At 70.1% G+C, this 56,246-nt stretch carries 59 protein-coding genes (1 of these 59 running past the window's edge); 27 read left to right on the plus strand and 32 right to left on the minus strand.

Going from position 1 to position 56,246, the window contains the following annotated elements; translation table 11 throughout:
• The coding region (locus BLT23_RS03920) for a TetR-like C-terminal domain-containing protein (protein WP_143035812.1) at positions 1-411 on the plus strand (411 nt) is incomplete at its 5' end.
• Here BLT23_RS03920 and BLT23_RS03925 read toward each other — a convergent pair.
• Positions 408-773: a VOC family protein gene (locus tag BLT23_RS03925; protein ID WP_090045778.1), complete on the minus strand. Its 366-nt coding sequence runs from the start codon at positions 771-773 to the stop codon at positions 408-410. The genes BLT23_RS03920 and BLT23_RS03925 overlap by 4 nt on opposite strands.
• 83 nt (positions 774-856) lie before the next feature.
• Between BLT23_RS03925 and BLT23_RS03930 the strand changes: the two genes are divergently transcribed.
• Positions 857-1,813 carry a helix-turn-helix transcriptional regulator gene (locus tag BLT23_RS03930; protein ID WP_176946594.1) on the plus strand — a complete coding sequence of 319 codons (957 nt, stop codon included), beginning with the start codon at positions 857-859 and terminating at the stop codon, positions 1,811-1,813.
• Here the strand turns inward: BLT23_RS03930 and BLT23_RS03935 are convergent.
• The 4 genes from BLT23_RS03935 to BLT23_RS41265 form a co-directional block, all read right to left on the minus strand.
• Complete coding sequence (locus BLT23_RS03935) at positions 1,798-2,760, minus strand: LacI family DNA-binding transcriptional regulator (RefSeq protein WP_090045780.1); 963 nt, start codon at positions 2,758-2,760, stop codon at positions 1,798-1,800. The two genes, BLT23_RS03930 and BLT23_RS03935, sit on opposite strands and share 16 nt — an antisense overlap.
• Positions 2,738-4,096 (minus strand): amidohydrolase family protein, encoded by a 1,359-nt coding sequence (locus BLT23_RS03940; protein ID WP_090045782.1) that lies wholly within the window; start codon positions 4,094-4,096, stop codon positions 2,738-2,740. Before BLT23_RS03940 ends, BLT23_RS03935 begins: the two co-directional genes overlap by 23 nt.
• The gene (locus tag BLT23_RS03945) at positions 4,093-5,133 is read right to left on the minus strand and encodes an NAD(P)/FAD-dependent oxidoreductase (protein WP_090045784.1); all 1,041 of its coding nucleotides are present in this window, start codon (positions 5,131-5,133) and stop codon (positions 4,093-4,095) included. Before BLT23_RS03945 ends, BLT23_RS03940 begins: the two co-directional genes overlap by 4 nt.
• A 76-nt stretch (positions 5,134-5,209) precedes the next feature.
• Positions 5,210-5,365: a nitroreductase/quinone reductase family protein gene (locus BLT23_RS41265; protein WP_245743586.1), complete on the minus strand. Its 156-nt coding sequence runs from the start codon at positions 5,363-5,365 to the stop codon at positions 5,210-5,212.
• 9 nt (positions 5,366-5,374) lie between these two features.
• On the opposite strand from BLT23_RS41265, the gene BLT23_RS42000 reads away from it, so the two are divergent.
• The gene (locus BLT23_RS42000; protein ID WP_281248817.1) at positions 5,375-5,506 is read left to right on the plus strand and encodes a hypothetical protein; all 132 of its coding nucleotides are present in this window, start codon (positions 5,375-5,377) and stop codon (positions 5,504-5,506) included.
• On the opposite strand, the gene dnaB is transcribed toward BLT23_RS42000, so the two are convergent.
• The 6 genes from dnaB to BLT23_RS03980 all read right to left on the minus strand — a co-directional run bounded on the left by dnaB (position 5,497) and on the right by BLT23_RS03980 (position 10,676).
• Complete coding sequence (gene dnaB, locus BLT23_RS03955) at positions 5,497-7,524, minus strand: replicative DNA helicase (protein ID WP_218133660.1); 2,028 nt, start codon at positions 7,522-7,524, stop codon at positions 5,497-5,499. The genes BLT23_RS42000 and dnaB overlap by 10 nt on opposite strands.
• Positions 7,525-8,035: 511 nt before the next feature.
• A complete protein-coding gene (rplI, locus tag BLT23_RS03960; protein ID WP_090045791.1) occupies positions 8,036-8,491 on the minus strand; it encodes a 50S ribosomal protein L9 in 456 nt (151 codons plus the stop codon).
• An 18-nt stretch (positions 8,492-8,509) separates the two neighbouring features.
• Complete coding sequence (gene rpsR, locus BLT23_RS03965) at positions 8,510-8,749, minus strand: 30S ribosomal protein S18 (RefSeq protein ID WP_030480165.1); 240 nt, start codon at positions 8,747-8,749, stop codon at positions 8,510-8,512.
• A gap of 57 nt (positions 8,750-8,806) precedes the next feature.
• A complete protein-coding gene (locus tag BLT23_RS03970; protein WP_090045793.1) occupies positions 8,807-9,310 on the minus strand; it encodes a single-stranded DNA-binding protein in 504 nt (167 codons plus the stop codon).
• A gap of 29 nt (positions 9,311-9,339) precedes the next feature.
• Positions 9,340-9,651, minus strand: coding sequence for a 30S ribosomal protein S6 (rpsF, locus tag BLT23_RS03975; protein ID WP_090046787.1), 312 nt, complete (start codon positions 9,649-9,651; stop codon positions 9,340-9,342).
• 101 nt (positions 9,652-9,752) lie between these two features.
• Positions 9,753-10,676, minus strand: a complete 924-nt coding sequence (locus BLT23_RS03980) for a hypothetical protein (RefSeq protein WP_245743589.1) — start codon at positions 10,674-10,676, stop codon at positions 9,753-9,755.
• A 155-nt stretch (positions 10,677-10,831) separates the two neighbouring features.
• Between BLT23_RS03980 and BLT23_RS03985 the strand changes: the two genes are divergently transcribed.
• Genes BLT23_RS03985 through BLT23_RS03995 form a run of 3 tightly spaced genes read left to right on the plus strand, consistent with a single transcriptional unit; the run spans position 10,832 to position 14,028 of the window.
• A complete protein-coding gene (locus BLT23_RS03985) occupies positions 10,832-11,602 on the plus strand; it encodes a deoxyribonuclease IV (protein WP_090045796.1) in 771 nt (256 codons plus the stop codon).
• Between the two features lie 23 nt (positions 11,603-11,625).
• Positions 11,626-13,002: a glycosyltransferase family 87 protein gene (locus tag BLT23_RS03990; protein ID WP_245743591.1), complete on the plus strand. Its 1,377-nt coding sequence runs from the start codon at positions 11,626-11,628 to the stop codon at positions 13,000-13,002.
• Between the two features lie 18 nt (positions 13,003-13,020).
• Positions 13,021-14,028 (plus strand): GDSL-type esterase/lipase family protein, encoded by a 1,008-nt coding sequence (locus BLT23_RS03995; protein ID WP_090045798.1) that lies wholly within the window; start codon positions 13,021-13,023, stop codon positions 14,026-14,028.
• Here BLT23_RS03995 and BLT23_RS04000 read toward each other — a convergent pair.
• The 3 genes from BLT23_RS04000 to BLT23_RS04010 form a co-directional block, all read right to left on the minus strand.
• Positions 13,940-15,547 carry a glycosyltransferase family 87 protein gene (locus BLT23_RS04000; RefSeq protein ID WP_245743593.1) on the minus strand — a complete coding sequence of 536 codons (1,608 nt, stop codon included), beginning with the start codon at positions 15,545-15,547 and terminating at the stop codon, positions 13,940-13,942. The genes BLT23_RS03995 and BLT23_RS04000 overlap by 89 nt on opposite strands.
• 104 nt (positions 15,548-15,651) lie before the next feature.
• The gene (locus BLT23_RS04005) at positions 15,652-18,138 is read right to left on the minus strand and encodes a transglycosylase domain-containing protein (RefSeq protein WP_090045804.1); all 2,487 of its coding nucleotides are present in this window, start codon (positions 18,136-18,138) and stop codon (positions 15,652-15,654) included.
• A gap of 420 nt (positions 18,139-18,558) precedes the next feature.
• Positions 18,559-18,957, minus strand: a complete 399-nt coding sequence (locus BLT23_RS04010; RefSeq protein ID WP_176946595.1) for a DUF5318 domain-containing protein — start codon at positions 18,955-18,957, stop codon at positions 18,559-18,561.
• Between the two features lie 164 nt (positions 18,958-19,121).
• On the opposite strand from BLT23_RS04010, the gene BLT23_RS04015 reads away from it, so the two are divergent.
• Both BLT23_RS04015 and BLT23_RS04020 read left to right on the plus strand, forming a co-directional pair.
• Positions 19,122-19,658 carry a PadR family transcriptional regulator gene (locus tag BLT23_RS04015; RefSeq protein ID WP_090045809.1) on the plus strand — a complete coding sequence of 179 codons (537 nt, stop codon included), beginning with the start codon at positions 19,122-19,124 and terminating at the stop codon, positions 19,656-19,658.
• Between the two features lie 32 nt (positions 19,659-19,690).
• Positions 19,691-20,776, plus strand: coding sequence for an inositol-3-phosphate synthase (locus BLT23_RS04020; protein WP_090045812.1), 1,086 nt, complete (start codon positions 19,691-19,693; stop codon positions 20,774-20,776).
• Positions 20,777-20,813: 37 nt separating this feature from the next.
• On the opposite strand, the gene BLT23_RS04025 is transcribed toward BLT23_RS04020, so the two are convergent.
• From BLT23_RS04025 to BLT23_RS04035, 3 genes are all read right to left on the minus strand, one after another.
• The gene (locus tag BLT23_RS04025; RefSeq protein WP_090045815.1) at positions 20,814-21,548 is read right to left on the minus strand and encodes an SDR family NAD(P)-dependent oxidoreductase; all 735 of its coding nucleotides are present in this window, start codon (positions 21,546-21,548) and stop codon (positions 20,814-20,816) included.
• Positions 21,549-21,632: 84 nt separating this feature from the next.
• The gene (locus tag BLT23_RS04030) at positions 21,633-22,442 is read right to left on the minus strand and encodes a DNA-processing protein DprA (RefSeq protein WP_090045817.1); all 810 of its coding nucleotides are present in this window, start codon (positions 22,440-22,442) and stop codon (positions 21,633-21,635) included.
• Between the two features lie 2 nt (positions 22,443-22,444).
• Positions 22,445-23,074 (minus strand): HAD family hydrolase, encoded by a 630-nt coding sequence (locus BLT23_RS04035; protein WP_090045820.1) that lies wholly within the window; start codon positions 23,072-23,074, stop codon positions 22,445-22,447.
• 63 nt (positions 23,075-23,137) lie between these two features.
• Here BLT23_RS04035 and BLT23_RS04040 point away from each other — a divergent pair, with 63 nt between their 5' ends.
• From BLT23_RS04040 to BLT23_RS04055, 4 genes are all read left to right on the plus strand, one after another.
• Positions 23,138-24,304 (plus strand): MFS transporter, encoded by a 1,167-nt coding sequence (locus tag BLT23_RS04040; RefSeq protein WP_090045824.1) that lies wholly within the window; start codon positions 23,138-23,140, stop codon positions 24,302-24,304.
• A 59-nt stretch (positions 24,305-24,363) separates the two neighbouring features.
• Positions 24,364-26,382 (plus strand): PhoX family protein, encoded by a 2,019-nt coding sequence (locus BLT23_RS04045; protein ID WP_090045826.1) that lies wholly within the window; start codon positions 24,364-24,366, stop codon positions 26,380-26,382.
• Positions 26,383-26,495: 113 nt separating this feature from the next.
• Positions 26,496-28,577, plus strand: a complete 2,082-nt coding sequence (locus BLT23_RS04050; RefSeq protein WP_090045828.1) for a PhoX family protein — start codon at positions 26,496-26,498, stop codon at positions 28,575-28,577.
• Between the two features lie 194 nt (positions 28,578-28,771).
• On the plus strand, positions 28,772-29,317 hold the full coding sequence (locus BLT23_RS04055; RefSeq protein WP_245743596.1) for a DUF3455 domain-containing protein: 546 nt from the start codon (positions 28,772-28,774) through the stop codon (positions 29,315-29,317).
• Here BLT23_RS04055 and BLT23_RS04060 read toward each other — a convergent pair.
• Positions 29,290-30,465 carry an MFS transporter gene (locus BLT23_RS04060; RefSeq protein ID WP_245743598.1) on the minus strand — a complete coding sequence of 392 codons (1,176 nt, stop codon included), beginning with the start codon at positions 30,463-30,465 and terminating at the stop codon, positions 29,290-29,292. The genes BLT23_RS04055 and BLT23_RS04060 overlap by 28 nt on opposite strands.
• A 12-nt stretch (positions 30,466-30,477) precedes the next feature.
• On the opposite strand from BLT23_RS04060, the gene BLT23_RS04065 reads away from it, so the two are divergent.
• A complete protein-coding gene (locus BLT23_RS04065; protein ID WP_090046793.1) occupies positions 30,478-31,149 on the plus strand; it encodes an SDR family oxidoreductase in 672 nt (223 codons plus the stop codon).
• 15 nt (positions 31,150-31,164) lie between these two features.
• Here BLT23_RS04065 and BLT23_RS04070 read toward each other — a convergent pair whose 3' ends face one another.
• The gene (locus tag BLT23_RS04070) at positions 31,165-32,472 is read right to left on the minus strand and encodes an amidohydrolase family protein (protein WP_090045829.1); all 1,308 of its coding nucleotides are present in this window, start codon (positions 32,470-32,472) and stop codon (positions 31,165-31,167) included.
• Between the two features lie 222 nt (positions 32,473-32,694).
• On the opposite strand from BLT23_RS04070, the gene BLT23_RS39845 reads away from it, so the two are divergent.
• On the plus strand, positions 32,695-32,901 hold the full coding sequence (locus BLT23_RS39845; protein ID WP_143035813.1) for a hypothetical protein: 207 nt from the start codon (positions 32,695-32,697) through the stop codon (positions 32,899-32,901).
• A 1-nt stretch (position 32,902) separates the two neighbouring features.
• On the opposite strand, the gene BLT23_RS04075 is transcribed toward BLT23_RS39845, so the two are convergent.
• The 4 genes from BLT23_RS04075 to BLT23_RS04090 form a co-directional block, all read right to left on the minus strand.
• Positions 32,903-34,063 carry a sensor histidine kinase gene (locus BLT23_RS04075; protein ID WP_090046794.1) on the minus strand — a complete coding sequence of 387 codons (1,161 nt, stop codon included), beginning with the start codon at positions 34,061-34,063 and terminating at the stop codon, positions 32,903-32,905.
• A gap of 310 nt (positions 34,064-34,373) precedes the next feature.
• A complete protein-coding gene (locus BLT23_RS04080; RefSeq protein WP_281248818.1) occupies positions 34,374-35,480 on the minus strand; it encodes a nitric oxide synthase oxygenase in 1,107 nt (368 codons plus the stop codon).
• A gap of 132 nt (positions 35,481-35,612) precedes the next feature.
• Complete coding sequence (trmB, locus tag BLT23_RS04085) at positions 35,613-36,257, minus strand: tRNA (guanosine(46)-N7)-methyltransferase TrmB (RefSeq protein ID WP_218133661.1); 645 nt, start codon at positions 36,255-36,257, stop codon at positions 35,613-35,615.
• Positions 36,258-36,375: 118 nt separating this feature from the next.
• Entirely contained in the window at positions 36,376-36,867 is a 492-nt protein-coding gene (locus tag BLT23_RS04090) for a hypothetical protein (protein ID WP_245743600.1), read from the minus strand.
• Positions 36,868-37,016: 149 nt separating this feature from the next.
• On the opposite strand from BLT23_RS04090, the gene mycP reads away from it, so the two are divergent.
• The gene (gene mycP / locus BLT23_RS04095; RefSeq protein ID WP_090045841.1) at positions 37,017-38,183 is read left to right on the plus strand and encodes a type VII secretion-associated serine protease mycosin; all 1,167 of its coding nucleotides are present in this window, start codon (positions 37,017-37,019) and stop codon (positions 38,181-38,183) included.
• Here the strand turns inward: mycP and BLT23_RS04100 are convergent.
• The 3 genes from BLT23_RS04100 to BLT23_RS04110 form a co-directional block, all read right to left on the minus strand.
• Positions 38,149-39,051: an ABC transporter ATP-binding protein gene (locus BLT23_RS04100; protein WP_090045844.1), complete on the minus strand. Its 903-nt coding sequence runs from the start codon at positions 39,049-39,051 to the stop codon at positions 38,149-38,151. The genes mycP and BLT23_RS04100 overlap by 35 nt on opposite strands.
• Positions 39,052-39,138: 87 nt before the next feature.
• Positions 39,139-39,888, minus strand: coding sequence for a hypothetical protein (locus BLT23_RS04105; protein ID WP_090045846.1), 750 nt, complete (start codon positions 39,886-39,888; stop codon positions 39,139-39,141).
• A 5-nt stretch (positions 39,889-39,893) separates the two neighbouring features.
• The gene (locus BLT23_RS04110) at positions 39,894-40,805 is read right to left on the minus strand and encodes an ABC transporter ATP-binding protein (RefSeq protein WP_090045849.1); all 912 of its coding nucleotides are present in this window, start codon (positions 40,803-40,805) and stop codon (positions 39,894-39,896) included.
• Between the two features lie 130 nt (positions 40,806-40,935).
• On the opposite strand from BLT23_RS04110, the gene BLT23_RS04115 reads away from it, so the two are divergent.
• Positions 40,936-41,370: a PPOX class F420-dependent oxidoreductase gene (locus BLT23_RS04115; protein ID WP_090045852.1), complete on the plus strand. Its 435-nt coding sequence runs from the start codon at positions 40,936-40,938 to the stop codon at positions 41,368-41,370.
• Positions 41,371-41,376: 6 nt separating this feature from the next.
• Here BLT23_RS04115 and BLT23_RS04120 read toward each other — a convergent pair whose 3' ends face one another.
• Positions 41,377-42,165, minus strand: coding sequence for an HAD family hydrolase (locus tag BLT23_RS04120; RefSeq protein WP_090045854.1), 789 nt, complete (start codon positions 42,163-42,165; stop codon positions 41,377-41,379).
• Between the two features lie 47 nt (positions 42,166-42,212).
• Here BLT23_RS04120 and BLT23_RS04125 point away from each other — a divergent pair, with 47 nt between their 5' ends.
• Genes BLT23_RS04125 through BLT23_RS04135 form a run of 3 tightly spaced genes read left to right on the plus strand, consistent with a single transcriptional unit; the run spans position 42,213 to position 44,138 of the window.
• Entirely contained in the window at positions 42,213-42,740 is a 528-nt protein-coding gene (locus BLT23_RS04125; RefSeq protein WP_090045857.1) for a TetR/AcrR family transcriptional regulator, read from the plus strand.
• Positions 42,740-43,219: a pyridoxamine 5'-phosphate oxidase family protein gene (locus BLT23_RS04130; protein ID WP_090045860.1), complete on the plus strand. Its 480-nt coding sequence runs from the start codon at positions 42,740-42,742 to the stop codon at positions 43,217-43,219. The genes BLT23_RS04125 and BLT23_RS04130 overlap by 1 nt, the downstream gene beginning before the upstream one ends.
• A gap of 7 nt (positions 43,220-43,226) precedes the next feature.
• Complete coding sequence (locus BLT23_RS04135; protein ID WP_245743603.1) at positions 43,227-44,138, plus strand: SDR family oxidoreductase; 912 nt, start codon at positions 43,227-43,229, stop codon at positions 44,136-44,138.
• Positions 44,139-44,347: 209 nt separating this feature from the next.
• Here the strand turns inward: BLT23_RS04135 and BLT23_RS04140 are convergent, their stop codons facing one another.
• Positions 44,348-45,004 carry a response regulator gene (locus BLT23_RS04140; RefSeq protein ID WP_090045863.1) on the minus strand — a complete coding sequence of 219 codons (657 nt, stop codon included), beginning with the start codon at positions 45,002-45,004 and terminating at the stop codon, positions 44,348-44,350.
• 9 nt (positions 45,005-45,013) lie between these two features.
• Positions 45,014-46,189 carry a sensor histidine kinase gene (locus BLT23_RS04145; protein WP_342713636.1) on the minus strand — a complete coding sequence of 392 codons (1,176 nt, stop codon included), beginning with the start codon at positions 46,187-46,189 and terminating at the stop codon, positions 45,014-45,016.
• A gap of 120 nt (positions 46,190-46,309) precedes the next feature.
• Between BLT23_RS04145 and BLT23_RS04150 the strand changes: the two genes are divergently transcribed.
• Both BLT23_RS04150 and BLT23_RS04155 read left to right on the plus strand, forming a co-directional pair.
• Complete coding sequence (locus BLT23_RS04150; RefSeq protein ID WP_143035814.1) at positions 46,310-46,978, plus strand: hypothetical protein; 669 nt, start codon at positions 46,310-46,312, stop codon at positions 46,976-46,978.
• Complete coding sequence (locus tag BLT23_RS04155; RefSeq protein ID WP_090046800.1) at positions 46,975-47,343, plus strand: GntR family transcriptional regulator; 369 nt, start codon at positions 46,975-46,977, stop codon at positions 47,341-47,343. Before BLT23_RS04150 ends, BLT23_RS04155 begins: the two co-directional genes overlap by 4 nt.
• Here the strand turns inward: BLT23_RS04155 and BLT23_RS04160 are convergent.
• The gene (locus tag BLT23_RS04160) at positions 47,328-47,765 is read right to left on the minus strand and encodes a hypothetical protein (RefSeq protein ID WP_090045866.1); all 438 of its coding nucleotides are present in this window, start codon (positions 47,763-47,765) and stop codon (positions 47,328-47,330) included. The genes BLT23_RS04155 and BLT23_RS04160 overlap by 16 nt on opposite strands.
• Positions 47,766-47,819: 54 nt before the next feature.
• Between BLT23_RS04160 and BLT23_RS04165 the strand changes: the two genes are divergently transcribed.
• The 6 genes from BLT23_RS04165 (at position 47,820) to BLT23_RS04190 (ending at position 54,723) form a co-directional block, all read left to right on the plus strand.
• Positions 47,820-49,322, plus strand: coding sequence for a dynamin family protein (locus tag BLT23_RS04165; protein WP_090045868.1), 1,503 nt, complete (start codon positions 47,820-47,822; stop codon positions 49,320-49,322).
• Complete coding sequence (grpE, locus tag BLT23_RS04170) at positions 49,319-49,684, plus strand: nucleotide exchange factor GrpE (protein ID WP_090045871.1); 366 nt, start codon at positions 49,319-49,321, stop codon at positions 49,682-49,684. The genes BLT23_RS04165 and grpE overlap by 4 nt, the downstream gene beginning before the upstream one ends.
• Positions 49,681-51,501, plus strand: a complete 1,821-nt coding sequence (locus tag BLT23_RS04175; RefSeq protein ID WP_090045872.1) for a dynamin family protein — start codon at positions 49,681-49,683, stop codon at positions 51,499-51,501. The genes grpE and BLT23_RS04175 overlap by 4 nt, the downstream gene beginning before the upstream one ends.
• Before the next feature lie 88 nt (positions 51,502-51,589).
• Entirely contained in the window at positions 51,590-52,273 is a 684-nt protein-coding gene (locus BLT23_RS04180; protein WP_090045874.1) for a DUF6802 family protein, read from the plus strand.
• Between the two features lie 310 nt (positions 52,274-52,583).
• Complete coding sequence (locus BLT23_RS04185) at positions 52,584-54,395, plus strand: phosphoenolpyruvate carboxykinase (GTP) (protein ID WP_090045876.1); 1,812 nt, start codon at positions 52,584-52,586, stop codon at positions 54,393-54,395.
• A gap of 115 nt (positions 54,396-54,510) precedes the next feature.
• Complete coding sequence (locus BLT23_RS04190) at positions 54,511-54,723, plus strand: hypothetical protein (RefSeq protein ID WP_090045878.1); 213 nt, start codon at positions 54,511-54,513, stop codon at positions 54,721-54,723.
• Between the two features lie 286 nt (positions 54,724-55,009).
• Here BLT23_RS04190 and BLT23_RS04195 read toward each other — a convergent pair whose 3' ends face one another.
• Both BLT23_RS04195 and BLT23_RS04200 read right to left on the minus strand, forming a co-directional pair.
• On the minus strand, positions 55,010-55,852 hold the full coding sequence (locus BLT23_RS04195) for a septum formation family protein (protein WP_143035815.1): 843 nt from the start codon (positions 55,850-55,852) through the stop codon (positions 55,010-55,012).
• Positions 55,849-56,246: the 3' portion of a pyroglutamyl-peptidase I gene (locus tag BLT23_RS04200; RefSeq protein ID WP_090045883.1), read on the minus strand. The gene runs 850 nt beyond the window's last position; only the last 398 of its 1,248 coding nucleotides appear in the window; its start codon lies off the right edge, out of view; its stop codon occupies positions 55,849-55,851. The genes BLT23_RS04195 and BLT23_RS04200 overlap by 4 nt, the downstream gene beginning before the upstream one ends.

Raw genomic sequence — 56,246 nt, forward strand, 5'->3', positions numbered from 1 at the left:
CTCTTCGACGCCTTCCTCTCCTTCGCCGGCGAAGGAGAGGCCGCGGCGCTGCCCGACACCGGCGACCTGGCCGCCGACCTGAAACTGGTCCTGCGCGCCACGGTCGACGAGCTCGCGGACCCGAGCACCGACCTGGCCATGCGGGCGATGAACGTCGAGATCGTCAACGACCCGGCACTGGCCGCCGAGTACGCGGCCCGCCTGGACGGCCCGATGCGGGAGCTGAAGAGGGAACGCCTGCGCGCCGCCGTCCGCGCAGGCCAGCTCGCCGAGGACACCGACCTCGACACGGCCGTCGACCTGCTGTGGTCACCCGTCCTCGCGCGGTGGCTGCACCGGACCGGTCCGCTCACCCACGAGTACGTCGACGGCCTCGTCGACACGGCCCTGCGCGGGCTCCGGCCCCGTTAGGCGGGCGGCGTGAAGAAGTTGACCAGGTTGCCGTCGGGGTCGCGGAACAGCAGCGACCGGTTGCCCCACGGCATGGTCGTCGGCTTCTGCACGACCTCGGCCTCGCCCAGGCGCTCGAACGCGGCGTCGACGTCGTCCACGCGGAACTCGATGATCACCGTCCGGTTCGACTCCGGCTCCGCCGACCCGGCGCCGAACAGCGCCACCGTCTCGGCGCTGCCGATGGCCAGCTTGACCGGGTGGGCGATGACCTCGGCGAACAGGTCGGACCGCCACTCCACGGGCAGGCCGGTGACGCGCTCGTAGAACCCGGCGAGCCGGGCGACGTCGTTCGTGATGACGCGGATGGAAGCGAACTGCACTGCGTGTCCTTTCATCGGGGTACGACGGACACGCTAGGAGCAATACTGGACAGGATCCGCCCGGTATAAGAAGGATTTGCGTTGTGACCCGCCCCATCGCCCGCGTCCTGGCCTTGCTGGAAATCCTCCAGAGCGGTGGCACGAGAACCGTGGCCGACCTGGCCGAACGCTTGGACGTCGACGAGCGCACGGTCCGCCGCTACGTGGACCGCCTGCTCGACCTGGACGTCCCGGTCCGCTCGGTGCGCGGCCGCTACGGCGGCTACCGCCTGGCGCCGGGCTACCGGATGCCGCCGCTGATGCTCAGCGACGAGGAGGCGCTCGCTGTCCTGCTGGGCCTGGTCACGGGTCGCCGGTCCGGCAGCATCACCACCTCGGTCGCCGCCGTGGAGAGCGCTGTCGCGAAGGTCCGCCGGGTCCTGCCCGCGTCACTCGGCCAGCGCCTCGACGCGTTGGTGCAGGTCACCGACTTCACCGCCCCCGCGAAACCGGCGCTCGCCGCGGACGCCGACGTGCTGCTGACCGTCGCCGAGGCGGCCCGCGACCGCAGCCCGGTCGCGCTCGCCTACCTGGCCCGGCACGGCGGCGCGAGCGACCGCGTCGTCCACCCGTACGGCGTGGTGGCGCACGCGGGCCGCTGGTACGTGACCGGCGCGGACTCGACGAGCGGCGAGGTGCGCACGTTCCGCGTGGACCGGATCAGCGCCGCCGAGGTGCGGCCGGGGACGTTCGACGTGCCGTCCGGCTTCGACGCGGGCCGGCACGTGCTGACGTCGATCGCCGAAGCACCGCACCGGCACGAGGTGTCCGTGCGGATCGAGGCGACACCCGACGAGGTCCGCGCCGTGTTCCCGCAGGCCGTGGCCTCACTGGAGGAGGAGGTCCCGTGGACGCGGGTCCGCATCCGGGCCGAGCGGCTCGACTGGATCCCGCCGCTGCTGGCCCGGCTCGACCGGCCGTTCGTCGTCGAGCGGCCCGCGGAGCTGCGCGACCTGATCCGTGCGCTGGCGGCACGGCTGGCGGCTCACGCCGACGCGTGACCGCACGACCCGCGTGCGATGAGAGTCGGCTCGAAGACGACCTCCACCGGTGAGCCCGGCTCCTCCACGATGATCTCCGCCGCCCGGCGTCCCATCTCGTACGACGGCTGGGCCACCACGGTGATCCCGAGCGCGCTCGCCCACGGGAAGTCGTCCATCGTCAGGAACCCGATGTCGTCGGGCATCCGCAGCCCGCGCGCGGTCAACGCCGCGTGCACCGCCACGGTCAGACGGCCGGTCGTGCACACGATGGCGTCGGCACGTCCCAACAGTGCCGCCACGGCCTCGTCGACCTCGGCCTCGTCACCGACCTGGACCTCTTCCGGCTGTGGCAGGCCGTGCTCCGCCAGCCGGGACCGCAGGCCCTCCGCGCGTTTGACCTGCGTGGACCTGTCGCGTCCGCTGATGACGCCGACCCGTGAACGCCCGCACCCGGCCAGGTGCCCGGCCATCAGCCGCCCGGCCGCCACGTCGTCCAGGCTCACCGAGTGCAGCCCTGCGGCCGTACGTGCGACGACCACGCACGGCGTGCCGTTCTTCGCCATCCGGCGTGCGTGGTCGTCCGTTGTCTCACCGGCCGTGATGACCAGGCCGCGCACCCGCTGCTGGTCCATCGCCCGCACCTGCGCGGCCTCCCGGTCGGCGCCGCGGTTGGTGTTGGCGAGCAGCACGGGGCTGTCGGCGGCCGTCGCGACCTCGTCGATCCCGCGGATCAGGTCCAGGTAGAACGGGCTGCTCAGGTCGCGGATGACCACGCCGATCGTGCTGGCGCGGCCCGCGAAGATGCTCCTGGTCAGCGCGTTCGGGCTGTAACCGAGGGTCTCGGCCGCCTCCCACACGCGCGCGGCCGTCGACTCCGCGACGAGACCGCCGTTGAGCACGCGGGAGACCGTCGCCGTCGACACCCCCGCGTGCGCCGCGACGTCACCGATCGTGACTCGCTTCATCCGCGACCAGCCTGCCTTCCCGGACGACGACCTCGCCGCCGATCATGACCGTCCGGACATTCTCCAGCGCCGCCGGGGAGGTGACCACCAGGTCGGCGACCGCGCCCGGCTCGATCCGGCCACGTCGCGGGGCGAGACCGGGGAACGCGTCGGCGACGGCGGACGTGGCCATCGCCACGGCAGCGGGCAGGCCGACGACGCCCGCACGGGTGGCGCGGTCGACCGCCAGCAGGACCGGGTCGTGATGGCCGGCCGCGTAGTCGGTCGAGATCGTGTCGACCAGGCCCGCCTCGAACAGCGCGAACAGCAGGTCCTTCAGGTGCGGCCGGACGCCGCCGAACGTGTCCAGCACGGACACGTCGACCACCACACCCCGCTCCTTCAGCCGTTCCGCGTGCTCGACGGCCTCGCGCGGCGTGAAGCTCGGGTGGTTGGAGTGCCCGGCGACCAGCCGCACGTCCCGTCCGGCGAGCCGCGCGACCTGGCTCATCGACGCGGCCGCGTTGTGCACGAGCACCGGCACGTCCAGCTCCCGGCCCAGGTCGGCGGCTTCCGCCAGACCGCGCAACGCGATGTCGAACCCCGGCAGCACGACCCCCGACACGATCTCGCGGGCGTCCTCGACGGACAGCTTCCCGGTCAGGCCCGCCGCCGCCAGCGCCTCCTCCACGGCGTCGCGGTCGAACGCGGCCGTGCTGATGTGCCTGCCCAGCACCGCGACCTTCAGGTCGTTCGCCCGCACCGCCGGCACCGTCACGCCGGTGCGCCGCGCGATCTCCCGCGGGATGTAGAGGTAGCTGGCCCCGCCACCGCCGAGCGTGTGCCCCGAGCCGATCTCGCCGAGTGCGACAGCCCCTTCGGCCACGGCCCGGCGTGCGGTGAAGGCGCGGTGCTCGTCGGCGAGCCCACCTCCGTCGGTGATGGTCGCGGCCTCCAGGCACGCGGGTGTGTTGCAGGACGCGGCCTTGACGTTGACCGGGTGCGCCTCGTCGGTCCTGGCCGCCGCCTCCGCGGTGATGAACCCGTCGACGCAGAGCAGCGTCGTCGTCCCCTCCAGCAGATGCCGGTCCAGGTTGGCCTTGACCTGCGCGAACGGCAGCGGCTCGTGGCCGCTCGGGAACAGCGGCCCGAACGCCGTGCCGTGCGAGTGGTGGTTGATCAGACCGGGCAGCACGAGCATCCCGGCCGCCTCGACGACCCGCGCCGACGGGTACTCGCCGTGGCCCGGCTCGACGACCTCCCGCACCGTGTCACCCTCGATGACGACGTCGACCCCGCGCCGCGGCTCGGTCCCGCGTCCGTCGACCAGGTCGCCACCCCGCACGACCGTCGTCATCGCTCGAACCTCTCGAACCGGAACGCCGCCAGCGCGTCGTCACGGTCCTTCCCGAGCACCTCGTCCGCCACGAGCTCGCCCGCGTGCAGGCACAACGTCACGCCGCTGTGCGAGACGGCGAAGAAGTAGCCGCGCAGGCCGGTGACCCGTCCGAGCACAGGCAACCCGTCACCGGGAATCGGCCGTTCACCACGGCGCACGCTCTCGACCCGCGCGGCCCGCATCCCGGGGTAGTACGACGCCGCGTCCCGCAGCAGGCCCTCGACCTGCTCGGTCCGGTCGATCTCGCCCGAGTGCAGGAGCACCCGCCCGTCACCCTCTGGCCGGAAGTGCACGTCCGGTGCGTGCACAACCCGTGCCAGCGGCACGGCGACCGGCGAGGTGTAGACGAGCACGCACGGCAGGTTCCGCATCGGCAACGCGAGCCCGGCCATCGCCGCCACCTCACCGGCCCGCGGCCCGGCGCAGTTCACGACCGCGTCCGCCGACAGGTGCGTCCCGGACGCCAGCCGCACACCCCGCACCGCGTCGCCGCCGACCTCCAGCCCCGTCACGGCGTCACCGGCCACCACCTCGACGTCGCGGGAGAGCAGGTGCCCGACCAGCCGCACCGGCTCGACCCACCCCTCGTCGGGGAAGAACCCGATCCCGTCGCCGGGGAGCCGGTCCGGGTCGAGGCCGGGTTCGAGCTCCACCGCCTCGGCCCGCGTCAGCAGCTCGGCCGCGTACCCGGACTCCCGCAGCGCCTCGACCCTCTCGGACACGCCGTCGCCCCAGGTCAGGGCGCCTCCGCCGTGGTACCAGCCGCTGAGCGGCACCTCGTCCGCCAGCCGCCGGTGCGCGGCCATCCCCGCCACGTTGAGGTCGTGGTAGACCGACGGCCGTTTGTCGCGCGAGTTGACCCACGAGAACGACGCCCCGGACGTCCCCGCCCCCGGCGCACCGGCGTCGACCACCGTCACCGTCGCGCCCTGACGAGCCAGTGCCGCTGCGACAGCGGCTCCGTAGACACCAGCACCCACCACGACGACCCGCATCCTGACCTCCGCAGTCCTGCGCACCCGTTGGTGTAACTAGTTGCATGTAACTAGTTACACCTGCTGTGGGGCGTGGTCAACCGCGCTCCGGCACCACAACCTCGACCGTGACGTGCGGGTTCGCCATCAGGTTGTGGAACCAGACCGGGTGGCGCGGGCTGCCGCCGTGCGTCCCGAAGACCGCCCAGCCGTCATCGACCACCTCCAAGCCCTCACCGGCTACGCCCGTCACCACGCGATCATGGGGAACTTCGCCCTGACCTGGGCGGACCCGGACCTGGAGGGCATCGCGCAGCTCCGCCTCGTCATCGACGGGCTGCGCACGGACCACCGCGACCCGCTGCCCGACGACCAACCCCCGGCTCAGGCTTGAGCGAGGTCCGTGAAGCGCGAGTAGTGCAGCTGGTGCGCCACCGTGATGGTCGCCGTGGGACCGGCACGGTGCTTGGCGATGATCAGGTCCGCCTCACCGGCGCGCGGGTCGTCGCGTTCCCACGCGTCCGGGCGGTTGATCAGGATGACCATGTCGGCGTCCTGCTCCAGCGAGCCGGACTCACGCAGGTCGGACAGCATCGGGCGCTTGTCGGTGCGCTGCTCGGGACCGCGGTTCAGCTGCGAGATCGCGATGACCGGGACCTCCAGCTCCTTCGCGATCAGCTTCAGGTTCCGGGAGAACTCCGAGACCTCCTGCTGACGTGACTCGGACTTCTTGCCGGAGCTCATCAGCTGGAGGTAGTCGACGACGACGAGCTTCAGGTCGTGCCGCTGCTTGAGGCGGCGGGCCTTGGCCCTGATCTCCATCATCGTGAGGTTCGGGCTGTCGTCGACGAACAGCGGCGCCTCGCTGATCTCGCTCATGCGACGGGCCAGGCGCGTCCAGTCGTCGTCGGTCATCTTGCCGCCTCGCATGTCGCCGAGGCGGATGCGGGCCTCGGCGGAGAGCATGCGCATGACGATCTCGGTGCGGCTCATCTCCAGGCTGAAGATGGCGCTGGTCATGCCGTGCTTCACCGAGCACGAGCGGGCGAAGTCGAGGCCCAGCGTCGAGTTGTGGGTCGGGATCATCGTCTTGCCCGCGAGGTACAGGTGGTCGTGGTTGTCGACCTCCACGCACCGCACCGGCACGGACGCGACGGGGCGCACCGCCGTGATCTCCACCTGGTCGTGCCGGCCGAGGCCCGCGACCAGCTCGTCGACGTCGGCGCGCAGGCGGGCGAAGCGGCCGTCGATCCGCAACGCGGCCAGCAGCTCCTCGCGCTGGCGGCGTGACGCGCGCAGGTACGCGACCGGGATGTGCGGCTCGTCGGCCAGGCCCAGGTCCTTGGCCGCGCGCAGCTCGTCGTCCGTCAGCTCCAGGTCGCCCAGGCCCGACAGGAACAGGCCGAGCGCGCGGGGCGACAGCGGGAGCGCGGCGGTGGGCAGCTCCCACGCCGCCGACAGCCGCACGAACATCCGGCACACGCCGACGCGCTCGAACAGCTGCGCCGTCGTGCGGATGGCCCAGAAGCCGCCGGTCTCGCTGCACGACTCGGTGAGCCACTGGTGCTCGGCGTCGGCCACGACCACCGTGCCGTCGGAGAACTCCACCTCGAAGCACGGGCGGCCCGTCATCACCTCGGTGGCCGCGACCACGCGCGTGGGCCTGCCGTCCGCGCCCATCAGGAACGAGCCGACGGCGACCTCGCCCATCGTGGTCCAGCCGGTGGGCGTGGGCAGCGGGGTGTCGAGCGCGAGCGCCTTGCCGACACCGGGACGGGCGGCGACGATGATCATCTGGCCGCCGTGCAGGCCGTTCGTCAGCTCGTCGAGGTCGGCGAAGCCCGTCGGAATGCCCTGGGAAATGCCGCCGCGCGACGCGATGGCGTCGATCTCGTCCATGGTCGGCTGGAGCAGGTCCTCCAGCGCCACGTAGTCCTCGGTGGTGCGGCGGTCGGTGACCTCGTAGATCGCGGCCTGCGCGCGGTCGACCACCTCGTCGACGTCCGCACCCTCCGCGCCGTTGTACCCGAGCTGCACGATGCGCGTGCCCGCCTCGACCAGGCGGCGCAGCACGGCCTTCTCGGCCACGATCTCCGCGTAGTACCCGGCGTTCGCGGCCGTCGGCACCGTCGCGATCAGCGTGTGCAGGTACGGCGCGCCGCCCACGCGCAGCAGCTCGCCGCGCCGTTCGAGCTCGGCGGAGACGGTGATCGGGTCGGCGGGCTCGCCACGGCCGTACAGGTCGAGGATGCAGTCGTAGATCGCCTGGTGGGCAGGGCGGTAGAAGTCGTTGGGCGCGAGGGCCTCGATGACGTCCGCGATGGCGTCCTTGGACAGCAGCATGCCGCCGAGGACGGACTGCTCGGCAGCCAGGTCCTGGGGCGGCTGGCGCTCGAAAGCGGGCTCCGCCATTCCCCGGTCGTCCACCAGCGCCACTGCCGAATCACCCCTGCGAAGAAGTCGAGAACCGGTGCTCAGTCCCCTAGTTGTACCTCGGAGCACCGACAATTCCGGGCGGCCACGCTGTGCGATGACCTCGCCCCGGCAGCGACGCTAGAGGGACCCGTCCGGAGCAAGCAAACCAGCGTGTGGATCGTCCTGTGGACAACTGGGGGACAACTTGTGGATGGTTGCCCACAGGGATGGAGGAGCTGGGGACAACCTGTTGACAACTGCTGGGGTGACAGAAATAACGCCAGCTCAGAGCCTGTGTACAACTTGTGGAAAAAGTTGTGGGCCACAGCGTCGGCGTGTCGCGGAAAACACCGTCTTCGGCGTGTCGCGGTAGGACGGGGCTCCGGGTTTATCCACAGGCGGTGGACAACTGTGCACTGGTCCTGACGAGCGAAAGCGCCACCCGCCCGGAGCAGTCCGGGTGGGCGGCGCTTTCACGGATCTCACTCGCCCCGGCAGGGGCGGCCGTTCACTCTCCGGCGCTGACGACCAGCGGGAGGGAGACGGTGACCTCGGGGTGGAGGCGCACCGTCACCGAGTGCTTGCCGGTGGTCTTGATGTGACCCGGCAGCTCGATGGCGCGCTTGTCCAGCACCGGACCACCGGCGGACTTGACGGCGGCCGCCACGTCCGAGGTGGTGACCGAGCCGAAGAGCTTCTTCGAGCCGGCGGCCGCCTTCGCGGTCAGGGTCACGCCACCGAGGCCCTCGAGAGCGGCCTTCAGCTCCTTGGCGTGGTCCAGGTCGCGCACGCGCCGGGTGTCCTGCGCGCGGGTGATGACCTGGATCTGCTTCTGCGCACCGCGGGTCGCGACGATCGCGAGACCGCGCGGGAGCAGGTAGTTGCGGCCGTAGCCGTCCTTGACCTCGACGATGTCGCCGGGCGCGCCAAGGCCGGAAACGTCAGCGGTGAGGATGAGCTTCATCGCGAATGTTCCCTTCTCTTAGCGGGCGGTCGAGGTGTAGGGCAGCAGGGCCATCTCACGGGCGTTCTTCACGGCAACAGCGACGTCGCGCTGGTGCTGCGAGCAGTTGCCCGTGACGCGGCGAGCACGGATCTTGCCGCGGTCGGAGATGAACTTGCGGAGCAGCGTCGTGTCCTTGTAGTCGATCAGGGACGCGCTCTTGTCCTTGCAGAAGGCGCAGACCTTCTTCTTGGGCTTGCGCACAGGCGGCTTGGCCATGTGTCTCTAACTCCTGGAATACGCAGTGATCAGGTTCTGGATGACCGGTGCAGCGGTCTAGAAGGGGGGCTCGTCGGCGAAGCCACCCGAGCCGGCCGGCGGGGCGGAACCCCACGGGTCGTCCGCGGGCGCGCCGCCGCCACCGCCGCGGGACTGCTGGCCGCCGCCGCCGAAGCCGCCGCCACCACCGTCTCCACGGCTGACCTTGTTGACCTTCGCGGTCGCGTAGCGCAGCGAGGGGCCGATCTCGTCGACCTCCAGCTCCACGACGGTGCGCTTCTCGCCTTCCTTCGTCTCGAAGGAACGCTGGCGCAGCCGTCCGGAGACGATCACTCGCGAACCGCGGGTGAGCGACTCGGCCACGTTCTCGGCGACCTGCCGCCACACGTTGCACCGCAGGAACAGCGCTTCGCCGTCCTTCCACTCGCCGGACTGGCGGTCGAAGGTGCGGGGCGTGGAGGCCACCGTGAAGGAGGCCACCGCGGCACCGCTCTGGGTGAAGCGGAGTTCCGGGTCGGCGGTCAGGTTCCCGACCACCGTGATCGTCGTCTCACCAGCCATGTCTTGGGAGCTCCCCTACTTGAGGTAGGTCAGGCCGACTTGGCGGCTGACTTGGCGGGCTCACGGCGCAGGACCTTCGTCCTGAGCACCGTCTCCTGCAGACCGAGCTGGCGGTCCAGTTCCTTCACCGCGTCCGGCGTCGAGGTCAGGTCGAGCACCGCGTAGATGCCTTCGGTGTTCTTGTTGATCTCGAAGCTCAGCCGGCGCTTGCCCCACACTTCGACCTTCTCGACGTTGCCGCCCGACGTCTTGATGACGTTGAGGAACGTGTCGAGGGACGGCGCGATCGTGCGCTCGTCAAGGCTGGGGTCGAGGATGACCATCACTTCGTAATGACGCATGAGGACCACTCACCTCCTGTGGACTCACGGCCACGGGCTTTCCGTGGCAGGAGGGTCGTCGCGTCAGCAACTGACAAAGGTTAACAGGGCGAGTCCAACGACTACGCGGGGGTGCGGCGCAGCACCCAGGTCCGCACCAGCGCGCCCGTCACCAGGGCCAGCATCAGCACCGCCGCCAGCACCGGAACGCCCACGCCGCCGGGCCCGCCGAGCCGGGGCAGCGCCGTCGCGCGGCCAGCCGCCTGCACCGAGTCGTCCGCGATGCCGGTGCCGGTGGACGCGCGCGGGACCTGCGAGCCGTACCGGACGCCGGGCGAGGGCGAGTACAGGCCGGGCGTGGCGAACGGCAGCGAGCCGTAGGTGAACAGCGGCACGCGGCCGAAGTTCGCGCCGACCGGGTAGAGCGAGAAGTCGCGGTTGCCGGGCGCGCCCGCGCCGACGCCGCTGACGCCGCCGGGGTTCACCCCCGGCTGCTGGGGGTTCGTGCCGGGCTGCTGCGGCTGCGGCTGGGGCTGCTGGGCCGGCGGCTGCTGCACGCCCGGGACGAGCGCCTCGACGACCCCCTGTGAGGTGTCGGCGACGGCCTTGCTGCCGTCCTGCACCGGGGCCACGACCTGGTTCACGGCGGTCACGGTCACCTTGCAGCCGCCGCTCAGCGTCGCGCGCACGGTCTGGTCGAGCGTGCCGAGGATCGGCCCGAGCAGCGGGATCTTGGCGACCTCCGCCATCACCGCGTTCGCGATCGTGCCGCCGGTGATGGTCGTGGTCCCGACCTGCACCGCGCCGATCGGGATGGGCTTGGTTTTGGCGAACGCCTGCTTGAACGGGTCGGCGAGCGGCGGCCCGAGCAGGGGCACGGCGCGCACCAGGTCCGTCACCGGCTGCGTGACGGCGGCGGGACTGAGCGAGATCGGGGTGCCGGGCGCGCCCTGCACGGACGTCGCACAGCTGCCGATGACGATCGGTTCCGCGGCCTTGGCCGGGGCAGCTCCCACGCCGGCGGCGGCCAGCGTCAGAAGCGTCACTGCGGTCACGCTCGGCAGTCGCATGCCAACCCCTTTCCTACTCTCAAGTAACGACCGTAGGTCCTGGTGGTGACGCAGACCATCCCCACTTTTCCCGGTTACTCCTATCGGCGGCGGCTGCGTCGGCGTTGCGGACGCCGACTACCCTGCGGGTCATGCGCATCGGGGCCCATGTACGCGACGACGACCCGGTCGGCGCCGCGGCCGAACGCGGGGCCGACGTCGTCCAGTTCTTCCTGTCGGATCCCCAGGGGTGGAAGAAGCCGAAACCCCACCCGCAGACGGAGGCGCTGCTCGCCTCCGGCCTCGACGTGTTCGTGCACGCCCCGTACATGATCAACGTCGCGTCGCTGAACAACAAGATCCGGATTCCCAGCCGGAAGAACGTCATCCAGCACGCGGAGGCCGCCGCGACCGTGGGCGCGCGGGGCCTGGTCGTGCACGGCGGCCACGTCACGAAGGGCGAGGACCCGGCCGACGGTTTCGCGAACTGGCGCAAGTTCTTCGAGCGTCAGGTCGCCGAGGGCGGCTTCGCCGTGCCGGTGCTGATCGAGAACACCGCGGGCGGCGACAACGCGATGGCGCGCTCGTTCGACAACATCAAGCGGCTGTGGGACGCGGTCGGCGAGTTCGGCGCGGGGTTCTGCCTCGACACCTGCCACGCGTTCGCCGCCGGTGAGGACCTCGTCGGCATCGTCGACAGGGTGAAGGCGATCACCGGCCGGATCGACCTCGTGCACCTCAACAGCTCGCGCGACGAGTTCGGCTCCTCGCGCGACCGGCACGACAACATCAGCACCGGCACCATCGACGCGGACCAGCTGGCGGCCGTGGCCGCGAGCGCGGGGTGCCCCGTCGTGGTGGAGACGCCGGACGAGGGCCAGGCCGACGACATCGCCTTCCTGCGCGACCGCGCCGGACGGTGACGACCGTGCACGAGGTGGTGAGCGTGACGCCCGAGCGAGGCGACGCCGGGCGTTTCACGACCCGCTTCGGCAGACCGGCCGCCGTCGTGCTCGTCCTGCTGTGCGGGTTCACGCTGCTGCTGGGCTTCGTCAACAAGGACCGCTGCACCGGTCCCGCGTTCGACCAGTGGGGCCGCACGCAGCCCGACTACGACGAGCGCAACAAGCAGGACGTCTGCTACTCCGACATCCAGCACCTCTGGATCGGCCGCGACATCGACCGGCACGTCTTCCCGTACGTCGACGGCGGCATCAACGACAAGGGCATCCTCGTCGGCGGCTCGGTCGAGTACCCGGTCCTGTCCGGCCTGCTGATCTGGGCCGGTGCGATCTTCGCGCAGAACGACGCGGAGTACCTGCTGTACTCGGCGCTGCTGATGGCGCCGTTCGGCCTGCTCACGGGCTGGCTGCTGGGCAAGCTCGCCCGCTGGCGCGCGCTGCTGTGGGCGATCGGGCCACCGCTCGTGCTGTACGCCTTCCACAACTGGGACCTGCCGGTCGTGCTGTGCTCGGTGGCCGCGGTCTACGTGGTGCACCGCTGGAACCGGCCGCTGGTCCAGAGAGCCACGGTCGCGTCCGTGCTGCTGGGGCTCGGGTTCGCGTTCAAGGTCTACCCGGCGGCGTTCGTGCTGCCGCTGATGCTCTTCGTCGCCACCGGCGGCTGGCGCGGCCAAGAGCTGCCCGCGGGCAAGAAGGCCGACGTGGCCGGCGCGGTGAAGGTCGGGCTCGCCTCGATCGTCACGGTCGTGCTGGTCAACCTGCCGTTCGCGTTCGCGGGCTACGAGGGCTGGCTCGCGTCGTTCGAGTTCCAGCAGCTCCGCCGGGTCGACATCACCACGAACTCGATCTGGTACTGGGGCCTGCGGCCGTTCATCGGCGACGACCCGATGCAGTCGCTGGTCGGCGTGCTCTCCCCGGTCATGGTCCTGGTGTCGTTCGCCGTCGCCGCCGGCTACGGCTGGCTGCGGTTCCGGCGCGAGGGCAGCTACCCGTGGATCGCGGTGTCGGGCGCGATGCTGTGCGGCTTCATGCTGCTGCACAAGGTCCACTCGCCGCAGTACACGCTGTGGCTGGTGCCGTTCCTCGTGCTGCTGCGGGTGCGGCTGGTGTGGGCGTTCGCCTACTTCGTCGTCGACCTGGCGATGGGCATCGGGATCTTCCGCTGGTTCTGGGCGATCGAGTTCGGCCAGCCCGCCGGGATCTACGACAGCTTCTCCGCGCAGGCCGTGATGATCGGCGTCTGGGGCCGTGCGGCCCTGCTCGTCGCCCTGTTCGTGGTGTTCCTGAAGGCCAGGGACGTCACGGAGGACGACCGCGACGACCTGAAGTTCCTCCGCGGGGCTGTGGCAGCGAAGGGCTGACCGCCGCAGACTGGACTCGTGAAACTGATCTTCGCGCTGGTGTTGGTGCTGGTCTGCGGCGCCTCCGGCGTGCCGGCGCGGTCGGAGGCCGTCCGCTGGCTGCCCGTGTGGCAGGCCGTGCCGACCCTGCCCGCCGGAGTGCCGGACCACGTCGTGCGCACGACCGTCGACCTCTCCGCCGGTGGCTCCTCGGTCCGGGTGCGACTGTCGAACCTGATGGGCATCGAGCCGGTGCGCGTCGAGCGGGTCACCGTGCAGGCGGACGGCCAGACGCGCGAGCTGACGTTCAACAGGTCCCGCGCGGTCACGATCAGGGCGCGCGACGAGGTCTACAGCGACGCCGTCCGGCTGCCCGTCACGAAGACGCTGGAGATCAGCACGCACGTCCCGGGCGGCACCCCGTGCCAGGCACGCGCGTGGAACACCATCACCTCGGCCCGCGCGTACATCTGCCTCGTCTCCGCCGTCGAGGTCGCGGGCTTCTCCGCACCGGGTGCCGCGGTGATGCTCGGCGACTCCATCACCGAGGGCTACGCGGCCGGCACCTGGCCCGCGCTGGTGGACAGTGACCACGCCGTGCTGAACGCGGGCATCAACGGCAACGGCGTGGTCGGCGGCGACGCGCCGATGGTCACCCGGCTGCACCGCGACGTCCTGTTCAGCCGCGAGGTGCGCGAGGTCGTGATGCTCGGCGGCATCAACGACGTCCAGCGGGACGTCACGGCGGCGGACGTCATCGCCGGCATCCGCTCCATCCGGCAGCGGTGCGAGCAGGCGGGAGCGCGGTTCCGGGTCGGCACCGTCACGCCGTGGCGGGGCTGGCCGAACTGGAGCGAGGCCAGGGAGCGGCAGCGCCAGGAGCTGAACGCCTGGATCCGCGCCACCTTCCCCGACGCGATCGACTTCGACGCGGCCCTGCGCGACCCCGCCGACCTGCTCAGACTGCGTCCGGAGTTCGACTCAGGTGATCATCTGCATCCGAACGCGGACGCATTCGGTGTGATGGCGCGCCTCGTGCGGGTGTGACGAGCCGCCGGTCGGGAGCCCCGGCCAGCACGCCCTCCAGCGGGTCCTCGCCGGACTGGCGCACGAGGTCGCGTTCCGGCCGGTAGATCTCCCTGACGATGATCACGCACAGGAGGACGACCGCGGCGTCCCGCAGCAGCACCGCGCCGAGGAACCAGTCGATCGGCAGGCCCTTGTTGTCCGTGCCGAGGTAGAAGTACATCCGCGGCACCCACACGAGCGCGTCGACGGCCATCCACGCCAGCAGCAGCTTCCAGCGCGGCAACGCGAGCACCGCGAGCGGCACCAGCCACAGCGAGTACTGCGGGCTCCACACCTTGTTCGTCAGCAGGAACGCCGCCACGACCAGGAACCCGAGCTGCGCGAGCCGCGGCCGGGTCGGTGCCGACAGGGCCACGTACGCGATGCCCGCGCAGCAGACGAGGAACAGCACCATGCTCACGGTGTTGAGCACCGTCGGCGGCTGCCCGTGCGTGAGGCCGGGGTCGAAGCCCTGCCAGCCGGTCCACTGCTGGACCACGTTGTAGAGCGTGTCCGGGTCGGCGTTGCGTTCGGTGTTGAGGCGGAAGAACTCCCGCCAGCCCGTCCGCGAGGCGGGGTTCAACGCGATCGGCGCGTTGACCAGTGCCCACGCGGCGATGGCCGACCCGGTGGCGACGAGCCCCGCTCTGAGCCGGTCCGAGCGCCAGCACAACAACAGCAGCGGTCCCAGCAGGAACAGCGGATAGAGCTTCGCCGCACCGCCGAGCCCCAGCAGCACACCGGCGAGCGCGGGTTTCTTCCGCGCCCAGGCCAGCAGACCGGCTGTGGCGAACGCCGTCGCGATCGTGTCGAAGTTCGTGAACGCGTGGACGATGACGAGCGGTGACACGGCGACGATGGCCGCGTCCCACATCCTGCGCCGGGCGATCTGCGCCACCGAGAACACCGTCACCAGCCACGCCACGGCCAGCCAGAACGCGGTGACGTTGAAGAACACGATCACCGTCATCGGCAGGCCGGGGACGAGCGCGACGAGCCCCTGCGCCACCCGCGCGTTGAGCCACATGAACAGGCCGGTGACGACCGGGTACTCCATGTACCGGACGTGCTCGGTCGGCTTGCCCTCGTCGTCCTTCCACGACGTGATGTACGGGAAGGACCCGGGCTGGTCGAGCCGTTCCGCGGTGTAGAGCGGCACCGTGTCGGAGTAGCAGAGCGCGGTGAACTGGCGGCTGCCCCGCCAGTCGAGCTGCACCTGGCCCTTGTCGTCCACGTACTGCTGGATGCACGGCGACTTCTGCACCCAGCCCGCCAGCAGCGTCAGCACGGCGAGCAGCAGGATCACCCGCGCCGCCGTCCAGAAGTAGTTCCTGCCGACCAGCGCGTGCCTGCCGAGCGGACCGCCGAAGGGTCTGCTCAGCGACCGGGCGAGCGGCTCGGTCCAGGTGGGTGCGACCCGTTCTTCCGGGGTGAGCGAGGTGGTGTCCTCGGCGAGTTCGGGGGCCTCGGCTGGACGCTCGGCAGGGCTGCTGGGCACGAGCGGATCGTACGGCCCTGCCCGTTTCGCCGTGGTCAACATCCCTGGACCGGTCCCGGAAACGACGAAGGCCCGGTGCTCTCGCACCGGGCCTTCGTCTCGTTCTACGTGTTTCCAGGATCTCGGACCCCGTTGCCGACCCCGGGATCCGGATCACCCGGCTTCGGCTTGGTCGTCGTCGTGGTCGGGCCGCCGCAGGGCGGGAACAGGCCACAGGTCTCGGGCGGCTTGGTCGACGTCGGCCTGGACGGCTCGGTCGACGAGGGCTTGTCCGGCTTGTCCTCTTCCCGCTCCGTGCTCTGCGGCGTGCTGGTCGCCGACTGCGTCTTGGGCGGCGGGTTGTACTGGTTGAGCGGCTTGGCCTTCGGGAACTTCTCGTTCGGGGTGCCGGCGTGCGCCTTGTCCATGAACAGGCGCCAGATCTGGCCCGGCACGCTCGAACCGAAGATGTTCGCGCCCGCCTTGTCCCGGATGGGCAGGTTGCCCTCGTCCCGGCCGACCCACACGGCGGCGGAGAGGGTCGGGGTGTAGCCGACCATCCACGCCTTCGAGTTGAGGCCCGCACCCTGACCGGCGCTCTCCGACAGCTCGTGCGTACCGGTCTTGCCGGCGCAGTCGCGGCCACCGGCGCACGGGATCTTCGAGGACTTCGGGATCTCCTTCAGCACGTCGGTGACGTTGTCGGCGATGTCCTGGCTCTTCGTCTGGTCGGGGTCGAACGCCGAGATCGGCTTGTCCGCGTGCTGGTAGAGCACGGTCCCGTCCGGGCCGGTGATCTTCAGGATGAAGAACGGCGCGCGGTAGACGCCGCGGGCGGCGAACGTCGCGTAGGCGGAGGCCATGTCGAACGGGCGGACCACCGCCTGGTCACCACCGAGGGAGATACCGCCGTTCGGGGTGCCGCCGTCCTCACCGACCAGCAGCTTCTTCGGGCCGTTGCCGATGTTGACCTCTTCGGGGATGCCCGCCTGGTGCGCCGCCGCGACCGTCTTCGGGACGCCGACGTCGTTCACGACCATGTCGTAGAACACGGTGTTCAGCGACTTGATCATCGCCTCGCGGACCGTGCAGTCCTGGCCGCACGAGTTGTCGTTGCCGGAGTTGCGGATCGGGGTCGCGACACCGGGGAACGTGCGCGGCGACCTGCCGTCGTAGACGGTGCCGAGGCCTTTGCCGTCCTGCAACGCCGCGACGAGGTCGAACGGCTTGAACGACGAGCCGGGCTCCTGCAGCGTGCCCTTGGCGTAGTCGAACGAGCCGCGGCCACCACGCCCGCCCCAGTAGGCGCGAACCGCGCCCGTGGTCGGGTCGATCGCCGTCAGCGACGTCTTCAGCGCCTCCGGCTGGCCGCCTTCGAGCATGATCTCGTCCACGGCCTGCTCGGCCGCGGTCTGCGCCTTCGGGTCGATCGTCGTCGTGATGGTGACGCCGGTCTTCTGGGCCTGCTCGAAGGAGATCTCGGTCTTCTCGTCCTCGAGGGCCTGCTGGACCTGGTCGACGATCAGGCCGCGCGGGCCGTCCAGCGACTTCGGCTGGGTCTCGGAGAACGGCAGGGGCTTCGGGTACTCCTGCTGGTCGACGTACTCCTGGGTGACCCAGTTCTTCTGCCGCATCTGGTCCAGCACGAACTTCCAGCGCTTGGTCGAGTACTCCTGGTCCTCCGACCACGAAGGCGTCTGGATCATGCCCGCGATCAGCGCCGCCTCGGACGGCGTGAGGTCCTTCATCTCCTTCTTGTAGTACACCTCGGACGCGGCCTTGAAGCCGTTCGCACCACGACCGAAGTACACCGTGTTCAGGTACGCGGTGAGGATCGTGTTGTGGTCCGACTCGTTGCTCATCTTGTAAGCCTTGACGAGCTCCGTGAACTTGCGGGTGTACGTCTGCTCTTCGCGGCCGGTGGCCTTCTTGATGTACTGCTGGGTCAGACCCGAACCACCGGAGCTGCCGCCCGTCACCTGGATCCAGACGGCGCGGACGATCGCCTTCACGTCGAAGCCGGGGTTGTCGTAGAAGTTCGCGTCCTCGGCCGCGAGCACCGCGTTCTTGACGTTGTCGGGGATCTCCTCGTACGTCAGCATCGTGCGGTTCTCGCCGGGCGAGGTGATCTTGGTCATCTCGCTGCCGTCGGCGTACTGCAGCGTGATGGTCTTGTTCTGGTCGGCCGCGATGTCCTCCGGCCGCGGCCAGTCGACCATCGGGTACGCGACGGCGATGGCGATCACCGGGCCGAGGAGCATCAGGCCGATCGCGACGAAGGCACCGATCCGGACGCGCTTCCAGATCTTCTTCTTGCGCAGTCGGCGCTCCTCCTCCTCGGTGAGCTCCGGCTCGTCGTCGTCGTAGTAGTACTCGTCATCGTCGTCGACCGGAGCGCCGGCGAGCAGGTACTCGTCCTCGGGCTCGCGGTGCGTGATGAGCTCGGGCTCGCGCTGCGTCGGCCGGTTCACCGGCGGCAGCTGCGTCGTCCGCTCGTCGGCCGGCCTGCGCGGGGGCACACCGGGACGGCCGGGGCCACCGGCGGGTCCACCCGCGGGGCCGCCGGGGCCGTTCGGGCCACCGGGGCGGCGTGCGCCGGGAGGCGGGGGCATCGGCACGCCACCGGGAGGCGTCGGCGGACGGTTGCCGGGAACACCGGGACCACCGGGTCCTGCGGGTCCTGCGGGGCCACCTACCGGGCCGCCGGGTCCCTGCGGTCGTCCCTGGCCGCCCTGGGGTCCGCCTGGTCCGTTCGGGCGGCGTGGGGGCTGCTGCTGTGGGAAACCGCCGGGAGGCGTGCCACCCTGGGGAGGACGTGCGAAACCACCGGGCGGGGTGCCCGGTCGAGGCTGATTCGGGACATCACGTCTCGTGCCGCCGCCGTCCGGGTCATCCCCGGTCGGCCACTGCGGCTCGCCTCCGCGCTGCCGGTCATCATGCTGGTCGTTCACTTGAAATGGCCTCCCAGACCGGCGTGCCTCAGCACGCGGTTCGGTGGTCGTACTTCGTTCGGAGCAGGGTCAACCGTTCGGTCATTCCACTGCGGTCCTCCTGCGCGGCTTTTCCAGCCCACGCTTCCCCAGGACGTATGACTGCACCAGGTGGTTCCAACTGCACGTCCGACAGACTTCCACGACGTACACGGAGAACTCGTCGAAGAGGTTCGCCATCTTCACGAGTTCCTCAGGTGCGCGCGCGGAGCCGGCGGCGTGCTTGAGCTCGTCACCGTAGACCCACGAGACGTTCGTCAGGGGCTCCTTGCGACACACCGGGCACGGCACCTCGGTCGCCGTTCCGTGGAACTTCGCAGCTCGCAGCAGGTACGGCGACGCGTCGCAGACCTCCATGGTGCCCGTGCGACCGGCATAGACCTCCGCCAGCAGCGCACGGCGCTGCAGCGAGTAGTCCACCACCTGTCGTTGGGTCAACACGTCACCAGAGTACGTGCCGCCCGCTTTCCGATGATGGGCCGTTCAGGGCAGCAACTTCCGACGCGATATGACGGTGTGCCACATCCCACACTGAGGAGGCGTCTTCGATGTATCGCGGCGATATAATCACCGCACCTATCGGTGCAGGTGCGGGGAGGTGACTCGTGTTCGAGTTCGCGCTGCTCGGCCTGCTGCACGAGGCGCCCATGCACGGCTACGAGCTGCGCAAGCGCTTGCATGACCTGCTCGGAGCTTTTCGCGCGTTCTCCTACGGATCGCTGTACCCAACACTGCGGCGACTCCAGCGGGCGGGCCTGATCGTGGAGGAGGGGCCGGAGGAGTCGGCTCTCTCCTGGGGACGCCGGGCCCGCAAGGTCTACCGGCTCACACCGGAGGGCAAGGAGCGGTTCGCCGACCTGCTCTCCGACGCGGGCCCGCAGACCTGGGACGACGACTCGTTCGGGGTCCACCTGGCGTTCTTCTCCCGCACGCCGGCCGACGTCAGGATGCGCATCCTGGAAGGCCGCAGGCGGTGGGTCGAGGAACGCAGGGAAGGGCTCCGCGAGCGGCTGGCCAAGACGGGTGAGCAGATCGACCGGTACACCCGTGAGCTGCACAGACAGGGCCTGGAGAGCACGGAACGCGAGGTGCGGTGGCTCAACGAGCTCATCGCGCACGAGAAGTCCGAACAGGACGAGTAGTACCCAAAATGTTGATGAGAGAGGACTCGGCAATGGGCGAAAACCGCCGCACCGTTCGAGTGGCCATCGTCGGGGTTGGCAACTGCGCGGCGTCGCTGGTGCAGGGTGTCCACTACTACCGGGACGCCGACCCGAGCACCCGCGTGCCCGGCCTGATGCACGTGCAGTTCGGTGACTACCACGTGCGAGATGTCGAGTTCGTCGCGGCGTTCGACGTCGACGCGAAGAAGGTCGGTGTCGACCTGGCCGAGGCCATCGTGGCCAGCCAGAACAACACGATCAAGATCGCGGACGTGCCGCCGCTGGGTGTGACCGTGCAGCGCGGCCACACCTTCGACGGCCTCGGCCGCTTCTACCGCGAGACGATCGAGGAGTCCGACGCCGAGCCGGTCGACGTCGTCGCCGCGCTGCGCGAGGCCGAGGTCGACGTGCTGGTCTCGTACCTGCCCGTCGGCTCGGAGGAGGCGGACCGCTTCTACGCCCAGTGCGCGATCGACGCCAAGGTGGCGTTCGTCAACGCCCTGCCGGTCTTCATCGCGTCGGACCCGGAGTGGGCGGAGAAGTTCCGCGCCGCCGGCGTCCCGATCGTCGGTGACGACATCAAGTCCCAGGTAGGCGCCACCATCACGCACCGCGTGCTGGCGAAGCTGTTCGAGGACCGCGGCGTCCAGCTCGACCGCACCATGCAGCTCAACGTGGGCGGCAACATGGACTTCCTGAACATGAAGGAGCTGGAGCGCCTGGAGTCCAAGAAGGTCTCCAAGACGCAGTCCGTGACGTCGCAGCTGTCCCGCGACATCGGCAAGGACAACGTGCACATCGGCCCGTCGGACTACGTCGCGTGGCTCGACGACCGCAAGTGGGCGTACGTCCGCCTGGAGGGCCGCGCGTTCGGCGACGTCCCGCTGAACCTCGAGTACAAGCTCGAGGTGTGGGACTCCCCGAACTCCGCGGGCATCATCATCGACGCGGTCCGCGCGGCGAAGATCGCCCTCGACCGCGGCGTCGGCGGCCCCGTCCTCTCGGCGTCGTCCTACTTCATGAAGTCCCCGCCCGAGCAGTACTCGGACGCCGAGGCCCACGCGGCCGTCGAGGCGTTCATCCGCGGCGAGGAGTGACGTGAAGGGAGGGGCCGCCTCCGGGCGGCCCCTCCTCTCATCGCTTCGACAGCCGCAACGACTGCCAGCTGCCGTCAGCGGTCCACCCGCCGTCCACCGGCAACGCGACCCCGTTGACGTACCGCGCGTTGTCACTCGCCAGGAACCGCACGGCCTGAGCGATGTCGTCCGGCGCCGCGAACCGCCCCATCGGCACGTGGTCGGTGATGTCCTGGTCGACGTAGTACCCGCCGGCCTGTGACTCGACGTCCATCTCGGTCTTCACCCAGCCGGGACACACGGCGTTGACCCTGATCCCCCGCCCGCCCCACTCGACGGCGAGCGTGCGCGTCAACCCGATCAGCCCGTGCTTCGTCGTGTTGTAGGCGGCCCGGTCCGCGACCCCGCTCAACCCGGCGACACTCGCGATGTTCACGACACTGCCCGACCCCTGCGCGAGCATCACCTTGCCCAACGCCTGCGTGAGCAGGAACGGCCCGGTCAGGTTGACCGCCATGATCCGTTCCCACTGCTCGAGCGTCGTCTCCTCGAACGGCACGATCCCGGCGATCCCCGCGTTGTTGACCAGCACGTCCACCCGGCCGTGGGTGCTCGCCACGTGGTCGGCCAGCCGCTGCACGTCTGCGGCGTCGGCCACGTTGCCGACGATCCCGCCCTCGCTCTCCTGCAGGTCGAACCCGACGACGGCGAACCCGTCCTCGCGCAGCACCTCGGCGATCCGCAGCCCCATGCCCTGCGCCGTGCCGGTGACCACGGCAACTCGTTGCGTCATGCCGCCACGCTAGGCAGCGCACGGTCCCGGCGGGAGAGCCGTGCCCCCGTTCGTGGGGCTCAGCACCAGCTCCGCTGGCAGAGGTCAGAGGTCGATCAGGTCGGGTGTCTCGGCGCACAGCTCGTCCAGCACGCGCACCAGGTGGCCTGGCGCTTCCAGCACCGTCGTGTTCGGCTCCCGGCCCCACGTCGTGCCGGACGCGACCTCGGGCGCCAGGAAGACGTGCCTGCCGTGCTCCAGCGCGAGCCGGACCAGGCGCCGGGTGTGCTCATCGGCCTCCACGACGACCGTCGCGACGCAGCACCCGCTCATGACCGCGTCACGCACGGCAGCCTGGCAGGACGACGGGTCCGCGTCCGGCCAGAACGGGGACAGCACCGCGCTGGTCGTCCGCGAAAGACCGGCCTCTTCCGGACAATGGCGCAAGCCCGCGCCCGCCACCGAGACCGCGCGACCACCCGCCTCCACAGCCGCGAGTCGCGCTGTGGCGAGGCCGCTGTAGACGGTGACGCCGTGTCCCACCAGTGCCGTCACGATCTCGCGGGTGGTCTGCGCACCTCGCGCGCTCGGGCACCTGCCGCCGACCACCGCGACGCCGGTCCCGCCGAGTAGTTCGAGGGGCCCTCTCCAGGTCAGGAAGGGTGGCCGCTGATGCACCATCAGCAGCTGGACCGGGTACTGCTCGTCGAGCACGGTGATGAGCCGGATGCCCTCGTCCGTCCAGGACTCGATCTCCTGCTCGACCAGCTCCAGCCGACGGATGAGCTCAGGGCCCGAGAGGTCCAGCATGGCCACGGCCGAGCCCGCGTCCTCCACAGCAGTCGTGACGTCGGTCCAGCTCCGCCCGCTGTCGCGCAATGCGAGCAGGAGCGCCGCCTGTTCGCGCCGGTCCACCGCTAGACCACCGCGTCCGGCAGTTCCGAGATCGACCCCAGCACCCGCACCTGCTCCAGCACCTCACCAGCAGGCGGAAAGTGCGGGTTGGGCACCGCCAGCACGGTCATCCCCGCCGCCAGGGCCGCCTTCAACCCGTTGGTCGAGTCCTCCACCGCGTAACAGTCCTCGGGAGCCACCTCGAGCCGAGAAGCCGCCAGCAGGTACACGTCCGGCGAAGGCTTCCCGGCATCGCACTCCTCCGACGACACCGCCACGGGCACCGGCAGCCCGGTCACCTCGAGAAACACCCGGATCAGCACGGCGGGCGCGGAGGAGGCGATCGCCACCGGAAACCGCGAAGCCACGGCGCGAACGGCGTCGACAGCACCGGGGATCACCGGCAGGTGCTCGGCGTAAGCCTTCTCCATCTCCGCGATCACCCCCGCGGACACCTCGGCGGCGGGCAGCCGCACCCCCACGTCCGACACCAGGTAGGCCGCCCACTCGGGCGTGGACATCCCCTGCATGTCGCGCGTGGCGGTGGAGGTCCACACACCGCCATGAGCGGCGGCGAACGACTGGCGCACCTCGTCCCACACCTGCTCGGAGTCGATCAGCACGCCGTCGAGGTCGAAGATCACCGCTTCCACGTGCCCACCGTAACCACACCAAGAACATTTCGCTATGCTAAGTAAATCTGTTAGGGTGGCTAAGTGAATTTCCGATCTCAGCCCAAACAGGTCTGGATCACGGCTTTCGCGGCTGTGATCGCGTTCATGGGGATCGGTCTCGTGGACCCGATCCTGCTGTCCATCGCGGAGGGACTGAACGCGACACCGTCGCAGGTCACCCTCCTGTTCTCCTCCTACCTCGGCGTCCAGGTCGTCGCGATGCTGTTCACCGGCGCCGCGACCGCGCGGTTCGGTGCCAAGCGGACGCTCGTGGGTGGTCTCGCGCTGATCGTGGCCGCCACGCTGGCGTGCTCGGCGGCGGGGAGCATCGAGCAGCTCGTCGGTCTGCGGGCCTTGTGGGGGCTCGGCAACGCGTTCTTCATCGCCACGGCGCTCAGCGTGATCGTCGGTGCTGCCAGTGGCGGGCAGAAGGGGGCGATCCTGCTCTACGAGGCCGCGCTCGGTCTCGGTCTCAGCGTCGGGCCGTTGCTCGGTGCCCTGCTCGGCAGCGTCTCGTGGCGCGGGCCGTTCCTCGGCACGGCTGTGCTGATGGCCGTCGCGCTCGTCCTCTGCTCGATCTTCCTGGCCAAGGACTCGCACGAGCAGCGGGCCAGGATCGGTGTGCTCGACCCGCTCAGGGCGCTCAAGCAGCCCGCCCTGCTGCGGACGGCGATCGGGTCCGCGCTCTACACCGCCGCGTTCTTCGCCGTGCTGGCGTGGTCGCCGTTCGTACTCGAATGGAGTGCGGTCGCGATCGGGCTGATCTTCTTCGGCTGGGGCGTGTGCGTCGCGGTGTCCAGCGTGTTCTTCGCGCCGCGGCTGGCCGAACGGGTCGGCGAGAAGGCGGCCGTCATCGGGTCCGTGCTCGCGTTCGCGGTGCTCATGCTGTTGATGGCGGTGCCCAGCAAGCCGTTGCTGGTGGTGGCGGTGATCGTCAGCGGTCTGGTGAGCGGTCTGCTCAACACGTTGTTCACCGGGGCCGCGATGACGGTCAGCGACGCGCCGCGGCCGGTCGCCAGTGCCGGGTACAACTTCCTGCGCTGGCTCGGTGGCGCGCTGGCGGCGACGTTCGTGAGCCACCTGGCCCAGCCGTTCGTCGTGGCGGCGGCGTTGTGCGTGGTCGCCGCGGTGCTCCTCGCCTTCAACCGGAAGGACACCGACGTCGTACCTGGTGAAGCTGTTATCGCGGGCGAGCAACTAGTCGGTTAACGGATGGTGAACTACGGTCGGTCGCGGTCCACGCACCGACCGTAGGAGGCGCACCACCGATGATCCCCCTGCCGCTCGCCAACCACCGGATCGGCCGAGCAGCGGTGACCTGCGAGTACCGCTGCGGGGACGCGTGTTTCCACGACGTCCCCAACACCTCCTCCAACCCCTACTTCGGCGACCTGGTCAGTCGGCGCACCGCGCTCAAGGCCGGTGCCGTCGTGGCCGCCGCGACCGCCCTGCCGGTCGGGACCGCCGTCACCGCCGCCGCCGCGCCCGAGACCCACGAGCGCGCTCCCAGGGGGCTCGACTTCACCCCGGTCGAGGTCAACACGAAGGACGCGGTCGTCGTCCCGGAGGGCTACCAGCAGGGTGTCGTCATCCGCTGGGGCGACCCGCTGTTCCCCGGCGTGCCGGAGTTCGACTTCGACCACCAGACCGCCGCGGCCCAGGAGAAGCAGTTCGGCTACAACTGCGACTTCGCCGCGATCCTGCCGCTGGACGCGCTCGGTCTCAGCGGGATCATGGTCACCAACCACGAGTACACCACCGAGTCGTTCATGTTCCGCAGCTACGACTCCGCGAACCCGACCGAGGAGCAGGTCAAGATCGGGTGGGCCGCGCACGGCCTGTCGGTGTTCCTGGTCAAGCGCTCGATGTTCTCCGGCCACTACCGGCCGCGCTTCAGCAAGTACAACCGCCGCATCACGCTGAACACGCCGTTCGAGGTGCGCGGCCCCGCCGCGGGCAGCGACCTGCTCAAGACGTCGGTCGACCCGACGGGCAAGAGGGTCTTCGGCACCATCAACAACTGCTCCGGCGGCGTCACGCCGTGGGGCACGATCCTGTCCGGCGAGGAGAACTTCAACCAGTACTTCGCCAACGCCGACGGCCGCAACGACCCGCGCCTGACCCGCTACGGCGTCAAGGGCACCGAGACGACGCGCAAGTGGGAGCGCTTCGACAAGCGCTGGGACCTCGCGCAGGAACCCAACGAGGTCAACAGGTTCGGCTGGATCGTCGAGATCGACCCGCACGACCCGGACTCCACGCCCGTCAAGCACACGCACCTCGGCCGGTTCAAGCACGAGACCGCGAACGTGCGCATCGCCGACGACGGCCGGGTGGTCGCGTACTCCGGTGACGACGAGCGGTTCGAGTACATCTACAAGTTCATCTCCAAGGGCAAGGTCAAGCACGGCAACAGCAAGGCCGCGCGCCGCCACAACATGACGCTGCTCGACGACGGCACGCTCTACGTCGGCCGGTTCAAGGGCGACAGCCCCGTCGAGGAGATCGACGGCACCGGCAAGCTGCCCGGCGACGGCAAGTTCGACGGCACCGGCGAGTGGGTTCCGCTGGCCTCGGGCAAGAGGTCCTTCGTCCCCGGCATGACCGCTGAGGAGGTGTACGTCTTCACGCGCATCGCGGCGGACAAGGTCGGCGCGACGAAGATGGACCGTCCCGAGGACATCGAGACGCACCCGCGCACCGGCACGGTCTACTGCGCCCTGAGCAACAACGTCGAGCGCGGCAACGAGGGCAAGGAAGGCGCCACCGAGCCGAACCCGCGTGTGCAGAACCGGCACGGCCAGGTGCTGGAGATCGTCGAACGGCGCGGCGACGCGCTGGCGCTGACGTTCGGCTGGAACCTGTTCCTGGTGTGCGGTGACCCGAAGGACCCGAACACCTACTTCGGCGGCTACGACAAGTCGAAGGTCAGCCCGATCTCCAGCCCCGACAACGTCGCCTTCGACCGGCACGGCAACCTGTGGATCTCCACCGACTCCGCGGGTGCGCTCGACGGCCTGAACGACGGCCTGTACGGCGTTCCGCTGGAGGGCAAGGAACGCGGTCACCTCAAGCTGTTCCTCACGGTGCCGCGCGGCGCGGAGACGTGCGGCCCGGTGATCGGCGAGCGTGTCGTCACGGTGTGCGTGCAGCATCCCGGTGAGGTCGACGGCGCGAGCGCGGACAACCCGGCGTCGCATTGGCCGGACGGCGGCGACTCGCAGCCGCGGCCGTCGGTGGTGGCGGTGTGGCGGGAAGGACACCGCCAGCTCGGCGAGATCGGCTGACAGCAGCGGTGCAGGACGTGTTCGCCGGCCGTTCACCTGCTGGACGGCCGGTCAACGCGTTGGCCTCTTAGGTTCGGCCAGTTCCCGAACCGAGACCGATCCCGGAGGCCAGCGTGTCCTCACCCGCCGATCGGGGCCGCCGCCTGCTGCCCCTGCTCCCGACGCACCACCCCCTCGGGCGTCAGGCCGTCACGTGCGAGTTCCGCTGTGGCAACGCCTGTTCGCACGATGCCCCCAACACCGCGCGGAACACCTACTTCGGCGACGTCGTCCAGGAGGTCGTGAGCCGCCGCGGCATGCTCAAGGCCGGTGCGGTCGTCGCCGCCGCCGGTGCGGGCGCGCTCGCGTTCTCCGGCTCGGCGTCCGCCGCTCCCCCGCCCCACGCAGGCCCCGGCAACGGCCCCGGTCGTGACGGTCTCGACTTCGAACCGGTGCGGCCCAACACGCTGGACGAGGTCGTCGTGCCGAAGGGGTTCGAGACCGACGTCGTGATCCGCTGGGGCGACGCCGTCACGCACGACGCGCCGGAGTTCGACTTCGACCGCCAGACCGCCGCCGCCCAGGCGAAGCAGTTCGGCTACAACAACGACTTCTGCGGTCTCGTGCCGCTGCCGGGCTGGGACCGCTGGCTCATGGTGAGCAACCACGAGTACACGACCGAAGAGTTCATGTTCAAGAACTGGAGCTCGGCCGCCCCGACCGAGGAGCAGGTGAAGATCGCGTGGGCCGCGCACGGCCTGTCGGTCGTGCAGGTCGAGCGCGAACACCGCACCGGCAAGCTCGTGGTGTCCAAGGACAAGAAGAAGTACAACCGCCGCATCACGCTCACCACGCCGTTCGAGGTGCGCGGACCGGCCGCCGGGTCGAAGTACCTGAAGACCTCCGCGGACCCGAGTGGCCGCAAGGTCCTCGGCACGCAGAACAACTGCGCGGGTGGCGTCACGCCGTGGGGCACGATCCTGTCCGGCGAGGAGAACTTCAACCAGTACTTCGCCAACGCCGACCTGGTCACCGACGCCGGCACGAAGGCCAAGCTCGGCCGTTACGGCTTCTCCGGCAAGGCGTCGCTGCGCAAGTGGGAGAACTACGACAAGCGCTTCGACCTCGCGCAGGAACCCAACGAGGCCAACAGGTTCGGCTGGATCGTCGAGATCGACCCGCTCGACCCGACGTCGACGCCGGTCAAGCACACCGCGCTCGGCCGCTTCAAGCACGAGGGCGCCAACGTCATCGTCGCGAAGGACGGTCGTGTCGTCGCGTACATGGGCGACGACGAACGCTTCGACTACATGTACAAGTTCGTCAGCGACGGCAAGTACCAGAAGGGCGAGTCGAAGCGCGCCCGCGAGCACAACAAGCGCCTGCTCGACTCCGGCACGCTCTACGTCGCCCAGTTCACCGGTGACAGCCCGGTCAGCGAGATCGACGGCACCGGAAAGCTGCCCGGCGACGGCGAGTTCGACGGCTCCGGCAAGTGGATCCCGTTGGCGCACAACGACAAGTCGTTCGTGCCGGGCTTCACCGCCGAGGAGGTCTACGTCTTCACGCGCCTCGCCGCCGACCAGGTGGGTGCCACGAAGATGGACCGTCCCGAGGACGTCGAGCCCTCGCTGAAGAACCGCCGCGTCTACGCCGCGCTGACCAACAACACCGACCGCGGCGTGAAGCCCGGCAAGGAAGGCGCCACCGAGGTCGCGCCGCGCGTGAACAACAAGCACGGCCACGTGCTGGAGCTCGAAGAGCGCCGTTCGGACAACACGGCGACCACGTTCTCGTGGAAGCTGCTGCTGGTCTGCGGCGATCCGAACTCGCCGGACACCTACTTCGGCGGCTACGACAAGTCGCAGGTCAGCCCCATCTCGTGCCCGGACAACGTCGCGTTCGACCCGCGGGGCAACCTGTGGATCTCGACCGACGGCAACGCGTTGAAGTCCAACGACGGCGTCTTCGCGGTGCCGGTCGAGGGCAGGCGGCGCGGCCAGGTGAAGCAGTTCCTCACCGTGCCGAGGGGCGCCGAGGCGTGCGGCCCGGTCATCACCGACGACTTCGTCCTGGTGTCGGTGCAGCACCCCGGCGAGATCGACGGCGCGTCGGCGAACAACCCGTTGTCGCACTGGCCGGACGGCGGCACGTCACAGCCGCGTCCCGCCGTCGCCGTCGCGTGGCGCGAGGACCGCCGCCGCATCTGCGACTGACCCCGTCCGGTTGGGGATGGGATGACCGGATCGTCCACTGTGGATGACGCGTGCCGTGGGAAGTCACCGGCGGTACGCGTCGTCTCACGTGGTGCGCTCGTTTGAACCAGCCCGACGACCAGCCCGTATGACCAGGTGGCTGCACCGCGGACAGCCGGGACACGTCGCACTGTCTATCCACTTGGGAGTGAGTGATGATGAAGCGTGCTGGTCTCGTGCTCGTCGCGACGGCACTGATCGGCGTCGGAGCAGGGGCGGCGGGTTCCACCGCCGCCCCCACGCCCGCACTGCTCGACAGCCCGGACGCACGGGTCGCCTCCGCGGTCCAGCTGCCGCAGGGCCACCGGGTCGTCGCCAGGTTCCACGCCAAGGGCGTGCAGACCTACACCTGTACCGCCGGTGCCTGGAAGGGCTTGGAACCGGCCGCGACACTGGCCGACCGGCTGGGACGGTCGGTCGGCCTGCACTCGCGAGGTCCGGTCTGGGTCTCCACCGTCGACGGCAGCGCGGTCGAGGCAGCCCCGGTCGACGGCGCGCGCAACGACGTGACGGGAGCCGTTCCGGAGCTGTTGTTGCAGGCCAAGACCACCAGGGGCACCGGCGTGTTCGCGGGCGTCAGCTACGTGCAGCGCCTCGCTACCAAGGGCGGCCTCGCCCCGGCGGGCGGCTGCACGACCGAGGGCGAGCAGACGTCCACGCCCTACGAAGCGCTCTACACCTTCGCCGCGCCAGCCCGCTGAACCAGGGCGACGACGGCCGCGCTGACCATCGTGACGCCGACGACCCAGAGGCCCGTCCTCTGGGTCCCGGTCAGGTCGTGCAGCCACCCGGTGACGTAGGGAGCGGCGAACCCGCTCACGTTGCCCAGCGAGTTGATCAACGCGATTCCGCCCGCTGCCGCCGTGCCGCCCAGGAAGCTCGTCGGCAGCGCCCAGAACGTGGGCAGCGCCGCGCAGACGCCGATCGCGCACACCGACACGGCCACCATCGCCGCGACCGGGTGTTCGAGGTAGAGCGCGACCGGGATCGCCGCGCCGCCGAGCAGCATCGGCGCGGCGACGTGCCACTTCCGCTCCCCCGTGCGGTCGCCGTGCCGGGCCCACAGGACCATCGCCACGGCACCGAGGACGTACGGGATCGCGTTGATCAGCCCGCGCTCGACGACACCGGCCTCGGGCGCGAGCCCCTTGATGATCGTCGGCAGGAAGAACCCCAGCGTGTACAGCCCGTACACGATCCCGAAGTACACGAAGCTCAACGCCAGGACGCGCGGGTGCGTCAACGCCTTCCGCAGCGGCCAGTGCTCCTCGGCGGGCTGCTCGACGGCCTCCGCGGGCTTGTCCGGCAGCCAGAACCACGTCACGAACGCCAGCGCGATCGCGGGAACGCCCTCGATCAGGAACATGGTGCGCCAGTCGAACCACTCGATCAGCAACGCGCTGAACGTGGACCCGACCGCCGTCGAGATCGGCACCGCCACCATGAACAGCGCGACGATCCGCGCCCGGTCCTTCTGCGGGTACCAGTACGTCAGGTACAGGATGATGCCAGGGAAGAACCCGGCCTCCGCCACCCCCAGCAGGAACCGCAGCACGACCAGCACGGTCCCGTTGGGCACGAACGCCATCGCGGTGGCGACGATCCCCCAGGTGACCATGATCCGCGCGATCCACCGGCGCGCCCCGAACCGGTGCAGCGCGAGGTTGCTGGGCACCTCCAGCAGCAGGTAGCCGATGAAGAACACGCCGGACGCGAACCCGAACACCGTCGCCGAGAGCCGCAGCTCCTCCGACATGCCGTTGGGTCCGGCGAACCCGATGTTGACGCGGTCCAGGTAGTTGACGAAGTACAACACGCACAGGTACGGCAGGATCAGCTTCCTGGGCACTATGGTCCCCCCATGAGTGATCGTCCGGTCGCCCTCGTCACCGGGGCATCCAGCGGAATCGGCGCGGCCATCGCCCGCAGTCTGGCCCCCACCCACGACCTCCTGCTGGGTGGACGCGACGAGACGGCGTTGTCGCTGCTCGCAGCGGAGCTCCCCGGCGCCACGGCGTGGCCCTTCGACCTGACCGACGTGGCCTCGGCCGACCTGGGAGCGGCCTCCCGCCTCGACGTGCTGGTGCACAGCGCGGGCATCGCCCTGCTCGGCCCGCTGGCGGAGGCGTCCCGGGACGACTGGCGCCGCACGTTCGACGTCAACCTCTTCGCCGTGGCCGAACTGACCAACCTGCTCCTCCCGCGGCTGCGAGAGGCGGGCGGCCACGTCGTCCTGATCAACTCGGGCGCCGGCCGCAACGCCAACCCGGGCTGGGGCGTCTACGCGGCCTCGAAGTTCGCCCTGCGCGCCTACGCGGACGCCCTGCGCGGCGACGAGCCGTCGTTGCGCGTGACGTCGGTGTACCCCGGCCGGACCGCGACCCCGATGCAGGAGGACGTGCGCCGCCAGGAGGGCGGCGACTACGACCCGGCCAAGTACATCGACCCGGCCTCGGTGGGGCGGGCGGTGGCGTCGGCCGTGCTGGCGACGCCGGACGCCCACATCACCGAGGTGGTCGTGCGCACCCGCTGAGCCGTCCCGCCGGGGTCAGCTCGACCGCAGCCGCCGGGCGACCTCGGCCACCCCGGCCTGCGCCTCGGCCCGGTCCACCCTGGTCGACTCCCCACCGGCCACCACGTGGTCGCCGGCCACCCACACGTCCATGACCGCGCGCGACCCCGAGCCCCACACGAGGTTGGCGAGCAGCTGCTCGTCGGGCGCGTCGAGGCCGGTGGCGAACGACGGGTCGTCGGCGGAGACGTGCACGACATCCGCCCAGCGGCCGGTCTCCAGCGCGCCGATGTCGGTGCGGCCCAGCGCCCGGGCGCCGCCGCGGGTGGCCATCAGCAGCACCCCGGCCGCGGTGAGCACGGTCGCGTCCATCGTCGACACGCGGGCCAGCAGCCCGGCCAGGCGGGCTTCCTCGAACAGGTCCAGGTCGTCGTTGGACGCCGGGCCGTCGGTGCCCAGGCCGACCGCGACGCCTGCCGCCAGCATCTCCGGGACGCGGGCGATGCCCGAGGCGAGCTTCATGTTGGAGCCGGGGCAGTGCGCCACGCCGACGCCGGCCGCCGCGTACAGCGCGATGTCGTCGTCGGACAGGTGGACGGAGTGCGCGGATAGCACCCGGCCGCCCAGCACGTCGGACGCCTTCAGCAGGGCGGGCACCGAGCCGTGCTCGGCGCGCTGTGCCTCGTCCTCGAACGGCGACTCGGCCACGTGCACCATGAACAGCGCGCCGCGGGACCGTGCCTCCGCGGCGATCTCGGTCAGCTGGGCGGGTGCGAGCGTGTAGGCGGAGTGGGGGCCGTAGGCGAGCTCGACGCGGCCGCCGGGACCGGACACGAGGCCGTCGGAGTCGATCCACGACGAGATGTCTTCGGTCATGGCCTTCCAGTCCATGCCCGGCACGTCGAGGATCGCGCCGCCGAAGACGACGCGCGAACCGGCGGCGAGCACCGACGACACCAGCTCCCTGCCGTGGAAGTACATCTCGGCGGACGTCGTCACGCCGTACCGCAGCATCTCGACGGCGCTGAGCAGCATGCCCGCGCCGATGTCGGCGGCGGTCATCTTCGCCTCGTTGGGCCACATCTGCTCCTGCAGCCACCGCAGCAGCGGCAGGTCGGAGCCCAGGCCGCGCAGCACCGTCATCGGGCTGTGCGCGTGGGTGTTCACGAGGCCGGGGAGCAGGATGCCGGACAGGCGGCGGACCTCGCCGTCGAACGCGGGTGCCTCGGCGGCGGCACCTACGTGGGTGATCCGGCCGTCCACGACGTCCACGACCGCGTCGCGCAGGACGGTGCAGGACGCGTCGCAGGGCAGGACCACCGGGGCGTGCAGGCGCAATGACATGCGGAGAATCCTGCCAGGTGACGGCCGTCACATTGATGTGTGGATCCGGGGCGCGGGGGAATCCTGTCCCCGTCGGGCGCGGGCCGACCCCCAGGGTCCGCCCCGGCCTAGAACTTCCTCCCTGATCAAAGGGCTCGTCGCGCACAACCCCGGCGGGCCCTTTGCGCTTCCCGGGCAACCGTCGACACCACGAGGACGTCTCTTGATCATGTCGAAGAAGCCGTGCACCTCCAGTGGGACCTTCCGGCGCGCGCAGAAGCCCGCCACCCCCAAGCCGCCGACCCGCCGCTGAGTTGGCATGATCACGCGGCACGGTACGGGCGTGATCACGCGGAGGCATCAGTGGCCGACATCGACCCCCAGCACGACGAGCAGACCAGCGATGTCGAGATGACGCAGGAGTTCGACGTCATCCGCGACGACAGCTGAGTCACGTCACGGGCAGATCGGCGCGGACCGTCCACCCGGCCGGTTCGCGCCTGCCCGCCGAGAACGTCCCGCCGAGCAGCTCCACGCGCTCGCGCATCCCCACGATCCCGTACCCGCCCGAACCGCCGACCGGTGCTCCGGAGGCCACGCCGTCGTCGGCCACGCGCAGGTGCAGCATCCCGTCACCCGACGACAGCGAAACGTCCACTGAGGACACAGCGGAAGCGTGTTTCCGGGTGTTCGTCAGGGATTCCTGGACGAGCCGCAGCACCGACCGGGCCAGCTCCTGCGGCACCGCGTCCCGCAGGTCGAACGAGAGCCGCACCGGCAGGCCGGACTCGTCTGCCAGCGCCCGCACGTCGTCCTGCAACGACGAGGACGCGGCGGGACCGGCGGCCGAGGTGCCGTCGCGCATCTTGCCGACGAGGCGGCGCATCGCGGTCAGCGCCTCGTTGCCGGACGCGGCGATCAGCGGCAGCACGTCGACGTCCCGGTTGACCTGACCGGCGTTCGCGTGCACGACGATCGCGGTCACGTAGTGCGCCACCACGTCGTGGAGCTCCCGCGCCAACGCCATCCGTTCGGCGTTCTGGGCCGCCGCGACGGACGCCGCCAGCTGAGACGCGCGTTCGCTGTCGCGTGCCCGGAAGTACAGGCCGGTGCCGACGGCGAGCACGAGCAGGATGCTTCCGCCGAGCACGGACGCCCACGGGTCCGGCTGCCACGTCTGGTACTCGACGGGCGCCACCACCGGCCAGCCGATGAACTCGGCGCCGACCACCGCCGCGACGATCAGGACGGTGCCGACCACCGCGCGCAGGCGGGAGACCTCGCGCACGAGGATCGCGATGGTCGCCATCGAGGCGCCGACCATCGACACGCTGACACCGCTGACGAAGAAGTACGGGCGGAACCAGGTGTCGGTCAACCGCAGGCAGAAGGCCGTGCAGATCATGCCCGCCGGCACGAGCAGCGTCGCGTCGAGCGGCCGCCACGGCGCGAGCACCGCGACCGTGCAGACGACCAGTCCGCCGAGGACCTGCACCAGGCCGAAGACGCTTTGCAGCGCCGCGAGCTCCGCGAGGCTGATGGCGGCGAGCGAGGACGCCAGCGGCCACTGGCGCTTGACGAGCGACCGCCAGCTCAGTTCCGTGCTCTCCACCCGCACCACAGTAGGGCCGTACGGGTGACCTCGCGTCCGACTCGGGGATAACCCGGCATCAGCCAGAAGGCTGAGAGGACGACCTGCGGAAATACCCTCACGGCGGATGCCGGTCGACAACGCGGTGACGGACTCTGGAGTGCAGTGATCGGGGAACGGAGGACACCGTGTTGTCAGTTGTGTTCACTTGGGCGGCCGCAGTCGTCGGCCTGTTGGTCCTGGCTCTGATGGCCCTCACGGGCGTGATGATCGACTCGCAGAACTAGCCGGAGAACCCGGGGGTTCCCGGTGCCGGCGTGTGATGGGGAAGTCAGACGCCGGCCAGCGAGTTCTGCTGGCGGAGCAGCTCCGCCAGCCTGCTCGTCGGCTGGGGACGTGTCTCGTCCACCGCGGTGGTGAAGCGCGCGGGCGCACCGGTCCGTGCGCGCGCCGCGGCGGCGGTGTCGAGCCGGAACGCGGGACGTGCCGCGGACGGGCGTTGGCGCGAGCGCAGCCAGGCGAGCCGGTGCAGGGCCTCCGCGTGGTGGTCCGTGATCGTCACAGCGGCTTTGTCGAACGAGTGCAGCACTGCCGCGTTCAGGTGAACGGTCGCGAAGTCCCGCCACAGCGTGCGTTCGGACGACGTGTCGAGGCCCAGCGCCTCGGCGACCTCGCGGGCCACGCCGTAGGCGCCTTCCTCGGCCAGTGAGCGGGTGCCGATCTCGGCGCCGACGAACCACGAGTTGAACGGCGCCGCCGGGTAGTGGACGCCGCCGATCGACAGCCGCATGTTCGCGATGACCGGGACCGCGTGCCAGCGCAGCCCGAGCTCGCCGAACCACGGCAGGTCCGGGTGCTCCAGCGGGACCTCGTGCACGATCTCGGACGGCAGAGTGAACAGCCGCGGTCCCTCGTGCTGCGTCTCCACCACCAGCGGCAGCGGGTCGAACCGCGACCGCCGAGCGGGTGGCCGCCACCCCATGCCCTGCATCGTCTCGGTGAACTGGGCGTAGCGCCGGTCCCCCGTCCCGTCGGAGTACCCGGCGTACCGGACGAGCTGCTCGTTCCAGATCACCGGTCCGGGCGAGCCGGGCGCGTCCGGTGCGAACACCGTGACCAGCGGCCGGATCCGGCCGCCGTTGGTCGCGAGCCGCAGGTGCTCGACGCACTCGCCGGCGACGGCGGCGGCGTTGCGGTAGCCGCGCAGGTCGCGGACCTTCAGCCGGCGCCACGGCACGCCGGAGGTGCACCAGCCGGAGTCGCGCAGCGCGATCCGCGCACCGTAGGCGAGCTCGTCGGTGGTGTGGCGGTAGGTTCCGGTCTCGGCGATCTCGGCGCGCACCGCGGCGATGCGGGCGGACAGCGAGCCTGCGTCGGAGTGCGCCGCGTGGAACATGCGGACGAACTCCTCCGCGACGGGGAGGACGTCGGGGGTCACGAAGCGAGAACCTATGGCCGGAACGGCCTCACGCGTCACTGCCACTCGGGGCATTTCGGGTGATCAACACCGGCCACCCCACCGAGTGACACTCAGACGCGTAGTGGTGAAACCGCGGGCTTGAGACCTCGATCAGGTGAGGTCGTTGCGCCGGAACATCAGGTCGTGCGAGACGCGGCCCTCGTTCACGGCCCGCTGCTCGAACTTCGTGACGGGCCGCCAGTCCGGTCGCGGCGCCCAGCCGTCGAAGACGTTGGTCAGCAGCCGCTCGCCGGAGCAGACCTCCAGCATCTGGTCCGCGTAGTGCTCCCAGTCCGTCGCGAGGTGCAGCACACCGCCCGGCTCCAGGCGCGAGGCGAGCAGCGACACGAACTCGGGCTGCACGAGCCGGCGCTTGTGGTGCTTCTTCTTCGGCCACGGGTCCGGGAAGAAGATCCGCACGCCGTGCAGCGACGCGGGCGCGATGTGGTCGGTCAGCAGGTCGACGGCGTCACCGCGCAGCACGCGCAGGTTGTCGAGCCCGCCGAGGTGCTCGGCGCGCAGCAGCAGCTGGGCAAGCCCCGGCTTGTAGACCTCGACGGCCACGTAGTTGAGCTCGGGGGCGGCGGCGACCAGCTGCGAGGTGGTCTCGCCCATGCCGGAACCGATCTCCAGCAGCACCGGGGCGGAGCGGCCGAACCACGAGTCGAAGTCGACCGGGCCCTCCGGCAGCGACTTCACGTCGTTGCCCATCTTCTCCCAGTACGTCTCCCAGGCGCGTTCCTGCCCGACGGTCATGCGCTCGCCGCGCTGGACGAAGCTGACGACGGAACGGGGGAACTCAGGCCGGGTCACGACCGCACAGTCTAGGTCGTGTCCTGCGGGCCCGTTCGGCGAGAGGCCCGCAGGACACGGCCTACGCGATCAATTCGATGTCCTCGATCTGCGCGCGCAGGTCAGCGACGGTGAAGTCGATGGGCTGCGCCTGGCCGGGGCCGTGGTGCGCCGGAACGAGGTGGATCCACCCGCGGTGGGAGTCGGTGAACTGCACGGTCGTCGGTGTCGCCGGGCCGTAGACCCCGCTTTCGGAGGGGACGTACTCCCAGTAGCCGACCTCACCGAAGTCCGCCCAGGGCACGAACACCCATCCGGGACGCACGGACAGCAGTGCCGTCACCGCGTCCTCGACGGCGTGCCCCTCGGCGCGGGACGAGAGCTTCCCGCGGTCGAGCGCACGCAACCACCACGGCGCCGGGGCGCTGCCCGCCGCTCTCACCGACCGGTAGGTCGTGAGGACCTGGTCCTCGTCCGCCTTGTTCACCCACGAACCGCGGGTCTCGGCCGGCGTTCCGGCGAGACCGGGGGAGTTGGGCACCTCGAGCGCTTCCGACCACTCGAGGCTGAGCATTGCTTCGACATGAACCGCCACAGGCCACCTCCGGGCTGGGGATAACCCCATTGAACGGGAAGCCAAACGCCAGGGTTGTCCGAATTGTCCATCTTCACTGATTGTTAACAGCGCCCTTACTCACGTTGTGACCCCGAGCACGTTGCACCATGTGGTGGAAACGCGATGTAGCCGACGTGCCGTTGCTGCCCGCGCTCGCCGTCGTGCTGCCGTTGCTGCTGGCCGCGCAGACGGTCGAGGAGCAGGAGTGGCACCTGGACGCGCTGGACGTCCACGCCGCGCAGGACCTGACCCGCGGCGAGGGCGTGGTCGTCGCGGTGATCGACTCCGGCGTCGACGCACGGCACCCCGACCTCGTGGGACAGGTCCTGCCGGGAGTGGGTTTCGGCAGGTCGAAGGGCACGGACGGCACCACCGACACCGACGGTCACGGCACGGGGATGGCCGGGATCATCGCCGCCACCGGCCGCGGCGGCGGTGCGCTCGGCATCGCTCCCGGCGCGAAGATCCTCCCGGTCGCGAGCGTCGACGAGAAGGACAGGTTCGCGCTCGACACCGTCGGCGAGAGCATCAGGTGGGCGGCCGACCACGGTGCCAAGGTCGTCAACCTGTCCCTCGGCTTCTCCAGCTCGCTGACGCCGACGCTGGTCAAGGCCGTGAACTACGCCATGGACAAGGACGTCGTCCTCGTCGCCGCCACCGGCAACGAGGACGGGGTGGTCTCCGCGCCCGCCAACATCGGCGGGGTGGTCGCGGTCGCGGGAACGGACCGCGACGGGCGGCCGTGGCGGTCGTCCAACGTCGGCCCGGACACCGCGCTCGCGGCACCGGCGGTCGGCATCGTCACCACGGCGCCGATGAGCGTCTACGCGAGCGGGTACGCCGAGATGGACGGCACGAGCGCGGCGTCGGCGATCGTCGCCGGGGTCGCCGCGCTGGTCAGGGCGAGACATCCGGGGATGGCGGCGAAGGACGTCGTGAACGTGCTGGTCAGCACCGCGACGGACATCGCGGGACCGGGCAGGGACGAGGCGACCGGGTTCGGCGTGGTCGACCCGGTGGCCGCGCTGAGCACACGGCTCCCGCCCGTGGAGCGCAACCCGCTGCTGCCCGCGCCGAGGCCGTCGACGACACCGCCTCCGGCCGCCCAGCCCGCCGCGGAGCCGGTCGCCGACGTCGCGGACCGGCTCCCGTTCGTCGCCGCCGTCCCCGGTGGCACCGCTGTGCTGACGGGACTGCTGATCGCGGTGCCCGCGGCCAGGTCGCGGCGCCCCCGGTCCGTCAGTGCGCCTGGTACTCCACCGACTCCCTGGTGAGCTGCATGAAAGCCTCCTCCAGCGACCCGCGCTGAGGGCTGAGCTCGTGCAGGACGATCCCGTGCTCCGCCGCGAGCTCGCCGATCCTGTCCGCGGGCAGCCCCTGCACGACCAGCGCGTTGCCCGCCGGGTCCTCGGTGACCGTCGCGGACGCGGCGAGCAGCTCGCGCAGCCGCACCGCCTGCGGTGACCGCACCCGGACGTGGTCCTGGGTGGCGTCGGCGATGAACTGCTCGGTCGAGGTCTGCGCGATCAGCTGCCCCTTGCCGATCACGACGAGCTCCTGCGCGGTCTGCGCCATCTCCGACAGCAGGTGGCTCGACACGAACACCGTGCGGCCCTCGTCCGCGAGCCGGTGCAGGAACTGCCTGATCCACAGGATGCCCTCGGGGTCGAGGCCGTTGACCGGCTCGTCGAACAGCAGCACCTCGGGGTCGCCGAGCAACGCGCCCGCGATGCCGAGCCGCTGCGCCATGCCGAGCGAGAACCCGCCCGCGTTCTTGCCGGCGACCTCGGACAGGCCGACGACCTCCAGCACCTCGTCCACCCGGCTGACCGGGATCCGGTTGGACACCGCGAGCCACTTCAGGTGGGCGCGGGCGGAGCGGTTGGGGTGCACCCACTTCGCGTCGAGCAGCGCGCCGACCTTGCGCAGCGGCTCCTTGAAGTCGGCGTAGTGCCTGCCGTCGATCTTGACGTCACCCCCGGTGGGCGTGTCGAGGCCGAGGATCATCCGCATGGTCGTGGACTTGCCCGCGCCGTTCGGGCCGAGGAACCCGGTCACGCGGCCGGGCCGGACGGTGAACGACAGGTCGTCGACGGCCTTGGTCCGGCCGTAGTGCTTGCGCAACCCCACTGCTTCGATCATGGCCTCTCCCGTTGCTCGCTCGAAACGACTGATCGGGACGTGGGTCGTCCCCCGACGGCCGACCCACGTCCCGCTCCCCCTACCCGGTCACGCGTCCCGCCTCTTGGCGACGACCAGCGCGACCACCAGCAACGCGACGGCGATGCCGGCGAAGTAGCCGAACGAACCCCACTCGCTCAACTTGAAGTCGACGCCCTGCCCGCCCTGCTCTGGGCTGTCGGAGCCCATCGACAGGAAGTGGCTGGCGTTCATGAAGGGCAGCCACGCCTGGATCTTGACGCCGGCCTTCGGGATGATGCCGATCAGGTTCTCGGCGAGCATCTGCCACACCAGCAGGATCGCGATGGCACCGGCGCTCTGGCGGACCAGGATGCCGATGGCGACGGCCATGACCGCACCGAAGGCGTAGATCAGGCCGATGCCCGCCACGTGGCGCCACTCGGCGGCGGTGTTGATCGCCAGGTCGGACTCCGGCGAGATGAGCTTGGCGACACCCCACGAGCCGAAGGCGACGATCTCGCCGAGCAGTGCGGCGATGAACGCGACCACGACCGTCTTCGCGACGAGCGCCGACGTGCGGTTCGGCACCGCGAGGAAGGTGGCGCGGATGGTCTGGAAGCGGTACTCGGTGGTGACGGCGAGCGCCGCCATCACGAGCACCACGGCGATCGCGAGCTGGCCGCTGCCGATCTGGGTGAGCCCGAGCGGGATCGGTCCGTCGCTCGCCGCCGCGAAGATCGCGGTGATGCCGACGCCGAGTGCCAGGGCGAGAGCGCTGCACCAGTAGGGCGAACGCGTGGAGAAGAGCTTGATTCTCTCGACTGCCAACAGGGTCATCAGACTCACTTCCCGATCTCTGCGTGGTACTCGACAGCATCGCCCGTCAGCTGCATGAACGCCTCTTCGAGCGAAGCGCGCTGGGTGCTCAGCTCGTGCAGCACGACACCGTTGGCGGCGGCGATGTCACCGACCTGGTCGCTGGTGGCACCCGAGACGGACAGCGCGCCGTCCGTGCCGTCGTGCACCGTGAAGCCCTTGTCCACGAGCAGCGGACCCAGCTTCGAAGCCTGGGGACTGCGCACCAGGACCGTGTTCCCCGTCGAGCGGTCGATGAACTCCTGCGTGCTCGTCTGGGTGATCAGCTTCCCCCTGCCGATCACCACCAGCTCGCTCGCGGTCAGCGCCATCTCCGACAGCAGGTGGCTCGACACCAGGACGGTGCGGCCCTCCGCGGCGAGGTTCTGCATGAACGTGCGGATCCAGAGGATGCCCTCCGGGTCGAGGCCGTTGACCGGCTCGTCGAACAGCAGCACCTTCGGGTCGCCGAGCAGTGCCGCGGCGATCCCCAGCCGCTGCGACATGCCGAGCGAGAACCCGCCGGCGTTCTTGTTCGCCACCTGCGTGAGGCCGACGGCGTCGAGCACCTGCCCGACGCGCTCCTTCGGCAGGCCGTTGGACTTCGCGAGCCAGCTCAGGTGGGCGCGGGCGGACCGGTTGGGGTGCACCCACTTCGCGTCGAGCAGCGCGCCGACCGTCCGCAGTGGACGGTTCAGGTCGGTGTAGGGCTTCCCGTCGATCAGCACGCGGCCTGCCGTCGGGCGGTCCAGCCCCAGGATCATCCGCATCGTGGTCGACTTGCCGGCCCCGTTCGGACCGAGGAAGCCGGTCACCTGTCCTGGCTGGACGGTGAACGACAGGTCGTCGACCGCGACCGTCCTGCCGTATCTCTTGGTGAGGCCGATTGCCTCGATCATCTTCGTTCCCCTCTCGGTGTTGGGAACACTCTCCAACGCCGGGGGCCACCGCCACATCGCCCTGGAGTCTGCGCGTGCGTCAACTTCCGTCGCCGGGTGCCGCTACCTCGGTCGTAGTTGAATGAGCCACATGGGATACACCGATGCCCCCGAGGGCTGGTGGCGCGAGTTCGTCCTGGCCACGCCCGCCCGCACCGGCAAGCTCGCGGTCACCCGCAAGGACGGGTCCCCGCACGTCGCGCCGGTCTGGGTGGACCTCGACGGCCCCGACGTCGTCTTCCTCACCGCGCGCGACACGATCAAGGGCAAGTCGATCCTGCGCGACGGGCGGGTGGCGCTGTGCTTCGACGACGAGACGCCGCCGTTCAACTTCGTGACGGTCACCGGGCGCGCGATCGTCGACGAGGACCCCGAGCAGCTGAAGTACTGGGCAGGGCGCACCGCCGCCCGTTACATGGGCGCCGGCCAGGCCGACGCGTACGCCGAACGCAACGGCGTGCCCGGCGAGATGGTCGTCCGGGTCAAGGTCGACAAGGTCGTCGCCAAGCAGAACGTGGCCGACTGACCCCGCTCAGGCCGGGAAGAACCGGTCGAGCACCTGTGCCGCGCCGTCGTCGAGGACCGTGGGGCAGACCTCGTCCGCGACCGCCTGGACGTGCGCGGGTGCCTGCCCCATCGCGACGCCGTGCCCCGCCCACCTCAGCATCTCGACGTCGTTGGAGCCGTCGCCGATCGCGAGGGCGTCCCGCGGGTCGATGCCGAGCTCGCCGCTCAGGTCGTGCAGCGCGGAGCCCTTCGTGACGTCCGCCGGGACGACGGTCAGCCACGCCTCGGTGTGGTCGGTCGTCCACTCGACGCCCGGCAGGTGCAGGTCCTTCACCGCGAACGCCAGCTCGGCCGGGGTGCGGTCGAGCCAGCGCAGGACGAGCCGCGGCGTCGGGGTGGCGGCGATCTCGTCGAACGTCGCGTCGACCGTCTCGCCCCACAGGTCGCCGGGCAGGAAGCGGCCGAGGCTGAGGTTGCCGACGCCGGTCCGCTCGACCGCGAACACGCTGCCGGGCAGCAGCGCCCGCAGCTTCTCGACGGCCGGACCGGGGTCGAACGTCGTGCGCTTCGGGATCTCCCGCGTGGCCGGGTCCCACCACACGGCGCCGTTCGAGCAGAGGGCGAACGAGACGGGCAGCTGGGCGGCGATCGGGGTGACGCCGACCAAACTCCGCCCGGTGGACAGCACGACCTTGACGCCGTGGTCCGTCACGCGGGTGATCGCCGCCTTCACCGCGGGCGAGATGTCGTTCGAGCCGACCCCGGTCAGGGTTCCGTCGATGTCCAGCGCCACCAGGCGGGGTCTCCAGTTCACTGGCACCACCCTAGGCGAGCATTAGTGAATTGTGGTTCACTAACCCCGTGGCACGGCCTCGCACCATCACCGACGAACGCGTCCTGGCCGCCGTCGCGGCCGTCATCGACCGGCGCGGACCGGAGTTCACCATCGCCGACGTGGCGGCGGAGGCCGGGGTCTCGGTGGGGGCGGTGGCCAAGCGGTTCGGGTCCAAGAGCGGGTTGCTCCAGGCGCTGACCAGGGCGGGGACCGAGGAGGTCGTCCGCAGGACGCGCGCGGCCGGTTCCGTGCGCGAGGCGCTGCTGACGTGGTTCGACCGGCTGGCGGACCCGGTGGTGGCCACCAACAACCTGGCGCAGCTCGGTGTCGACCTGATCGACCCGGAGCTGCGCGCGCTGCTGGCCAGGCACTACGCGGTGCTGGAGGAGGAGCTGGAGGCGCTCTGCGCGCGGGAGGGCCTGCCGGCCGGTGCGGCGCGGGTGCTGGCCGCGCTGGTGTACGGGATCTCGATGGACTGGTCGGTCCGGCCGCGGGGGGACCTGCTGACGCGGACGGCCGAGGACGTCGACATGGTGTTGAAGGGGATGCGCTGATGGCCACGTGGGGTGAGTTCGCCGCCGAGCAGCCGGAGATGGCGGCGTTCGTGGAGGGACGGTTCGCCGCTGATCGGCACGCGATGATCGCGACGTTGCGGAAGGACGGAGCGCCCCGGATCAGCGGGGTGGAGCCCGACTTCTCGCGCGGGGAGCTGTGGGCGGGGATGATGCCCGGCTCGCTGAAGTCCCGTGACCTGCAACGGGATTCGCGGTTCGCGCTGCACTGCGTGAGCACCGTCGCGTCGATGACGTCGGACGGCGACGCGAAGATCAGCGGGACCGCTGAGCTGTGCGCGGACAAGGAGCTGTACCTGGCCGAGCTGTTCGAACGGACCGGGTGGAAGCCGGCCCCCGAGGAGATCGACCTCTTCCGGTTCGACGTGAACGAGGTCGTGCAGCTGACGGTCGAGGGGGACGAGATGGTTGTTCTGTCGTGGGGAGAGGGGCGGGGAGTTCGTCGTGTCGTCAAGAAGTGAGGGGTACGTGCCGCCTGACCTGAGCGGGAAGGTCGCTGTGGTCACGGGTGGCACTCGTGGTGCCGGGCGGGCCATCGCCGTCGAGCTGGGGGCGGCTGGGGCCACTGTTTTCGTGGGTGGTCGCACCACCCGGAACTCGCGGTCCGATGTCGGGCGGGACGAGACGATCGAGGAGACGGCGGAACTGGTGTCCGCCGCCGGCGGGAAGGGGGTCGCTGTCCGGTGCGACTTCACTGTTCCGTCCGATGTGGACGCGTTCGCTGCCGCTGTCGGTGATCGGATCGATGTTCTCGTCGACAACGCTTGGGGTGGGGAGAACCTCGTCGAGTGGGGGAAGTTCTGGGAGCACGATCTCGAGCGGCAGTTGCGGATGTGGCGGAACGGGGTGGAGTCGCATCTGGTCGCGTTGCATCGGTTGATGCCGTTGGTGTTGCGGTCTTCTGACGCGTTGGTGGTCGAGGTCACCGACGGGGAGGACGGGGAGGCTTACTTCGTCAACCTGCCGTACGACGCGGTCAAAGCGTCTGTTCGGCGGTTCGGGGAGGTTCTGGCGAAGGATCTTGCGGAGTTTCCCGCTGTCACGGCTTTGTCCGCTACGCCTGGGTTTCTGAGGTCTGAGCAGATGCTGGAGGGGTTCGGGGTCACCGAGGCCAACTGGCGGGATGCCGTGGAGAAGGTTCCCGACTACGCGTTGTCGGAGACTCCGCATTATCTGGGGCGGGGAATCGCCTGTCTGGCCGGGGATTCGGAGCGGCGGCGGTTTGCCGGGCGGTGTCTGTCGTCTTGGCGGTTGATGCGGGAGTACGGGTTCACCGATCTCGACGGGTCGCGGCCCGACTGGGGGCGGTGGTACGAGGAGGTGGTGAAGCCCCGGGAGGCCGGAGTCGCTGTCTCGGCTGATCCGGTCGAGTACCGCTGAGCGCCGTTGCGCCGCGCCAGAGGTTCTGTCCCGCCGTTCCTGCTCCCCCGCCCGCGTGTCATCCGGCTAGCGGCCACCGACGCCTCTGCGTGACGTGACTTTGGACGCGGGGACCCCGCGTACTCGTGCATGATACGTAGGGTCCCCGCGTGTTCTCCGGGAAACACGAAAGAGAAGGGCGTCGTCACGGACAGCACTTCTGGAAGTGCTTAGGCGTCGCCAGGGCGTACCAGGCCGGTTTCGTAGGCCAGGACCACTGCTTGTACGCGGTCGCGTAGTTCCAGCTTGGCCAGGATTCTGCCCACGTGGGTCTTCACCGTCGCTTCGGACAGGAAGAGCTTCCTGGCGATCTCGGTGTTCGACAGGCCCTTGGCGATGAGGACCAGGACCTCTCGTTCGCGTTCGGTCAGGACGTCGAGGACGGTGGCGTCGCGGAGCTCGCCGCCGCCGTCGCCGAGGAAGCGGCCCAGTAGGCGTTTGGTCACCGACGGGGAGACCACCGCGTCGCCTGAGGCCACTGCTCGGAGGGCCGAGACCAGGTCTGCCGGGGGTGTGTCCTTCAGCAGGAAGCCGCTTGCTCCGTTGCGGAGGGCGGAGAGGGCGTACTCGTCCATGTCGAAGGTGGTCATCACCAGGACCTTGGCCGTGTCTGCCGCGGCGATGCGTTTTGTTGCTTCCACGCCGTCCAGCACTGGCATGCGGACGTCCATGAGGACTACGTCGGGGCGGAGCTTTTCGGCCATCTGGACTGCGTCCAGGCCGTCGCCTGCTTCGCCGATCACGTCGATGTCCTCTTGTGCGCCCAGCACCATGCGGAAGCCCATGCGCATGAGTTCCTGGTCGTCTACCAGCAGCACCCGAATCACTCGATCACCCTATGCGGCTAGTGGGAATGTCGCGCGGACCCGCCAGCCGCCGCCCGGGTTGGGGCCCGCTTCGAAGTCGCCGCCCAGGACGGCTGCTCGTTCGCGCATGCCGATGAGGCCGTTGCCGCCGGAGACCTTGACCACGTCGTGGGGGGTGCCGAAGCCGTTGTCGACCACTTCCAGGCGCAGCTCTTCCGGGGTTCTGGCGATGCGGACCAGGGCCGAGGTGCCTGTGCCCGCGTGTTTGATGGTGTTGGTCAGCGCTTCCTGGACTATGCGGTAGACGCTCAGGCCGACGCCTGCCGGGAGGTTCTCGACGTCGCCCGCTATCTCCAGGCGGACCGGGACGCCTGCCGCTCTGGTGTTCTCGGCCAGTTCGACCACGCCTCGTGCGTCCGGCTGGGGGGCCCACTGGGTCTCGGCGTCCTCGCTGCGGAGGACGCCCAGGAGGCGGCGCATCTCGGTGAGGGCCAGGCGGCCTGTTTCGGCGATCGTCCTGACCGCGTTCTCGGCCATCTCCGGCTGGGTTCTGATGGCGTAGGCGGCGCCGTCGGCGTGGACGATCATCACGCTCACCGCGTGGGCGACGACGTCGTGCAGTTCTCTGGCTATTCGGGAGCGTTCCTCGCCCACGGCGATCTTGGCTTGCTGGTCGCGTTCGGTTTCCAGGAGGACCAGGCGTTGTTCGAGCTCTCGCTGGTAGGCGCGGCGGGCGCCGATGAACTCGCCCATCGCCCAGCTGAAGCCGAAGATGACGAAGACCAGGAAGACCAGGAGGACTGCCTGGATCTCGCCGATCTGGAAGATCGCCCACAGCATCGTGCCCGCGAGCAGCCAGGCCGCGTAGACCAGGCCCGCTTTGCGGCCCACGTACGCGACGAGCGTGTAGAGGGCCACCGCCAGGGCGAAGTCGGAGCCTCGGACCGGGATGCCGTTGCTGCCGCCGTGGGTGAACAGTTGCAGGAAGCCGCCCGCGAGGATCAGGTAGCTCGCGCCCAGCGGGTGGTGCCTGCGGAACGGCAGGGGGCCGAGCATCAGCAGGGTCACGGCGAGGAACGCGGAGAACGACACCCCGCGGTCCACCGCTGTGGCGGCCACGCCCAGGTCGAAGAGCAACAAGAACCCGGCGATCAGGGAGTCCCCGAACGCCGGGTGAGCCTTCATCCACAGGCTGAACCGCCGCACCGCTCAAGGTTAGGTGCGGGCCGAACTTCCGCGCGTCGCGCCACGGGCTGACCTCGTCTACTACTTCAGTGTGAGTTATTGTGTCGAGGTCTTGATACAAAACCGGAGGGGGTGCGCGAGGTGTACGACGCGTTCCAGGCGGCCGTTGTCGGACTCGTCCTGCTCGTCGTGCTGTGGCCGACGCGCTCGACCGGGAAGCGGCTGCTGAAGAGCTGGCGGGTGAACGACCCGTCGGCCGAGCAGATCGACGACGCGGTGCGGTACCTCAAGCGGCGGCGGGTGCTCTACCCGGTGCTCTGCGCGGGGCTGACGCTGGTGCCGTTCGGCAGCGGCCGGGGTGTCGTGTCGCTCGTCGCGGTGGTGCTCGGTGGCACGTTGCTCGCCGAGCTGCTGGCGATGTCGTTGCCGAGGGAAGGGCGGCAGCGGGTGGCGTCGCTCGCGCCGCGCGGGCTGTTCGACGTCGGGTCGCGGTACGTGCTGGGCGGGTACGCGTTCGTGCTGGCCGTGGCGCTGGTGCTGCTCCTGGCCGACTTCCGGATCGAGCGGCTGCCCGTGCTCGTCATGTCGGTCGCCGCGGTGGCGGCGGTCATGTGGGCCGCGGTCAACCGGCCCTCGGACGGGGACGAGGAGGTCGACCGGGTGTTGCGCACCCGCAGCGTGCACGTGTCGGCCGGGCTCGGCGCCGCCGTCGCCGGTGCGCTCGTGGGCGGGCTGTTCGTGCTGGCCGGCGTCGCGGCGTGGGTGCTGATGGCGAACACCAACGTGGTGTCCAAGAAGATCGTGTGGTGACCGCTCCCCGGATCGTCGTCGACGTCGAGAACGGTGTCGCGCCCTGGCGCCAGGTCAGGGACCAGCTCGTGCGGCTGATCTCCGGCGGGGTGCTGCCGGTCGGTGCCCGGCTGCCGACCATCCGGCAGCTCGCCGCCGACCTCGGGCTCGCCGCGGGCACCGTCGCGCGGGCGTACCGGGAGCTGGAGGTCGAGGGCGTCCTCACGACAGGACGAAGGCAGGGCACCGTGGTGGCTGCCCTGCCTTCGCATGCACCGGACCCGCTCTCCGCCGCAGCGGCGGAGTTCGTCGCCGTGGCTCGATCGCTCGGCGCCAGCGAGGGGGAGGCGCTGAACGCCGTGCGAGCCCACTACTTGGGTGAGTAGGGCGACTCGATCTTGGGCGCGGGCCGCGGTTCGCCGACGTGCGCGTGGCGTTCCTCGTAGATGCGGTGCTCCTCGGCCATCTGGTCCGCGAGCTGCTGCTGGAGCTGGCGATCCCTGATCCTGGCCAGGATCGCCATCGTCACGCCGTGAGCCAGTGCCAGCAGCAGCAGCACGATGCCCAGCTTCACGACCACGTTCTTCACGCTGTCGCCCGTCTCGATGTTGATCGTCGACACGAGCGCCAGCAGCCCGAGCACGACGAGGTGGAACAGCACGGCCGTCAGCTTCATCATGCCGCCGACCTGCTCCTCGTCGTACGAGGCGCGCTTGAGGTATCCCTTGCCGCTGTGGTAGATCAGCTGGCCGTCGATCGCGACCAGGACGATCCCCAGCACTAGGAACGTCACGTAGCTGTCACCCATGCACGGTGAGTACCCGAGCACGCACGCTCACAAACCGTGGCACGATCAGTGCCCGTGACGGCGTTGCAGGGACGACAACTGGCCGGTCCGCTGTGCGCGGCGGTGGCCAACCTGTGCGTTGCGCTGCAACGACAGGTCTCCCCGCAGACCGCCGCCGGGTTCCGCGAGGTGCTGCGCCGCCTGCACGCCCCGTTGCAGGTCGCGGTGGCGGGCCGGATCAAGTCCGGGAAGTCGACGCTCGTCAACGCGTTGATCGGCCGTCGCGTCGCCCCGACCGACGTCGGCGAGTGCACCCGGCTCGTGACGCGCTACCAGTACGGGACCGTCGACCGCATCGAAGTCGTGCTCCACGACGGACGGCGGCAGGTGCTGCCGTTCGACGCCGACGGCATGATCCCCGCGTCCCTGGGCGTGGAGGGCGTCTCGCACATCGAGGCGTACCTGACGAACGCGGTGCTGCGCGACTTCACGGTCATCGACACCCCGGGCCTCGGTTCGCTGGACGCCGCGTCGGTCGCCCGCACCGAGGAGCTGCTCGATCCCGTGTCCCGCAACGCGGTCGCGGGCGCCGAGGCTGTTCTCTACGTCGTGACGCAGGGCGTGCGGGCGGACGACCACTCGGCCATCGCGGCCTTCACCGCCGCCACCGCGTCACGGGAAGCGGGGCCCGTCAACGCCATCGCCGCGTTGAACAAGGTCGACGCCGTCGCGCCGGAGACCGTCGAGGGCGCGGACGGCGACCTGTGGCGGGCGGCGGAGATCCTCGCCGGCAAGCAGGCCCAGCTGCTCAAGCCGCGGGTCGCCGACGTGCTGCCGGTGATCAGCCTGCTCGCCGAGTCCGCGGAGACCGGTGAGTTCACGTCGGCGGACGCGGAGGCGCTGCGCCAGCTCGCGGCCCTCGACGCGGACACCCGCACGATGATGCTGATGTCCGGCGACCTCTTCACGTCGTGGGAGTGCGACGTGGCGGCGGGCGTGCGGTCGCGGTTGCTGGAGAAGCTCGACCTTTACGGCATCGGCCGCGCCCTGGAGGCGTTGGACGCCGAACCGGCGCTGACGGCGGGTGCGTTGCGGCGCGTGCTGTTCGACGCCTCGGGGTTCGCCGCGGTGCGCGGACGGCTGGACGCGGTGTTCCGGGCCCGTGCCGACGGCATCAAGGCGGCGGCCGCGCTGGCGTCCGTCACGTCCCTGGCGTCCGGTGACCCCGGTGAGCGGCAACGCGTCCACGACGCGATCGAGGTGTTGCTGTCCCGGCCGGAGGCGCACCAGCTGCGGTTGCTGGAGGCGCTCACGCTGGTGTCGTCCGGCGCGGTCGCGCTGGCACCGGACCTGACGGAGGAGGTGCTGCGCTTCGGCAGCACCCCGGACCCCGCGGGCCGGATGGGGCTGGCCGGGCGGCCCGTGGCCGAGCTGGCCGCGCACGCGCTGGAACGCGCGGGCTGGTGGCGGTCGTTCGCCTCCTTCGGCGCGACGCCGGCGCAGGCCAGGGTCGCGCACGTCGTGCACCGGGCGTACTTCCTGATCTGGCAGCAACTACGTGCTGGGGGGCACCGATGAGCGCGGACGGAACCGATCGGACCGGCCAGGCGTCGGAAAGCGGTGTGGAGACCATTGCCGACGAGCTGCTCGACCAGGCTCTGGCGGAACGCCGGGCGCTGGTCCAGCTGTGCCTGTACGCGCTGGACCGCGCCAGTGCCGGCGTGGTCGCGCGGATAGAGGAAGGGCTCTCGTCCATCGGCGTCGTCGCCGTCCGCGCCGACGGCCAGCGGTTCGACCCGTCGCGGCACGAGGCGGGCGGCACCGTGCCGACGGACGACCTGTCGTTGCAGGGCCTCGTCGCCGAGACCGAGGTGCCGGGCTTCTGCGACCGCGGCCGCGTGCTGCGGGCGCCCATCGTGACGGTCTACACCGCCCGATGAGCAGCCTCTCCCAGACCGTCCGGCAGACGCGCGAACGCCTCACCGCCGTCGTGCGCGAGCTCGACCCGGCGATGGCCGACTGGGTGTCGCGCCGCTCGACCCCCGAGGTGTCGTCGGTCGTGGTCGTCGGCGAGACGAACCGCGGCAAGTCCTCGCTCGTCAACGCCCTGCTCGCCACGCCCGGGGTGTCGCCGGTCGACGCCGACGTGGCCACCTCGACGTACCTGGTCTTCCGGCACGGCCCGGCGTGGGCCGCCCGCGCCTGCTACCCCGGCGTGCTCGCGCCGGTGACGTTCCCACTGCCCGCGCTGATCAACTGGGTCTCCGCCGCGCACGAGCTGCCCGAGGGCGAGCTGCCGCCGCGCTACGTCGAGGTCGACGCGCCGATCCCGTTGCTGGAACGCATGTCCGTCGTCGACACGCCCGGCGTCGGCGGCCTGGAGTCGGTCCACGGCGAGCTGGCGCTGGAGGCCGTCACGTCGGCGACCGCGCTGGTGTTCGTCGTCGACGCCTCGTCCCCGTTCACGCGCGGCGAGCTCGACTTCCTCAAGCGCGTCGGCGACCGCGTCGAGACCGTCGTCTTCGCGTTGACCAAGACCGACCAGTACCGCGGCTGGCGCCAGGTCCTCGACGCCGACCGGGCGTTGCTGGCCGAGCACGCCCCGCGCTTCGCCGACGCGCCGTTCCACCCGGTGTCGTCGCGCATGTTCGAGATGGCGGGCCAGGCCCCGAACCCGGACGCGGCGGCGATGCTGCGCGAGCGGTCCGGCGTCTCCGCGTTGCAGACGGCCTTGCAGGAGCTGGTCGCGGGCCGTGCGGGGATGCTGGCCGAGGCGAACGCGTTGCGCGCGCTGTCGACCGTGCTGGCCGAGCTGGAGATCCGGCTGCGGCACGAGCAGCGCGCCCTGTCGGTGGGCGAGGACGAGGCCGCGGTCCTGCGCGCCCGCCGCGAGGAGCTGCAGACCGAACGTCGTTCGTCCACGCGCGGCTGGCAGGTGCGGCTGCGCGGCGAGATCCAGCGTGCCCGCGTCGAGAACTCGCACGAGATCTCCCGGCAGATGCGCGACCTGCAGACCTGGTACCGCCAGGCCATCGACACCGCCGACCGCAACGCCCTCGCGTCGCTGCCGCAGCAGGTCGACACGGCGTTGCAGGTCGTGTCCGGCCGCATCTCCACCGCGCTGTCGGCCCGCCTGTCGCAGGTCACCGACGCCGTGCTGGCCACCCTGTTCAGCGCGGAGGAGCTGACGCTGATCCGCGGCCAGTTCGCCCGCGGCGAGCAGCCGCCGGTCGTGGTGCGCCCCAAGGACAAGCGACCGCCGACCGCCGAGGACAAGCTGCTGGTGTTCATGGGCGTCTCCGGCGGCCTGGGCGCGGGCAAGCTGGCCGTGATGCCGCTGGCGGGACTGGGCATCGCGGCGCTGAACCCCGTCGTCCTGCCGGTGACCATCGCCCTCGGTCTGGGCGCGGGCTGGTGGATGGCCCGCACCCGCACCCACACCGCCGAGAAGCAGCACGTCAAGCAGTGGCTCTCCGACGCCATCGCCGACGCCCGGTCCACAGTGGACCAGCTGGCCGCCGAGCAGCTGATCGAGGCCGAGCAGGCGCTGTCGCTGGCGCTGGACGAGGCGCTGGCCAAGCGGATCGAGGCGATCGAGGCGGAGCTGCGCGAGGTCGACCGGGCGCTGCGGATGGAGGCGGGCGAACGCGGCCGCGAGCTGCAGTCCGTGACGCGGCAGCTGGCCGAGGTGGAGCAGGGCCGGTCCAAGGCGGAGGAACTGCTGGGCCGCATCCGGTCCGTGCGGGACCGCGCGTAGGCGACTCGGGGTCAAACGGTTGGCCGGGGAACCAAACCGGCATAACGTGGGTCATACCGGAACATGAGCCAGCAGGAGGTGTGTCCCGGTGTACATCGACGAGAACGGTGCGGCCGACGCCGAGCTGAAGGTGACCGTCGAGGACGAGGAGTACACCGCCGACGTCACCTTCGACCTCGACAGGGACGGCGTGAACGACTCCGCCGTGGTCGAGACCGATGACGGCGGTCATCTCGCGTTCACCGACACGGACGGCGACGGCGACGCCGACCTGATGAGCACGTTCGACAAGGACGGCAACCTGCTCAGCCAGGCGCGGTTCGAGGAGATTTCCGGAGAATGGGTCGCGATCGATCCCGGCGACGTCTCGCACAAGACGAATTCCTCGAATTCCCAGACCATTGTCGTGGACACGGACCAGGGTGAGCGGAAGGTCGGCCCGGCGACCGAGGACACCGACGGCGACGGCAAGGCCGACACCGCCGTGGTCCGCGACGACGACGGCGACACGTGGCTGTTCACCGACAAGGACGGGGACGGCCGCGCCGACGTGGCCACCGAGATCACCCGATCCGGCGAGGTCACGATGTCCGAGCAGCGCGGCGACGAGTGGGTCGAGGTCGAGCACGGGCACATCGAGTCCGACGGCCGGTACGTGACCGACTCCAAGAGCGGCATTCTGGACGAGACGGACGACTGGTACGAGCAAGAACGGTTCGACGGGGTCGTCCGAATCGATTCCACCACGGGACAGTGGATCAGCCCGAACTGACGTCACAACTGAAGCCCAGGTCACAGGCCCCGGTGTGGTGAGAACCGCACCGGGGCCTCTTGTGTTTTTCCGTTCTTGTGCACGCCATAACTCCGTTGGAGTGCTGAATCGATTCCAGAATCGGTTTTGTGAGGCAAGCGACAGGCCAGGGGTGCTTTACCCGCCATTCATCGGGCTAACCTCGGTCCATCCCCTTCCACGTACGCCCGGCGCCACCGGGCGTGTGGAGCTATTCCCGAGGACGACGCAGTCCCGCACCGGACCCCACGTCCTCGGGCGGCCGAGGCGTTCAGTCAGGAGACGAGACGAGATGACGGCAGTGACCATTCCCGGTCTCGAACACGCACCTACCAACCACGCGCGTTTGCTCGCATGGGTTCAGGAAGTCGCCGAGCTGACCTGCCCGGACGAGGTTGTTTGGGCTGACGGTTCTCAGGCCGAATGGGACCGTCTCACGCAGAAGCTCGTCGACGCGGGCACGTTCGTGCCGCTCAAGAAGAAGCCCAACTCGTTCTGGGCCGCCTCGGACCCGAGCGACGTGGCGCGCGTGGAGGAGCGGACCTACATCTGCTCGGTGCGCGAAGAGGACGCCGGCGCCACGAACAACTGGATGGACCCTTCCGAGATGAAGGCCATCATGACCGAGCTGTACCGGGGCTGCATGCGCGGCCGCACGATGTACGTCATTCCTTTCTGCATGGGCCCGCTGGACGCGGAAAAGCCGATGCTCGGTGTCGAGATCACCGATTCGGAATACGTCGTCGTCTCCATGCACATCATGACGCGAATGGGCTCCAAGGCCCTCGCGCTGTTCGGTGAGGACGCCGACTTCGTCCCGGCGCTGCACTCGCTCGGCGCGCCGCTCGAGCACGGCCAGCAGGACGTGCAGTGGCCGTGCAACGAGACCAAGTACATCTCGCACTTCCCGGAGACCCGCGAGATCTGGAGCTTCGGCTCCGGCTACGGCGGCAACGCCCTGCTCGGCAAGAAGTGCTACTCGCTGCGCATCGCCTCGGTGATGGCGCGCGACGAGGGCTGGCTCGCCGAGCACATGCTGATCCTCAAGCTCACCTCGCCGGAGAACAAGGCGTACTACGTCGCCGCCGCGTTCCCGTCGGCCTGCGGCAAGACGAACCTCGCGATGCTGGAGCCGACCATCCCCGGCTGGAAGGTCGAGACGCTCGGCGACGACATCGCGTGGATGCGCTTCGGTGAGGACGGCCGCCTGTACGCGGTGAACCCGGAGAACGGCTTCTTCGGTGTCGCGCCCGGCACGGACTACCACACCAACCCGAACGCGATGCGCACCATCGCCAAGGGCAACTCGCTGTTCACGAACGTCGCGCTGACCGACGACGGCGACGTCTGGTGGGAGGGCATGGGCGAGCCCCCCGCCCACCTCACCTCGTGGAAGCACCAGGACTGGACGCCGGACAGCGAGGAGCTCAGCTCGCACCCGAACTCCCGTTACTGCACGCCGATCGAGCAGTGTGACATCAAGGCGCCCGAGTGGGACGACCCGAAGGGCGTGCCGATCTCGGCGATCTTCTTCGGTGGCCGCCGCGCCACGACGATCCCGCTGGTCACCGAGTCGCGCGACTGGCAGCACGGCACCTACATGGGCGCCACGCTGTCGTCGGAGACCACGGCCGCCGCGGTCGGCAAGACCGGTGTCGTGCGCCGCGACCCGATGGCGATGCTGCCGTTCATCGGCTACAACGCGGGCGACTACTTCCAGCACTGGGTCGACCTCGGCAAGCGCGCCGACGCCGACAAGCTGCCGAAGATCTTCTACGTCAACTGGTTCCGCCGCGGTGAGGACAAGCGCTTCCTGTGGCCCGGGTTCGGCGAGAACGCGCGCGTGCTGAAGTGGGCCATCGAGCGCATCGAGGGCAAGGCCGCCGCCCAGGAGACCCCGATCGGCTACGTCCCGACCGCGGCCGACCTCGACCTGGAGGGCCTGGACGCGTCGCGCGAGGACATCGAGGCCGCGCTGGCGTTCGACGCCGACGAGTGGCGTGCCGAGATCCCGCTGGTCGAGGAGTGGTTCGCCAAGATCGGCGAGAAGGTCCCGACCACTCTCCGCGACCAACTGGAAGCCCTGAAGCAGCGCCTGGGCTGATCCTGACCGCACGCGGGGCCCCTTCGTACTGTGTGACAGTACGAAGGGGCCCCGCGTGCGTTTGGGGGGCTTGCGGGGAGTGATTGCGTCACTGGGATGAGGTAGTACTAGTCGTGTGACGCAGGGAGACGACTTCCTCGGCGGCCTCCACTACGACGGTTCGCCGCGCGACGTCGAGGTCGGTCCGGCCAAGGGCATCGTGCGCTACTACCCGGTGCCGTCCCGCCCGCCTGCCCGCACGCCGTGGTGGCGCTACGCGCTCGTGTTCGGCCTCGGAATGGCCGTCGGCGGGGCGGGCGGCGTGGTCCTGTGCAGCGTTTTTCTCTGAGTTCGCGCAGCTCACAGTCCACATGAGACGAATTTGTCCACAGGTGTGGACAATTCTGTGCACAGGTTGTGGACAGCTGTGGACACGGCTGCGGCCTGCGTCACAATTCGCCCGAATGGTCTTGGTCCAGGAATGAACGCAGCCCGTCCCGGGAACGTCTTAGGTACGTGACGGCGATCACAAAGATCGTCAACTGAGGCGGAGAGGAGGGTGTGCCGTGGGAATCGCAGCGATAGCGATGCTGGTACTGGCCCTGGCCGCCGTGCTGATGGTCGTGGTGGCGAACTCAGTTCGGGAGCGGGTTGTCGCGGATGCCGAGGAGGGTGCCGTTGAAGGACTTGGTGGCCTCCGCGTAGCAGACGGCGTTGGTCCATCCCTCTGACCAAGCCTGGGAACCGGGGTTGCGCCAGGCGGGGAACACGTCGGTGCGCTTGTCCGAACCCAGGTAGTCGTGCACGGCCTTGGTGCACTTGTCCTTGGCGATCGAGTTCATCTGCTCCTTCGACGGAGCGGGGTCGCTCGACTTGCCGAGCGACACGACACCACCCGGCACGGCCTCGGCCAGGTGCGCGGTGTTGCACGCGACGACCTTGACCTCCTGGTCCTTGGACGGGGAGCCCTGGGTGCAGGTCTGGAACGTCGGGAAACCGTTGCCCTTCAAGGTGTCCTTCACCGAACCCTTGCGCGCCAACGGCTTCTCATCGGGGCTGATCTCCACGACGGTGCACAGGCGCCAGCGCTGGCCGTCCTTCCAGCCCTGCTCGTTCGGCCAGAACGCCCAGACGCGCAGGCGCGTCGCGTCCGCGTCCGCACTGCCCAGGTAGTCGGTCAGCGCCTGGCGGCACGGCGGAAGCGCGGCCTTGCGCAGCGCCTGCGTGTCCGGGTAGGTCGACGGCAGACCGGTCAGCTCGCCGACGGACATGATCTCGGCCTCGTGCGACTCGGTGCACTGCAACACCTTCAGCTCGTAGGCGTTCATGCACTGGCCGGGCTTCGGCAGCGTGGGCGCGGCGGCGGAGGCCGTGGACGGCATCGGTCCGGGGACCGCCTGACCGCCGACGTGGATCGCGCACGAGGACAGCGTCAACGTGCTCAGGACAACAGCCACCGCCAACCGCACACGATTCACACCACAGAGACTAGGGCCTTCACCTGATCGGCGATGTCCCGACGCTGCTTTTCGAACGCCACGTCCGTCAGCGCGGCCGGGTCGGCGGGCAGTCCGAGCACCGGCGTGTGCAGGTGTCCGCCGAGGACGTCCGTCGCACCGGAACCGACCCGCAGCCGGTTCGCCCGGTACATGCTCTCGTTGGAGAGGTAGTCCCCGCCGCCGCCGCTCGCCGCGACCCGGCCCGGCGTCGGTTCGTCCGTGCGGCACGAGACCTGCTGGCCGACGACGACCCACTCGCAGAACTCGCGGTTGTAGTTCACCAGGAACGGCCCGGTGCCCGCGTCGACCATCTTCTGGTGCGGCAGCGTGGTTTCGATGAACTCGTCGGACGGCTGCGGCCAGCCGGCGGCGT

This window comes from Lentzea fradiae (genome assembly GCF_900100955.1).
Classification (GTDB): domain Bacteria; phylum Actinomycetota; class Actinomycetes; order Mycobacteriales; family Pseudonocardiaceae; genus Lentzea; species Lentzea fradiae.

Excerpts from the sequence above, each read along its gene's own strand:
- BLT23_RS03935 (WP_090045780.1), bottom strand. The coding sequence starts at position 2,760 with ATGAAGCGAGTCACGATCGGTGACGTCGCGGCGCACGCGGGGGTGTCG.
- BLT23_RS03940 (WP_090045782.1), bottom strand. The coding sequence starts at position 4,096 with ATGACGACGGTCGTGCGGGGTGGCGACCTGGTCGACGGACGCGGGACC.
- BLT23_RS03945 (WP_090045784.1), bottom strand. The coding sequence starts at position 5,133 with ATGCGGGTCGTCGTGGTGGGTGCTGGTGTCTACGGAGCCGCTGTCGCA.
- BLT23_RS42000 (WP_281248817.1), top strand. The coding sequence starts at position 5,375 with ATGGGGAACTTCGCCCTGACCTGGGCGGACCCGGACCTGGAGGGCATC.
- dnaB (WP_218133660.1), bottom strand. The coding sequence starts at position 7,524 with ATGGCGGAGCCCGCTTTCGAGCGCCAGCCGCCCCAGGACCTGGCTGCC.
- rplI (WP_090045791.1), bottom strand. The coding sequence starts at position 8,491 with ATGAAGCTCATCCTCACCGCTGACGTTTCCGGCCTTGGCGCGCCCGGC.
- rpsR (WP_030480165.1), bottom strand. The coding sequence starts at position 8,749 with ATGGCCAAGCCGCCTGTGCGCAAGCCCAAGAAGAAGGTCTGCGCCTTC.
- BLT23_RS03970 (WP_090045793.1), bottom strand. The coding sequence starts at position 9,310 with ATGGCTGGTGAGACGACGATCACGGTGGTCGGGAACCTGACCGCCGAC.
- rpsF (WP_090046787.1), bottom strand. The coding sequence starts at position 9,651 with ATGCGTCATTACGAAGTGATGGTCATCCTCGACCCCAGCCTTGACGAG.
- BLT23_RS03985 (WP_090045796.1), top strand. The coding sequence starts at position 10,832 with ATGCGCATCGGGGCCCATGTACGCGACGACGACCCGGTCGGCGCCGCG.
- BLT23_RS04005 (WP_090045804.1), bottom strand. The coding sequence starts at position 18,138 with ATGCCCCCGCCTCCCGGCGCACGCCGCCCCGGTGGCCCGAACGGCCCC.
- BLT23_RS04020 (WP_090045812.1), top strand. The coding sequence starts at position 19,691 with ATGGGCGAAAACCGCCGCACCGTTCGAGTGGCCATCGTCGGGGTTGGC.
- BLT23_RS04025 (WP_090045815.1), bottom strand. The coding sequence starts at position 21,548 with ATGACGCAACGAGTTGCCGTGGTCACCGGCACGGCGCAGGGCATGGGG.
- BLT23_RS04045 (WP_090045826.1), top strand. The coding sequence starts at position 24,364 with ATGATCCCCCTGCCGCTCGCCAACCACCGGATCGGCCGAGCAGCGGTG.
- BLT23_RS04055 (WP_245743596.1), top strand. The coding sequence starts at position 28,772 with ATGATGAAGCGTGCTGGTCTCGTGCTCGTCGCGACGGCACTGATCGGC.
- BLT23_RS04065 (WP_090046793.1), top strand. The coding sequence starts at position 30,478 with ATGAGTGATCGTCCGGTCGCCCTCGTCACCGGGGCATCCAGCGGAATC.
- BLT23_RS04070 (WP_090045829.1), bottom strand. The coding sequence starts at position 32,472 with ATGTCATTGCGCCTGCACGCCCCGGTGGTCCTGCCCTGCGACGCGTCC.
- trmB (WP_218133661.1), bottom strand. The coding sequence starts at position 36,257 with ATGACCGTCGGGCAGGAACGCGCCTGGGAGACGTACTGGGAGAAGATG.
- BLT23_RS04090 (WP_245743600.1), bottom strand. The coding sequence starts at position 36,867 with ATGCTCAGCCTCGAGTGGTCGGAAGCGCTCGAGGTGCCCAACTCCCCC.
- mycP (WP_090045841.1), top strand. The coding sequence starts at position 37,017 with ATGTGGTGGAAACGCGATGTAGCCGACGTGCCGTTGCTGCCCGCGCTC.
- BLT23_RS04100 (WP_090045844.1), bottom strand. The coding sequence starts at position 39,051 with ATGATCGAAGCAGTGGGGTTGCGCAAGCACTACGGCCGGACCAAGGCC.
- BLT23_RS04105 (WP_090045846.1), bottom strand. The coding sequence starts at position 39,888 with ATGACCCTGTTGGCAGTCGAGAGAATCAAGCTCTTCTCCACGCGTTCG.
- BLT23_RS04110 (WP_090045849.1), bottom strand. The coding sequence starts at position 40,805 with ATGATCGAGGCAATCGGCCTCACCAAGAGATACGGCAGGACGGTCGCG.
- BLT23_RS04115 (WP_090045852.1), top strand. The coding sequence starts at position 40,936 with ATGGGATACACCGATGCCCCCGAGGGCTGGTGGCGCGAGTTCGTCCTG.
- BLT23_RS04130 (WP_090045860.1), top strand. The coding sequence starts at position 42,740 with ATGGCCACGTGGGGTGAGTTCGCCGCCGAGCAGCCGGAGATGGCGGCG.
- BLT23_RS04160 (WP_090045866.1), bottom strand. The coding sequence starts at position 47,765 with ATGGGTGACAGCTACGTGACGTTCCTAGTGCTGGGGATCGTCCTGGTC.
- grpE (WP_090045871.1), top strand. The coding sequence starts at position 49,319 with ATGAGCGCGGACGGAACCGATCGGACCGGCCAGGCGTCGGAAAGCGGT.
- BLT23_RS04175 (WP_090045872.1), top strand. The coding sequence starts at position 49,681 with ATGAGCAGCCTCTCCCAGACCGTCCGGCAGACGCGCGAACGCCTCACC.
- BLT23_RS04185 (WP_090045876.1), top strand. The coding sequence starts at position 52,584 with ATGACGGCAGTGACCATTCCCGGTCTCGAACACGCACCTACCAACCAC.